We start from the raw sequence: 57,671 nt of genomic DNA on the forward strand, positions 1-57,671 counted from the left end.
CTTTCAGAGTCATACGGGTAGCCTCTACATTCCATTATTGGCGTGGACGCAAGGCGGTTGAAGTCCTCGCTCATCTCAGATGGTGCATCACGGGGGTCGAGATGCAATGAACTCCCACGAACCGACCCGAATCTCGTCGAGTCACGGCGGGTTTGCCCTGGTGGACGGTGTGACTGAGGAGTAAACCGCCCGATCGAGCGGATTACTGTTTGAACACGAACGGCTGCATACCGTAGGAAGGAAAGGCGAATTTGCGTACCCTGCCGGGGCGCCAAAGTAGACGCGCGAGGGCGATGGGTTTTTGGACATGGTTGGCGTCGAGTTGCCGTGCCCCATCGACAACGGCCGGACGAACACCTACCTCCCGACGACGGCCCACGACCACCTCCCGAACCAGCTGGAGAAGGCGACCCCGATCGACACCGCGCGGCGCGGAACCCACCGCGAACGCGAGATACTCGCCCTGCTGGCGGCTGGCATGAAGGACGCGGCGATCATGCGTGCGTTGGGCATCACCAACGCACGATGACCCGCCGCATGTCGGCGCTGCTAGAGGAGCTGGGACGCCACCACCCGCTTCCAGACAGGCGCAAACGCAACCGCCGCGGCCCGGTGTGAGGCGTCACCGGCGGATTCCCACGCGAAGGAAGAGCTTGGCGGCACTCAAGACGCGGTTGGTCTTGGTGGGCCAGGAAGAAACCCGCGTGGTCGTGCGCACGGCCTCGACGGTGATCGGTGTGTCCTGCCCTGCCACCCGGATCGCCTGGACGCACTCGGTCGTGTCGCCGAGGAGGCCCATGCCATTCTCGATCCGGTTCGCCAGTTCGGAGTCCTCGATGATTCCGGGGAGTTCGTCGCCCACGTTGTAGCCGGCACGGAAGCAGGCGAGCGCGGCGTTGCGCACGGAGGACCCGTTGGCGAGGTACGACTGGAGCCGGTCCAGCGCCTTGTCCTTGACCGTGTCGGAGACGAGCGTCAGCGCCTGCCAACCGGCCTGTACCCGCGGGTCGAGGGCCAGGTGCACGCTCCCCGGAGGGACCGCGACCCGCATCTGCTGACCCGGTTCGAGCGGCAGTCCGGTCAGCGCCACCTGTGAGGTCGCCGCGCGGAACGTCGCGACCACGAGGTCGTAGTGCTGCTCGGTCCACCGGAGTCCGGTCGGCTGGTCGACGATCCAGACTGCTGAGTCGTCGTCGTTGAGGAGCAAGGTCGAGGTACCACCGCCGTTGGTGCACATCGTCAGAGTGGGGAGGAGGCGAACCTCCGCCTGGGTCTCCGGGATGAGGGGCACGGCGGTTGCGTGGTCCGGCGGGCAGGAGGACTTTGAGGGCAGCGAAAGGGTGATCGAGGGCGAGGGAGTGGTCGGCCTCACCGTGGGCGTCCGGTCCTGCCCAACCGTGGTCGTCGTGCCCGGCGTCACCGCCGTCGACGGGTTCGGCGGGATCGGGTCGTGGTTGCAGCCTGCGGCGAGCACGAGGACGGCCAGCACGCCTGCTGCTGCTTTGGTGATCATCGCGTGTCTCCCTGCGGTAGACGGGTGACGGACGCTTTCCTGTTTGGTCGCGGACCGTGGCCGTCCATTACACGAAAGAAGTCGCCCGATCGGGTGATGAGCGATGGACCGTTCAGTGCAACGTGGCTGCCTTCCGCTGCGTATGCGGGGCAAGGAGGTGGCCGCCGCTGACGCACCGCCCGAGGACCGCGCAGGACGCGGTCGCGGTCTTCGAATGGCCGCTCTCCGAGGTGGCCGTGAGGGTCACCTTCGACACCAGCGGACCGCCGTCTCAGGCGAACCGCGTGGCTTAGCAACCGATCCGTTCAAGATCGAGGCTGCCCGTGTATGTCTCGTGTGGGGATGCCGCGCTCCCGCAGTTTGCTCACCACGGTGGTGGGGTCGACGCACAGGTGTCCGTCGACTCGCGCGAGGGACCAGCCGAGGTTGTAGAAGCGGACAGCGTCGTCGACCTGCTCCGGCGACAGCCCGCGCCGCCGCATCGAGACTTCATGTCGGAGGATGTTGCTGACTGTCCGCCGTTCGTCGCCGAATCGGGTGCCCAACTCGTACACCGTCGCTCCAGGCTGGTACCCGGCGATGAGTTCCTGGACCTGGTCGGCGTCGAGCTGTCGTGCCCGTCCGGGTTTGGACCGGTCGACCGGTGGGGTCGGGCAGCCTCCGGAGCAGAGCCTCCAAGGCTTCTACCTGCGCGTTTGTGTTGTAGTAAGGTCCCCGCAGCTCCACCAGAGTCAAGGTGTGCGAACACCTCGGGGCGGGAACCGGTAAGCCGGTTCCCGCCCCTTTTCGCATGCGCGGCTGTCGGACCCGGCCGGCGCGAAAAGGTCCTTGGGGACGCCGGTTCGGATACTCTGCGACGACGGTCACGAAGTCGTTGACGCGGATGGTCGGACAGGATCGGTCGAACGGAAGTGCGTTGACGGACAACGAAGCTGGTGAGTTAGCCAGGGCCCTCGACCGGCACCAGGTCGACGCGACCGCCATGGCCAACGCGCTCGTCGAACTCGACGGGCACCCGGGGCACCGGCTCTTCACCTCCACCCTGTCCTCGGGGATCACCGCCGAGAGGTGGGCCGCGGCCGAGGTCACCTTCGCGGGCCTGTGGCGGGACTTCGACACCTACCGCGCGGTGCTCGACGAGGCCGAACGGGTGCGGGGACGGCGCTCCAAACCAGGGCCGGCCGAGGTCGCCGAACTGCGACGACTGCTCGTCGAACCGTCCGTCGAGGTGTCCCGGCGGGCCGTTCCGCTGCCTGAGCGCGGGTTGACCGGGGCCGCCGAGCAGATCGAGTCGATCACCCTCGCGGCGTTGACAGCCCGGATGCACGACGGGTACCGGCAGGTCAGCGAGCTGGCCGTGCGGTGCGACGAGCTGAATTCCACCACCCTCAAGACTTTCGGGCCGCTGCTGGAGCAGGCGCGAAAACTCGCCGAAGACTCCGCGGTGCTCGAACTAGAGCCGGCGCCGGTGGTGCGGCGAGTCCGCGAGATCGAACAGCTCGCGGGCAACGACCCGCTCGCGTTGGCCGACCGGTCGCTCGACGACACCCTGGCCCGGCTCACCGCCGAGTTCGCCGAGGAACGCGCGCGGGTCGACCGGATGCTGGTGCTGCGGGAACGCTGGGAGCAGGTGCGGACCGAACTCGTCGATTCCACGCGGGCGCTCGCCGACCTGCGGGTGGCCACCGCCGACGACTACGCGGCTGCCGCCGAGCGGGTCGTCGCCGGACTACCCGCCCTGCCGGCCGACCGGGCACCGCAACTGCAGGCCGCGATAGCGCGGCTGGACGGCCTGGGCTGGGCCAAGCGCGACGCGGGGGCGGTCGAGGTGCGGCGTGATCTCGCAGCCGCCGACGCGGAACTGCGCGCGGCGCGTCAGCTGGCCACGGGGTTGTTGGAGCGGCGCGAGGAACTGCGCGGACGATTCGGCGCCTACCGGGCCCGAGCTGTTCGGCTGGGGTTGGCCGAGGACGCCGCGGTGATGGCCGTCGCCGAGCGGATCAAGGCGACGTTGTGGCGGCGGCCGTCCGATCTCGCCGCCGCCACCAGGGACTTGGGGGACTTCCGCCGGCTGCTCGTCGAGCCCGGCACGGACACCGGAGGCAGGTCGGCATGAGCCAGAAGGATCGTTGCGCGCAGCCGGGTTGTGGCGGTGAGATCGACGGCGGTTATTGCGATACGTGTGGGATGGCTGGTGCGGTGTCGGTGAGTGCGCCTGTGACTGCGCCTGTGCCGCAGTCGGGGCCGGTGTCGGGTGGGGGGTGTTCGCAGCCGGGTTGTGGCGGTGAGATTGACGGCGGTTATTGCGATACGTGTGGGATGGCCGGTGCGGCCCCCGCCCGCTCGGAGACCGCCGCCTCGTCCTCCTCCGGCAAGCTCAGCGGCCGGGCGTCGCGTCGGACCGGCGCCACCTCCACCACGCATGCCACTTCCGGGCGTGGCGGCGGTCTCGGCGCCGGGCTCGTCGACGTCCCCCCGGTGCCCGTGGTCGACCCCGTCGCGGCCATCCTCAAGGACCCCCAGGTCGCCGAGAGCAAGCGGTACTGCAGCAAGTGCGACCAGCCCGTCGGCCGCGGCAAGGACGGGAAACCCGGACGGCTGCGCGGTTTCTGCCCGAAGGACGGCACCCCGTTCAACTTCGTGCCGTCGCTCACCGAGGGAACGCTCGTCGGCGGCCAGTACCTCGTGCAGGGCTGCCTCGCGCACGGCGGGCTCGGTTGGATCTACCTCGCCACCGACCGCAACGTCAACGACCGGTGGGTAGTGCTCAAGGGACTGCTCGACATCGACGACCCGGCCGCCCGCGCGGCAGCCGAGGCCGAGCGGCGGTTCCTGGCCGAGGTGAACCACCCGAACATCGTCATGATCCACAACTTCGTGGAGCACCCCGACGACGACGGCAAACCCGTCGGCTACATCGTGATGGAGTACGTCGGCGGCTCGTCGCTGCGCAAGCTCGTCGAGGACAGCGGCACTGCCGTCGGCCGCCGCCTCGCTCCGCTGCCACTGCCCCAGGTCATCTCCTACGGTTTGGAGATCCTGCCCGCGCTCGGCTACCTGCACGGCCAGGGTCTCGCCTACTGCGACCTCAAGCCGGACAACGTGATCCAGTACGAACGCCGGCTCAAGCTGATCGACATGGGCGCGGTCGTGCCGTTCGAGAACGCCGACGGCTTCGACTGGTACGGCACGCCCGGCTACCAGGCACCGGACTTCGAGTCCGGGGGGCCGTCACCGGCCGCCGACATCCACACCGTCGGCCGCACGCTCATGGTGATGGCGCTGGGCACGTCGCCGTTGCGCGGCGGCCGGCCGGTGCCGTTGCCCGACCCGGCGACCGAACGGCTGCTCGCCGAGCACGAGTCGTTCCACCGGCTGCTGCTGCGCGCCACCGACCCCGATCCGATGCGGCGCTTCGCCTCCGCCGAGGAGATGGCCGACCAGCTGAACGGCGTGCTGCGGGAGGTGCTCGCCGCCGAGGACGGCAAAGCGCGCCCCGGTGTGTCCACGTTGTTCGGTCCGTCGCCGTCGGTGTTCGGCATCGGCCTGCTGGGCGACGTGGGCAACCCCGGCCGCCCCCATCCGGTGGTGGTCGCCCGAACGTTGTCGGTTCCGCTCGTGGACACGAACGACCCGGCGGCCGGGCTGCTCGCCACGGTGTCGTCGGCGGCGCCGGAGGAGATCCTGCGCCTCGCGGCGGTCACCCCGACGCCCAGCGTCGAGCTGCGGTTCCGGGTGGTCCGCGCGCACCTGGAAGTCGGCGACGTCGGTTCGGCCAGTGAAGAGCTGCGGCGCCTGCGAACCGACCTGCCCGGTGACTGGCGCTGTGACTGGTTCACCGGGGTGGCGGCCTTGACCGCAGGGGACGCGCAGGCCGCGGCCACCGCGTTCGACACGGTGCTCGCGAAGCTGCCCGGTGAGTCCGCGCCGAAGCTGGCGCTGGCCGCCGCAGCGGAGTGCGCCGGCGACGACGCGGTGGCCGGCCGTTACTACCTGCAGGTCAACCGGCCGAATCCGGACATCGCCGACGCGGCGTTCGGCCAGGCGCGGGTGGCGTTGCGCGCCGGTCGGCCGGCGGTGGCGCTGGCCGCGCTGGACACGGTCGCACAGACGTCGAGCCAGTACGTGACCGCGCAGACGGTCGCGGTGAAGGTGATGATCGGCGGTTCGGTCGACGAGGGCGTGCTGCGTGCGGCGGCCGACCGGGTCGGCAGGCTCACCCTGGACCGGACCACGGGGCACGAGGTCCGCGCATCGGTGTTCAGGGCCGCGTTACCGCTGGTCATGGGGTCCGCCGCTGCTCGACCACCGCTGCTCGGCAGTGCCTGGACCGAGCGCGGCATACGGGCCGCGTTGGAGACCGAGCTGCGGGCGGGTGCCCGGCTGGCCACCGACGAAGCCACCAGGGTCGACCTGGTCGACCTGGCCAACGACGTCCGACCGGTGTCATGGGTGTGAACGAACAGTCCGCCAGTTGCCCGGCGTGCGACGAACCGGTCGGGCAGGGTGATCGGTTCTGCGAGGCGTGCGGCAATCCGTTGCTGCGCCAGGGCAGCACCTCCGCCGAGACCGCCGTGAAGGACGTCGCGCGGAAGTGCCCGGCGTGCGGCGCGGTGAGCGGAGCCACGACCGAGTACTGCGACGAGTGCGGGTTGCGCCTGCCGGACCCGGCCGACCGGACGACCATCGACCTCGGCGCCTTGGCCGGGGTCAGCGACCGGGGCCGGGTGCACCACCGCAACGAGGACGCGATCGCGCTCGCCCGCCTGCTCGACGGCACCACCGCCGCTGTGGTGTGCGACGGAGTGTCCACCACGAGGGAACCCGAACGCGCGGCACGGGCGGCGTCCGACGCGGCGCTGGCCGTGCTGCTCGGTGGGGACGCGCCGGTGGAACCGGTCGCCCGCGTCCGCGCGGCGGTGGCGGCGGCGGGTACGGCTGTGGCCACTTTGGACGGTTCGAACCCCTCGCCGGACGGACCGTCCTGCACGCTCGTGGCCGCCTACGTCGCCGACGGCGAGGTGACCGTCGGCTGGGTCGGCGACAGCCGGGCGTACTGGCTCGACGGCCCGGCCAGCCGCCTGCTCACCCGCGACCACTCGTGGGCCGCCGAGGTCGTCGCGGAAGGGCTCATGGACGAGGCGGTCGCGTTCGCCGACCGCCGCGCGCACACGATCACCCGCTGGCTGGGCCCGGACATGCGGCCCGATCCCGACGTGATCTCCGTGCCCCACAACGGCGAAGGCACCCTGCTCGTCTGCTCGGACGGTCTGTGGAACGAGGTGCCCGAGGCCGAGCGGATCGGCGAGTTCGCGGCGGGTGCGGGGGATGGGGCGACACCGCTGGCCGTCGCCAACCGGCTCACCGAGGTCGCACTGGCCGCCGGCGGCCGGGACAACATCAGCGTCGTCGTCATCCCTCTGGGAGGAGTACGGGTATGAGTGCAGAAGCAGAGTTCGCCGTCACCGTGGACCAGAACGCCTACCTTTCGGTGGGTGCCACGAGGGTGGACGCGGTCGTGTCGGTGACCGCCACCGGTGACGCCACCCCGGCGGTGGCCACCGAGGCGCTGGAAATGCTGATCATCGACACCTCCGGGTCGATGCAGGGCGACCGGATCGCCTCGGCGCGCACGGCCACCGCGGTCGCGATCGAGCAGCTGCGCGACGGCGTGCTGTTCGCCGTGATCTCCGGCGCGACCAGTGCCCGGCAGGTCTACCCGAAGCGCGGCGCGGTGCGAGCCGACGCCGGGACCAGGGCCGAGGCCGTCGCGGCGGTGCGCAAGCTCTCCGCGAGCGGGGGCACCGCGTTCTCCAACTGGCTGACTCTCGCGCGGCAGATCGCCGAGCAGCACCCCGGGGCGATCCGGCACGCGCTGCTGCTCACCGACGGCGAGAACGGCGACGGCCGCGGTGTGCTGGAGCAGGCCATCGAGGAGTGCGTCGGCGTGTTCAGCTGCGACTGCCGCGGCATCGGCACCGACTGGAAGGTCGCGGAGGTGCGCAAGATCGCGTCCGCGCTGCTGGGCACGGTGGACATCGTGGCGAACCCGGAGAACCTGGCCGCCGACTTCCACGCGATCATGAACTCCGCGATGGGCAAGCGGGTCGCGGACGTGTCGTTGCGGCTGTGGACGCCGAAGGGCGCGCAGGTCAAGTTCGTCAAGCAGGTCGCGCCGGAGGTCGAGGACCTGACCGCGAAGCGGGTGCAGACGGGGCCGTTGCACGGCGACTACCCGCTCGGCGCGTGGGGCGCGGAGAGCCGCGAGTACCACGTGTGCGTCGAGGTGCTCACGCAGGCGGTCGGCGCGGAGATGCTCGCCTGCCGGGCGATGGTGGTCCGCGGCGGGTCCGCGGAAACCCTCGCGCAGGGCCTGATCCGGGCCGTGTGGACCGATGACGACGCGTTGTCGGCCAAGGTCAGCAGGAAGGTCGCGCACTACACCGGGCAGTCGGAGTACGCGGACGCGGTCGAGCACGGGCTCGCCGCCCGTCGGGACGGCGACGAGCGCACGGCCACCGCGCGTCTCGGTCGCGCGGTCGCGCTGGCCACCGCGGCGGGCGACCGGGAGAAGCTCGACATGTTGGCGAAGGTGGTCGACGTGGACGACGCCGCGACCGGCACCGTCCGGTTGAAGAGCAAGGTCTCCAACGAGGCCGAGATGGAGCTGGACATCCGATCGCGGCGGACCAGCCGGATCCGCGGCGAGGGCTGAGCCGTGCCGGTGTGCGCGGCCGGGCACGATTCGACGGCCACCGACTACTGCGACGTGTGCGGGCTCGTGCTCGGGGCCGCCCCGTCACCGCTGCCGGAGGAACCGGAGGAGCCGGCAACTGTGCCGTCGGCACCTGCGGCACCGTCGGCCGGAGTGATGACCTGCGTCGGCTGCGGGGTGCTGAGGGAGGGCAGGTTCTGCGAGGAGTGCGGGTACGACAACGACCTGCCCGCGCCTCCGGCACCTCCCGCCGCGGTCGAGGCGGCGCAGTCGCTCTGGACGGCCGTGGTGCGGGCCGACCGCGCCTGGTTCGACGAGGTCCGCCGGCGTGAGGGTTCGGAGGCGGCGGAGATGGACTTCCCGCTCTACTGCCCGGAACGCCGCTTCGAGCTGGACCGCGAGCAGGTCGCGATCGGCAGGCGAAGCCGCTCGCGCGGTACCAACCCGGAGATCGACCTCGGTGGCCCGCCGCTGGACCCGGGGGTGTCCGCGCAGCACGCCGTGCTGGTGGCCCGCTCCGACGGCGGCTGGGACGTCGTCGACCTCGGCTCGACCAACGGCACCTCGGTCGGTGACACGACCGACGTGATCGAGCCCAACACCCCGGTCGAGGTCCCGGCCGGTGCGCCGATCCGGCTCGGTGCGTGGACCGTGATCACCCTGGAGCGGACCTAGGTCGTCGGCGGCGATCCGGGGGAGAACCCGAATCGCCGCCCGCGGTTCCTAGTCGCGGTAGGTGGCCTGCGGGATCGGCGGCACCGGGTTCAGCTGGGCGCCCAGCCACTTCCGGGCGCTCGCGGCGAGGCTGCCGTTGGCGCGGTCGCGTTCGAGCAGCTGGTTGACGAAGCGCACCAGGTCCGGCTGGCCGGGCTGCATCCCGACGCCGTAGTAGGCGTTGGCCAGTGGCCGGCCGACGACCTTCGTCTGCGGGTCCTGCGCGGCCATCCCGGCGAGGATGCCGTCGTCGCTGGACACCGCGTCGACCTTGCCCTGCTGCAACGCCACCATGCAGTGGGGGATGCCCGCCAGCGTCACCACGTCCACCGCGTGCTCGGGCTTGCGCAGCACGACCTCGGTGGTGGAGCCGATCGACGTGCAGACCTTCTTGCCCGCCAGCTGCTCGATCCCCTCCACACCGGACTTCGCCGGGACCAGCAGTCGCTGCGTCGCGTTGTAGTAGCCGGTGGAGAACTCCACCGTGCGCTGCCGGTCGCAGGTCGCGCTGAACGTGTTGACCACGACGTCGACCTGGCCCTGCTCGAGCAGGAGCGCCCGGTCGGCGACGTCGCGCACGACGTACTGGACCTTGTCCGGATCGCCGAGGATCGCCGCGGCGATCATGCGGACGATGTCGATGTCGGCGCCTTCGAGCTGCCCGGTCTGCGGGTTGCGGTAACCGAGCAGGTACTTGCCCTGGTCGACGCCCGCGATCAGCCGGCCGCGTTCCTGGATCTTCGCCATGGTCGAGCCGGACGGCATGGCGCCGGGCGGCGGCAACGAGCCGACCGGCCGCAGGCTGTCCTTGATGGTGTTGCACTCGCCTTGCTTCCCCGGCGGCGCCTTGGTGCCCGCGTCCGCGGTGGTCACGGCCACGGAATCGGTGCCGTACAAGGGAGGCAAGGCGGTGCTGCCCAGCGACAACACCGCCGCGACGGCGAGGACGACCACCGGCCGCCGGACGTCGACCTTGGCCTTCACGGGACCGGTCATCGGTACTCCTCCACCCGGCGTGCGATCCCGATCGCGAACCCGACAGCCGCCAACGCGAACAGCACCGCCGGGCCGAACCCGAGCAACGTCGTCGCGTCGCGCGCGTCACCGGTCGCGGCGGACAGCCGGGCCCGCGCGGTGTCACCAGCGTCGCGGACGGCCTTGTCCAGCGCGGTGAAGGCGGAACCCGAGCCGGCCGTGTCGGTACCGACGGCGGCCTGCACGGCGTCGGCGTAGCGGCCCTCGTCGTCGGCCGCGCGCAGGTTCTTGTGCGCTTCGACCCAGGTGGCGGTCGCCGTGCGGATGTCGGCGACGTCCACCCCGTTGTCCGCGGCGACGGCCAGCGGTCCGCCATCGGCCAGCAACCGGTCGATCTGGTCGGTGAAACCGTCGTCGGACGCGCTGCCACCGCTGCGGGCGACCAGCACGAGGCTCTCGTTGCTGCGGGCCTGCAGGACGAGCGTGCCGGCTTCGTCGAGCGCGGTCGCGGCGTTGCCGGCCTCGTTGGCGTCGGCCAGGGCGGTGTCGGCGGACACCGTGGCCGCCACCCACCACAGCAGCCCGGACGCGACCGCGACGATCGCGGCGGCGACGCCGACGTTCAGCCTGCGGCGGGTCCGCCGGAACTCCTTGCGGGAGAAGTCGAGGGCGATGAGCAGCAGCGCCAGCCCGAACACCACGACCGCGACCGGCAGCGCGCTGGCCCGCTGGTAGTCGGCGTTCAGCGCGCTCACCTCGCTGTGGCGCAAGGACTGGGCCGCGGGCAGCAGTTCGGTGCGCATCTGCGAGGACGCCTGCGACAGGTACGACTGGCCGAGCGGCAGCCCCTGCCGGTTGTACGTGCGCGCCGTCTCGATCAGCCCGGTGTAGGCGGGCAGCCCGGTGATCATGGTGTCCAGCGGCTTCGCGGCCGGGTCGTCCGGCGTGATCAGCCGGGACGCCTCCGCGAGCCGCCTGCCGGCGAGGGTGATGTCGGCGTCGTAGCGGGTGCGGATCGCGGGCGGCTCCTGGCCGGACGAGACGTAGCCGCTGGTGGCCATCGCGTCGGCGTCCGCGAGCGCCCGGTAGATCTCGCCCGCGGCTTGCGCCAACGACGCGTCGCGGTGGCCGGCGTCGTCGATCGCGCCGACCCGCGAGGTGCCGCCGACCAGGCTGATCACGGCGGTGACCAGGCCTGCGAGCGTCAACACCACGCCGATGCGCCGCAGCTGCGCGGGCGTGCGCGGCCCGGTCCACCGTGAAAGACGGGATCGTTGTAACCCGGTCGAACCACCGGCCGACGGCGGCGCGGCGGCCGGGATCTGCGTCGTCATGGGTACCCCCTTGGCAAGCTGCCGATCTTAACGACCGGAGGCGGGCACCACCCCGATCTCGGCGAAGGTCCCTCGGGTCCGCGGACCTGTGCGAGGTGGTCGACGAGAGCGCCGCGACGGGCCAGTGCGGGTGCGGTGTTGATCACTCACTACGATCCGGCCGGTGCGCTTTGTGGCGGATCTCCACATCCACTCCAAGTACTCCCGGGCCTGCAGCCGCGACTGCGACCTCGAACACCTGACCTGGTGGGCCCGGCGCAAGGGGATCTCGCTGGTCGGCACCGGCGACTTCACCCACCCCGCCTGGTACGACCACCTGACCGGGAACCTGGTCGAGGACTCACCGGGCCTGTTCCGGCTGCGCGAGGACCTGGACCGCGACATCGACCGCCGGCTGCCGCCGTCACTGGCGACGACACCGGTGCGGTTCATGCTGTCGGTGGAGATCTCCACCATCTACAAGCGCGGCGACCGGACGCGCAAGGTGCACCACCTCGTCTACATGCCGGACCTCCAGTCGGCGGCCCGCTTCAACACCCGGCTGGCCAAGATCGGCAACATCGGGTCCGACGGGCGGCCGATCCTCGGGCTGGACTCGCGCGACCTGCTGGAGATCACGCTGGAGTGCGGCGGTTACCTCGTGCCCGCGCACGTCTGGACGCCGTGGTTCGCGGTGCTCGGGTCGAAGTCCGGGTTCGACGCCATCGACGACTGCTACGTCGACCTCGCGTCCCACATCTTCGCCGTGGAGACCGGCCTGTCGTCCGACCCCGCGATGAACTGGCGCGTGTCGGGGCTCGACAAGTACCGCCTGGTCAGCAACTCCGACGCGCACTCGCCGCCCGCGCTGGGACGTGAGGCGACGGTGTTCGACACCGACCTGGACTACTACTCGGTGCGACACGCCCTGGAGACGGGCGACGGGTTCGCCGGCTCCCTCGAGTTCTTCCCCGAGGAGGGCAAGTACCACGTCGACGGTCACCGCAAGTGCGGCGTCCGGATGGAACCGCGGGAAACGCTGGCGCACCAGGGGGTCTGCCCCGAGTGCCGCAAGCCGCTGACGGTCGGCGTGCTCAGCCGGGTGGAGGAACTGGCCGACCGGGAGCCCGGTTCGCCACCGACCGGCGCCGCCGGGTTCACCAGCCTGGTGCCGCTGCCGGAGATCGTGGGCGAGATCGTCGGCACCGGGCCGAAGAGCAAGAAGGTGCAGGCGGAGGTCGACCGGCTGACGTCGGCGATGGGGCCGGAGCTGGTGATCCTTCAGGACGTCCCGGTGGACGACATCGCGGTGCACTCGACGTTGCTGGGCGAGGCGGTGGGCCGGCTGCGCCGCGGCGAGGTGGTGCGCGACTCGGGGTACGACGGCGAGTACGGCGTGATCCGGGTGTTCGAGCCGGGGGAGCTGGAGCGGCGGCGGTCGGCGTTCTCGCTGTTCGACTACACCGCGCCCGTGAAGTCCACTGTGGAGCGTCCACGGCCCGTGCCCGTCGAGCCCGCGACGCCCGAGCCCGTGGTTCCGGCCGTGGTCACGGGATCGCTGCTGGACGGGCTGGACCCGGAGCAGCGGGCGGCGGCCGAGGTGGACGGCGGGCCGTTGCTGATCATCGCCGGGCCGGGCACGGGCAAGACGCGGACGTTGACGCACCGGATCGCGGACCTGGTCACGTCGCGGGGCGTACCGGCCGCCGAGTGCCTGGCGATCACGTTCACCCGCCGTGCCGCGGAGGAGATGGCCGAACGCCTGGCGCTGCTCGCACCCGACGTCGTCGGCGACCTGACGATCGCGACGTTCCACTCGCTCGGGGTGCTGATCCTGCGTGAACACCACTCGTCAGCGGGATTGTCGGCGTCGTTCGGCGTCGCGGACCCCGACCGGCAGGTGGAGGTGGCGCTGACCGTCGTCGCGGACGCCAAGGAGGCGCGGGCGCTGGTCGAGTCCGGCGACGAGCGGTACAAGAAAGCGTTGCGGGCACTCGACCTGGTGGACTTCGAGGACCTGATCTCCTTGCCGCTGGCGCTGTTGGAGGACTCGCCCGACCTCGTCGCCGCGTACCGCTCGCGGTGGCGCTGGGTGTCCGTGGACGAGTACCAGGACGTCGACGAGCAGCAGTACCGGCTGCTCAAGCTGCTCACGCCGGCGGACGGCAACCTGACCGCGATCGGTGACCCGGACCAGGCGATCTACCGGTTCCGGGGCGCGGACGTCGGCTTCTTCCTGCGGTTCCAGGAGGACTTCCCCGCGGCCCGGACCGTGCACCTGACCAGGAACTACCGGTCGTCGTCCGCCGTCGTGACGGGTGCGCTGGAGGTGATCGCGCCGTCGTCCCTCGTCCCGGGACGGGAGCTGCGCCCCATGGTGGACCACGGTTCCGCGGCGATCGGCGTGCACCACGCGTCGTCGGAGTCGGCGGAAGCGGCTTTCGTGGCGCGGACCATCGAGCAGGTGCTGGGCGGCGCGTCGTTCCACGCGCTCGACAGCGGGCGCGTGGTGTCCGACGGCACGCAGGGCCTCGGTTTCTCGGACTTCGCGGTGCTGTACCGGATGGACCGGCAGTCACGGGCGCTGGTCGACGCGCTGACCGAGTCCGGTCTGCCGTTCCAGAAGCGCTCGCACGACCGCCTGGCCGACCGCCCCGGCGTGGCGCGGATCGCGAACGACCTCAAGTACGCGTCCGGCGACACGGTGCTGGAACGCGTGCGTGCCGTCGCGGGGGAAGACCACACCGCGTACGAACTGCTGAAACCCCTGGCCGCCACCTGCGACAGCGATTTCGAGCGCTTCCACACCGCGCTCGCGCTGGGCGTCGAGGTCGACACCTGGGACCCGAGGGCGGACCGGATCTCCCTGCTCACCCTGCACGCGTCCAAGGGCCTGGAATTCCCGGTCGTGTTCATCGTCGGGTGCGCGGACGGCCTGCTGCCGATGCGGTGGCCGGGCGCGGACGACCAGGACGCCGTGGACGAGGAACGCCGCCTGCTCTTCGTGGGCATGACCAGGGCGCAGCGACACCTGTTCCTCAGCCACACGACCGGGCGACCCCGGTCCCCGTTCCTCACCGCGCTCAAGGCGTACGACCAGCTCGGCGACGCGCAGCCGCGCCGCAAGCGCAAGGGGACCCAGCTGAGCCTGCTCTGACGCGTCCGACCGGAAATTGTCGTACCCCGCGGCTACGGTCGGCGCCATGGCACACACCATCGGCTTGGCCCTCGACTGCCACCACCCGACCGAGCTCGCCGAGTTCTGGAAGCTCGCCCTGGGCTACGAGGAGGAACCGCCGCCCCCGCCGTTCACGACGAGGGCGGAGTGGGCGGCGCAGTTCGACGACCCCGACGACGACCAGGACGACGGCGCCTGGCTGCACGACCCGGCGGGCGTCGGCCCGAAGCTGTTCCTGCAACAGGTGAAGGAGCCGAAGACGGAGAAGATCCGCCTCCACCTGGACGTGCGGGTGAGCCTGGAGGCGTCCCGAGAGGACCGCTGGCCGACGATCCAGGCCAAGGTGGCCCGGTTGGTGGAGGCGGGCGGTCGCGTGGTCGGTGAGCACCCGGAGCACCACGTCGTCATGGCCGACCCGGAGGGCAACGAGTTCTGCGTCTGCTGAAGGCGTCCGCGCGGGCGGTCCAAGATCACGAGTGGACTAGACCATAACACCGCGTTATGACTCGACTGGCATATCCGCCCGGCTCTCCTGACGCCTAGCGTCGGTGCCACGGCCCCGCATCCCGTGTCACCACCCCTGCAAGGAGACAAGCGGATGACTCGACGCACCGTCGCCGCTGCCGCCGTGGCGCTTCTGGGCGCCGCCGGTCTGGCAGCAGCGCTCACCACCACCGCGACCGCAGACCCGCCGCCGACCCTGACCGCGAACGGCGGCATGGTCGCCGCCCTGGCGCGCGACCTGAACCTGACCACGGAGCAGGCACGCGCCCGCATCGACCGGGAGGCCACCGCGGCCCGGACCGAGAGCACCCTCAAGACGCGCCTCGGCCCGGACTTCGCGGGTGCCTGGATGAACGCCGACGGCACCGAACTGGTCGTCGGCGTCACCACCGCGTCGCAGATCCAGGCCGTCGAGGCGGCGGGCGCGCGGCCGGAGGTGGTCGGCCGTTCCCTCGCCGACCTGGACGCGCTCAAGGTCAAGCTCGACCGGAACGCCCGCAGCGCACCGAAGTCGGTGCCCGGCTGGTACGTCGACACGCCCACCAACGCCGTGGTCGTCCTCGCCCGGGACGTCGCCGACGCGAAGGCGTTCGCGCGGGCCAGCGGCCTGGGCGAGGAGGACGTGCGGATCGAGCGGTCCGCCGAGCGGCCACGGCCGCTGATCGACGTGATCGGCGGCAACGCCTACTACATCGGCAGCGGCTCGCGCTGTTCGGTCGGGTTCGCGGTGGACGGCGGCTTCGTCACGGCCGGGCACTGCGGCCGGACGGGCGCGTCCACCACCCAGCCCAGCGGCACGTTCGCCGGGTCGAGCTTCCCCGGCAACGACTACGCCTGGGTCCGCACGGCCGCCGGCAACACGGGCCGTCCGCTGGTCAACCGCTACCCCGGCACGGTGCCGGTGGCGGGCTCCACCGAGGCGCCGGTGGGCGCCTCGGTCTGCCGCTCCGGCTCCACGACGGGCTGGCGCTGCGGCACCATCCAGCAGAAGAACGCCTCCGTGACCTACCCCGAAGGCACGATCACCGGTCTGACCCGCACGAACGCCTGCGCCGAACCCGGCGACTCCGGCGGCTCGTGGCTGACCGGTGACCAGGCGCAGGGCGTCACCTCCGGCGGCTCCGGGAACTGCACGTCCGGCGGGACGATCTACTTCCAGCCGGTCAACGAGATCCTCCAGGTCTACGGCCTCCGGTTGGTCGTCAGCGGCGGCACGCCCCCGACCAGCACCACGTCGCCCACGACGACCACGACGGACCCGGGTCAGACGACCTGGCAGCCAGGCGTCGCGTACGCGACCGGCTCCCTCGTGACGTACGGCGGCGTCGGGTACAGGTGCTTGCAGGGGCACACGTCCCAACCTGGCTGGGACCCGCCGGCGGTGCCGGCCCTGTGGCAGCGCGTGTGAGTGGCTAGCGGCGGGCGCACACGCGCGGAGGTCCGGCTCGTGCACAGCGAGCCGGACCTCGTCGCGTCACAAGTGGGCGCCGCCGGTCGCGTCGAGCCACGCGCCCGTCATCCAGCGCGCGGCGTCGGACGCCACGAACGAGACCACGTCGGCGATGTCGGCGGCGGCACCGATCCGCCCCAACGCCGAGCGCGCCGCCATCGCCGCCTCCGCGTCCGGGTTCCCCCGTAGCCACGACGCGTTCTGGTCGGTGTCCACCACGCCCGGCGCAACGGTGTTCACCGTGATCCCCCGTGGGCCGAGGTGTAGAGCCAGCGTGCGCGTGAACGTGTCCAGGGCGCCCTTCGTCATCGAGTACGCGATCCCCGTCGGCATGGCGATCCGCGTCGCCCCCGACGAGATGTTCACGATCCGCCCACCGTCCCGGAACAGCGGCAGCGTGCGCTGCACCAGGAAGAACGGCGCCCGCACGTTCACCGCGAACACCTCGTCGAACGCCTCGGGCGCCACGTCCTCGATCGGCGCCGGCAGCGCGATCGCGGCGTTGTTCACCAGCACGTCCAACGGCGGCAGCGCCGCCACCAGCGCGTCGAGGTCGTCGGGCAACGACGCCCGCACCGCGAACGCGCCGCCGCCGGCCTCCTCCACCACCGAGGCGGCTGCGGCGTCGTCCCGTGCGTAGTGCACGACGACCCGCATCCCGTCCGCCGCCAGCCGCAGGGCGATCGCCCGCCCGATCCCGCGACTCGCTCCCGTCACCAAAGCCGTCTTCACCTGCACCCCAATCTGTAACGTCCACTACAGAACGGGAACTGTAGTGGACGTTATAAAATGGGTGCCGTGGTGGGTCGCAAGCGGGGGTTCGACCGGGACGAGGTGCTGGACCAGATCACGCGCGCGTTCTGGCGCGACGGCTACCAGGCGACGTCCGTCGCGGGCCTCACCGAAGCCACCGGCGTCAACCCGCCGAGCCTCTACGCCGCGTTCGGCGACAAGCGCGCGCTCTTCACCGGAGCCGTCGACCGCTACCAGGCGACCTACGGCAGGTTCGCCTCGCGAGCCCTCGACGAGGAGCCCACCGCGCGCCAGGCCGTCGAGCGGATGCTGACCGAAGCCGCCGTCGAGTACACGACCCCCGGCCGGCCCAGGGGGTGCCTGGTCCTCAGCGCCCCCGAGTTGCACGAGTTGCGCGACCAGGCGATGCGGGCGGTCGAGGCCAAGATCCGGCACGATGTCGACACGGGTGCGCTCCCGGCCGGCACGGACGCGCACCGGCTGGCCGTGTTCGTCGCGGCCACCGCCCGGGGCATGTCGTCGCTCGCCCGGGACGGCGCCACGCGGGCCGAACTGTGCGACGTTGCCCGGACGGCGCTGTCGGCGTGGCCCGCACCCGTACCCTGAGAGGCGACGAGAAGGGGTGGTGCGGGTCGTGGAGCTGGCCGAGTCGCTGCTGGCGTGGCTGCACGGCTGGTCGGGCGTGCCCCTCTGCCCCGGTGACTGGGCGTGGACGGCGACCGCGTTCGGCGCCCTGATCGGCGTGCTGCCGACGGTCGCCGCGCTGCTGGCGATCACCGTCCGGCGGGTGGTCGGCAACTCCTACGGCCCGGTCACCGGCGCGATCTTCGCCGTGTTGGGCGTGGTCAGCACGCTGGTGCTGCCGTGGATGGCGTTCACGGCCACGTTCAAACTGCTCAGAGCCCGCGCGGTGACGGGGATGGAGACGCTGGACTCCACGCCGTGCCTGGCGTTCAGCCAGTTCGACTACCTGGTCGTCGCGCCGTCGTTCGTCGAGGCGATCAGTGGCCGGCGCGTGGAGTACGTGATCGCGGCCGGTGCGACGGCGGCCCTGGCGCTGCTCTGCCTGCTGTTCGTGATGCTCCAGGCGGGTTCGGCTTTCCGGCTCGGCCCGAGCTGGCCGCGCCGGGTGTTCTGGCCGCCGTTCGTGGTCCTGCTGCTGTCCACGTCCGCCCTGCCGGTCACGCTCGTGGGACACCTGCTGCTCGGGTTCTTCCCGATCTCGTTGCTGGGCTCCCTCGTCGTGCGGGTTTTCGGGTTGACTACCGCCATGCTGAACCGCCCCGGTCGCGATCGCGGGAACCCGAGCCCGCAACCCGCGGTGTCGAGAACGCCGCCGCCGCAGCAGCCGTCCCCCAAGCCCCACCAGCAGCAGCACCAGCCGCAGCAGGGGCAGCCACACCAGCCGCAGCAAGGGCAGCCGCACCAGCCGCCGCCCTACAAGGTGGAGAAGCCGCCGCCCTACCAGCCCGCGCAGATCCCGCAGTACCAGCCGATCCCGCCCTACCGGCCGACCCCGCCGCAGCGGCACTACCCGCCGACGCGGGTCGCCGACGTGCCCGTGGAAGCGCCCAAGCCGACCCGGGTGGACACGCCCGCGCCGCTCGCCGACACCCCCGGCCCGCTGCCGTTCGGTCCGGGAGCCGCCGGTGCGGGAGGCACTGGGGGCGGGCCGGGCACCGGCGGGTCCGCCGGTGTGCCGAAGTCCGCCTCGGACTCCGGCACGGTGTGGAACCCGGCCGGCGGTCGGTTCCGGCGGATCCGCCAGCTCGGACGCGGCGGGTTCGGCACCGTGTGGCTGGCCGTGGACGAGCAGTTGGCCCGCACGGTCGCGGTGAAGCTCGCGCACGCCCCGGACAACGAGACCGAGCAGCGCATGGTGCGTGAAGCGCGCGCTCTGGCCGCCGTGCGGCACCCGAACTGCGTGCGCGTGTTCGACATCGTCCAGGACCCGGACGGCCTGGCGATCATCATGGAGTACATCGACGGTCAGCCGCTGTCCGACGTGGTGCTCAAGAGCGGGATGCTCGCCGACACGCTCGCCGCCCGGCTCTGGGTGAACATGGCCGACGCGCTGGCCGCCGCGCACGAGCAGGGCGTCCTGCACCGGGACGTGAAGCCGTCCAACGTCATCGTGGACACCCAGGGCACCGCGCACCTGATCGACTTCGGCATCGCCCGGTCGAAGGGCGACAGCACGCTCACCGCCACCGGGATGATGGTCGGCACGCCCGACTTCCTCGCGCCGGAAACCGCGCGCGGCGAGGCGGCGAGCCCGGCGTCGGACGGCTGGCAGCTGGCCGCCACGGTCAGCTACGCCCTCACCGGCCAGCCGCCGCGCGGGTCGCGGGAGAACCCGATCTCGTCGCTGATGGCCGCCGCGCAGGGCGAGCCGTGCGTGAAGCTGCCCCAGCACAGCGCCCACTCCCGGCTGCTCGCCAGCGCGCTGGACGCCGACCCGGCCAAGCGGCCGACGCTCGGCGCGATCCGCAACGAGCTGAGCAGCTGGCTGTCGCAGGCCGGGCTGAGCAAGGAAGGCCCGGTCACGAGGATGATCGACCGGCCGGAACCGCCGACCCGTCCGGTGCGCTGAGCCCGACGGCGGCGGCCGGTCCGCCGCCGTGGCTCAGGCCATGAGGGGCAGCTTGCGGGTGAGCCGGGAGACGTCGGCGCGCGGGCCGTACAGGGCGACGGCGACGAACTCCGGGTCCTCGGTCCGGGAGAGGGCTTCGAGGTACTCGGGGTAGGTGCGGGACCGGCGGGCCACCTCGGTGAACCCGATCTTCAGCACGCCTTCGGCGCGGTGCAGGGCCTTGATGGTGTCGGCGGGCGCGGTCAGCACCGGCACCGGGTGGGTGTTCAGGCCGAGGTGGGCGGTGCCGTCGGCGTCCTTGGCGTCGTCGCCGAGGAGGTCGGGGAGGCGGGCGCCGAGGGTGAGGCCGAGGACGACGGCGGCGTTGGCGGCGAGGTTGGCGGGCAGGTCGTCGCGGAGGATCAGGGCCAGTTTGGTGGGCAGCACGGTCGGTTCCATTTCGTTCGGTGGAGAGGGCTCAGACTTCTCCACCTGAATGGCGTGGTCCAGCGCCTCCGAACTTCGTTCGGCGTGGTCTGCCATGATCGAACCGTGGACGAACTTGATTCGGCGATCGTCGGGAATCTGCAACTGGATGCGCGGCTGACCAACCGCGAGCTGGCCAGGCGGCTGGGCGTGGCGCCGTCGACGTGCCTGGAGCGCGTGCGCGCCCTGCGCGAGCGAGGCGTGATCAAGGGCTACCACGCGGACGTGGACCTGGGCGCCCTCAACCGCCCCGTCCAGGCCTTCGTGGCCGCCCGCCTGCGGCCCATGAGCCGCGCCGTGATCGACAACTTCAAGCCGGCCATCGGCGCCCTCCCCGAGGTGACCGCGATGTACGTGGTCGCGGGCGACGACGACTTCCTCATCCACCTGGCAGTGCAGGACCTGGAACACCTGCACGCGTTCCTCATCGACCGGCTGAGCGAACGCCGTGAAGTCATCAGCTTCCGCAGCTCGGTGATCTACGAGAGCATCCGCAACCCCGTGCTCACCGAGCTGCCGGGCTGAACGCCGGCGGAGCCGGACCCGGGGGCCGGACCTGTCAGTTCCAGGACGGAAGCCACTTCTGGGCGTCCCACGTCTCCGGGGTGATCGGTATGCCGTTGAGGATCGGCCACAGCCACACGAAGTTGGCCACGACCAGGCCCACGTAGAGCGCCACGGCGAGCAGGCCGGTGCCGCGGCGCTCCTTGCCGTCCGTCCGCTTCCCCAGCATCTCGCCCAACGCCAACGCGATCGCCAGCACCAGGAACGGCGCCATCGGCGTCACGTAGAAGAAGTACATCTGCCGGTCGACGTTCAGGAACCACGGCAGGAAGCCCGCGCCGTACCCGACCAGCACCGCCGCGTACCGCCAGTCCAGCCGGGTGATCGACTGCCACAGCGCCCACGCCAGCACCGGGAACGCCAGCCACCACATGGCGGGCGTCCCGATCAGCATGATCGCGCCGACGCACGTCGGCCCGCCGCAGCCCTGCACCGCGCCCTCGAAGTAGTAGAGCATCGGCCGCAGGCCCATCGGCCACGTCCACGGCTTCGACTCCCACGGGTGCCGGTTCGTCTCCGACGTCACCAGCTTGGTGTGGAAGTCCAGCACGTTCCCGCTGTAGTACCAGAGCGCCCGCAGCGGGTCGGGGATCCACGAGTCGTCCGGCAGCTTCCCGCCCACGACGTGCCGGTCGATGGCCGTCTCCGACGTGAACCACGCCCACCACGTCGCCAGGTACGCCAGGATCGGGATCACCAGCAGCGCGAACAGCGACGGCAGCAGGTCCTTCGCGAACGACCCCAGCCACGGCCGCTCCACCCCGGCGGCACGGCGGGCGGTGGCGCTCCACAGCACCGACAGCACGCCGAAGAACGCGATGTACCAGACCCCGGACCACTTGACGCCGCACGCCAGGCCGAGCGCGACCCCACCGGCGAACCGCCACCAGCGGAAACCCAGCCACGGACCCAGCGGTGAGCTCGTCGCCCACCCCTCGCGCACCGCGACGGCCAGCCGCGACCGCACCTGGTCCCGGTCCACCACCAGGCACGCGAACGCCACCACCACGAAGAACGCCAGGAAGATGTCCAGCATCCCCATCCGCGACTGCACGTGGCTCACGCCGTCCGCGATGAGCAGCACACCGGCGATCGCGCCGATCAGGTCGGACCGGGTGAGCCGCCGGGCGATCCGCACCACCAGCAGGATCGTCAACGTGCCCACGACCGCCGACGCGAACCGCCAGCCGACGCCGTCGTAGCCGAACAGCCACTCGCCGAGCGCGATCAGCTGCTTGCCCAGCGGCGGGTGGACGATCAGCTCGTAGCCGGGGTTGTCCTCGTAGCCGCCGTTGCGCAGCACCGACGCGCCCTGCGGCACGTAGTGCTTCTCGTCGAAGATCGGGGTGCCCTTGTCGGTCGGGAACCCCAGGTTCCAGAACCGCACGACGCCGCCGATCAGCGCCACGGTCAGCGTGACGAGCCAGCCCCTCAGGGCGTCGCTCAGGGGGCCGGGTTCGAGCTGGCGTGCCCGCTCCTCGCGGTCGTTGCCCGGAGGAGGGCTCGCCGGCGGAACCTCGCCGGCCTCGACCACGTCGTCTGCGGACTGCGGTGCGATCAGGCTCACGTCGCCGATCGTAGGGTGAGAGGTGTGAGACCTGTATCTGGATCAGGCCGTTTGGTGCTGGCCGCTACTCCGCTCGGCGACGTCCGGGACGCTTCGGCGCGCCTGGTGGACGCTTTGGGATCGGCCGACGTGATCGCGGCGGAGGACACCCGGAGACTCCGGTCGTTGGCCACGGCCCTGGGGGTGACCCCGTCGGGGCGGGTCGTCAGCTTCTACGACCAGGTCGAGACGGCCCGGCTGCCGAAGCTGCTGGAGGCGCTGCACGAGGGGCAGACGGTCGTCCTGGTGACGGACGCCGGCATGCCCAGCGTGTCCGACCCCGGCTACCGGCTCGTGGCGGCGTGCGTGGAGGAGGACATCCGGGTCACGTGCCTGCCCGGACCGTCCGCCGTGACGACCGCCCTGGCGTTGTCGGGGCTGCCGTCGGACCGCTTCTGCTTCGACGGCTTCCCGCCGCGCAAGCAGGGCGAGCGGCAGCGGTGGTTCGCGGCGCTGGCGAACGAGCCGCGGACGTGCGTCTTCTTCGAATCACCCCATCGGCTGGCGGACACGCTCGCCGACGCGGCCTCGGTGCTGGGCGACGACCGGCGGGCGGCGGTGTGCCGGGAGCTGACCAAGACGTACGAGGAGGTCAAGCGGGGTGGGCTCGGTGAGCTGGCCGAGTGGGCGGCCGAGGGGGTGCGGGGCGAGATCACGGTCGTGCTGGCGCCCGCCGAGACCCGTGAGGCGCCGCCGATGGAGGCGCTGGTGGCCGAGGTGAAGCAGCGGGTGGCCGACGGGGAGCGGATGAAGTCGGCGGCGGCGGAGGTCGCGGAGGCGGCGGGCGTGGGCAAGAAGGCGCTGTACGACGCGGTGGTCAGGGGCTCCTGACCGGGGTGGCGGAGCGCGTCCGCGGCTCCGCGCCGGCGCGCGGCCGGTGGTCGTCAGCGGTCGGACGCGACCAGCCCGACCCGCGAAAACCTGCTGGACGCACCTCCGTAGGCTTGGCCCATGAGTGCCTCCGTGCTGACCGCGGTGGCGTGGCCCTACGCCAACGGCCCCCGCCACATCGGTCACGTCTCCGGTTTCGGTGTCCCTTCCGACGTGTTCTCCCGCTACATGCGCATGTCGGGCAACCGGGTGCTGATGGTCTCCGGCTCGGACGAGCACGGCACGCCCATCTCGGTCCAGGCCGAGAAGGAGGGCATGTCCACCCGCGAGCTCGTGGACAAGTACCACCGGGTCATCGCGAACGACCTGCACGGCCTCGGCCTGTCCTACGACCTGTTCACCCGGACCACCACCGGCAACCACTACAAGGTGGTCCAGGAGCTGTTCCTCGCCCTCTGGCGCAACGGCTACGTCGTCCCCAAGACCGAGATGGGCGCGATCAGCCCGTCCACCGGCCGCACCCTGCCCGACCGCTACATCGAGGGCACCTGCCCGATCTGCGGCTACGACGGCGCCCGCGGCGACCAGTGCGACAACTGCGGCAACCAGCTCGACCCGATCGACCTGAAGAACCCGCGCTCGCGCATCAACGGCGAGGTGCCGAAGTTCGTCGAGACCGAGCACCTGTTCCTGGACCTGCCGCAGTTCATCGACGCGCTCGGCGGCTGGCTCCAGACCCGCACCGAGTGGCGCCCGAACGTGCTCAAGTTCAGCCAGAACCTCATCGGCGACCTCCGCCCGCGCGCCATCACCCGCGACCTGGACTGGGGCATCCCCATCCCGCTCGACGGCTGGAGCGAGCAGCCGATGAAGCGCTTCTACGTGTGGTTCGACGCGGTCATCGGCTACCTCAGCGCGTCGGTCGAGTGGGCCCGCCGCAGCGGGGACGACGACGCCTGGAAGGAGTTCTGGACCGGCGACGCCCAGGGCTACTACTTCATGGGCAAGGACAACATCGTCTTCCACTCGCTGATCTGGCCCTCCCTGCTCCTCGGGCAGAACGGCCAGGGCGCGAAGGGCGGCGAGCCGGGCGCGTTCGGCGCGCTGAACCTGCCCACCGAGGTGGTCAGCTCCGAGTTCCTGACCATGAGCGGCTCGAAGTTCTCCACCTCGCGCGGCACGGTCATCTACGTGACGGACTTCCTGAAGGAGTTCGGCCCGGACGCCCTGCGCTACTTCATCTCGGTCGCCGGCCCGGAGAACCAGGACACCGACTTCACCTGGGAGGAGTTCGTCCGCCGGACCAACTTCGAGCTGGCCAACGAGTGGGGCAACCTGGTCAACCGGTCGATCTCGATGGCGCACAAGAACGTGGGCGCCGTGCCGAGGCCGACCAACCCCACCCGGGCCGACCACGAGCTGCTCGAACTCAGCCGCAAGGCGTTCGGCACGGTGGGCGCGAACCTGCGCCGCTCGCGGTTCAAGCAGGCGTCCTCGGAGGCCATGAAGGTGGTCGGCGCGGCGAACCGCTACCTGTCCGACCAGGAGCCGTGGAAGCTCAAGGACGACCCGGAGCGCCGCGACACCGTGCTGCACACCGCGTTGCAGGTCGTGCAGGACGCGAACGCCCTGCTCACCCCGTTCCTGCCGCACTCGGCGCAGAAGGTGCACGAGGCGCTGGGCGGCACGGGCGTGTGGGCGGCGCAGCCGGAGATCACCGAGGTCGAGGACCTGGACGTGCCGGACCGCGGGTACCCGGTGCTGACCGGCGACTACGCGGGCGAGCAGGCGACGTGGGCGTCCACGCCGATCGAGGTCGGCCGGCCGCTGGCGAAGCCCGCGCCGCTGTTCGCGAAGCTCGACCCGGAGCTGGGCGAGACCGGCCCCGAGTGGGCCCCGATCGTCAAGTAGCCCGGCTCAAGTGACGAAACGCCGCGGCGAGCGGCCACCGGTCCCGGAAACCCTTCCGGCGCCGGTGGTCGACGCCCACACCCACCTGGACGCGTGCGGCGCGGAGACGCCCGAGCAGGTCCGCGAGATCCTCGACCGGGCCGCACTCGCCGGTGTCGACCGCGTGATCACCGTCGCCGACGACCTGGCCTCCGCGCACTGGGCCGCCGAAGCCGCCACGTGGGACGACCGGGTGTTCGCCGCCGTCGCCCTGCACCCCACCCGCACGTCCGCGTTCGGCGACGCGGAGCGGACCGCGCTGGCGGAACTCGCCGAACGGCCGAGGGTCGTCGCGATCGGCGAGACCGGTTTGGACTACTACTGGGACTACGCGCCGAAAAGCGCCCAGCACGAGGCGTTCCGGTGGCACATCGACCTCGCCAAGCGGGTCGGCAAGGCGCTGATGATCCACGACCGGGACGCGCACGACGACATCCTCGCCGTGCTGGACACCGAAGGCGCGCCCTCCACAGTGGTCTTCCACTGCTTCTCCGGCGACCTCTCCTTCGCGCGCGCGTGCGTGGAGCGTGGTTTCGTGCTGTCGTTCGCGGGCGCCGTGACGTTCCGCAACGCCCAAGCCCTCAGGGAAGCCGCCCGTTGGGTGCCGGACGACCACGTCCTGGTCGAGACGGACGCGCCGTTCCTGACCCCTCACCCGTACCGGGGTCGCCCGAACGAACCGTATTGCGCGAACTACACACTCCGGGACTTGGCGACACTGCGTGACGTAGATCCGGCCGATCTTGCGTCGAAGATCACCCGAAACGCCGAACGGATCTTCGGTCTTCGTGACGTGGCGGAGTCGTAATCCCTCTTACGACGAATGGCGGACACACTTGCTCCGCCGACGGAGTGACTGAGGTCACAAGGCTTGCAGGGGTGTTTGCACAACCCCCGGACACCCGTTACGGTCCCGTGACCGTGGCCCGAGTTTGAAAATCGGGACGCACCCGCAGTCGGGGCGGGTCACACAGACACCAGAAGCGAGAAGACGAGCGGACGCACAGGAGTTGCCGGAGATCACGAGCTGACCACCGACATCGACCGTGCGCGCAGCCGGACTTCGCGCCTTCAGGAGGTATGGCACCCCGTGAACTCGTTCAACGAGGACACCGACTGGTTTACGCCCGTGCAGGTGGCGCCGACAGGCGTCGACGTCCTGGACAGACCCGGGCCGCCGTCCGAATGGGACACCGCGGTGTTCACCATCACCCCGGACGACGTGCTCGAAGTGCTCGGTCCGGACGCGGACGAACTGCTGGCCGGCGCGAACGTCGACGTCGACGAGCTGATCCGGCTCATCAACGCCGAGACCACGCTCCTCCCCCCGATCATCATCCCCGACGAGGTCTCCCAGGACCGGGTCGCGGGCAGCATGGCTGCCGAGCAGCCGAGCGCCCCGCCCGCCGCGCTGGTCGAAGCCGCGGGGAAGTGGAAGCGCCGCTTCCTGAAGGCCGCGGTCCTCACCGTGCTGGTGACCGTCTCCGGCGGTGGCGCCACCGCGATCGCGATGGACAAGTCCGTCACGGTCGACGTCGACGGCGAAGCCAAGACCGTCCGCACCTACGAGTCCACCGTCGGCGAGATCCTGGCCGACGAGGGCATCACGATCGGCGAGCACGACGCGCTCAGCCCGTCACCCCAGGCGAAGGTCGGCGACGGCGGGAAGATCTCGCTGGACCGCGGCCGGCTGGTGAAGATGACGGTCGACGGCGAGCAGCGCGAGGGCTGGGTCCGCTCGGTCACCGTGGACGAGGCGCTGGACCAGCTCCAGGTCCAGGACGACGGCGCCTGGCTCTCCCACGACCGCGGCATGGACGTGCCGCTCGAGGGCATCGCGCTGGAGGTCAAGAGCCTCAAGACCGTCACGGTCTACGACGGCGGCAACGCGCCCCGGCAGGTGCGGACCACGGCGGTGACCGTGGACGAGCTGCTGAAGGCCGAGAACCTGTCGCTCGGGCCGGACGACCAGCTCGGGACGGCGCTGGACCTGAAGGTCACGAACGGCGCCGAGGTGCACATCACGCGCACCGGCGTGTCGGTGGTCAACGCGACGGAGGCCATCCAGCCGCCCGTCGAGGAGGTCACGGACGACACGATGATGAAGGGCCAGAAAGAGGTCCTGGAGCCGGGTGTGCCCGGCGAGCAGATCGTCACCTACCGCGTCACGGTGAAGAACGGCGCCGAGGTCGGCCGCGAGAAGCTGGGCGCGAAGGTCACCAAGGAGCCGGTGGCCAAGAAGGTCAAGGTCGGCACGAAGCTCCCGCCCGACGGCGAGGTGTGGGACCGGCTGGCCTACTGCGAGGCGACCGGCAACTGGGCCATCAACACCGGCAACGGCTACTACGGCGGCCTCCAGTTCAACAAGGGCACCTGGGACGCCTACGGCGGCAGCCAGTACGCCGCGTACCCGCACCAGGCGAGCCGCGAGCAGCAGATCGCCATCGCGACCAAGCTCCGCGACGCCCGCGGCGGCTACTCCGCGTGGCCCCACTGCCAGCAGAAGCTGGGCCTGCCGTAACCCGGCGCCGCCTGCGACCTCGCGTGGTGGTGCGGGTCCGGGCGCGACGTGGTGGAGAATGGATCGGTGACTGAGGATTCGACGTCGGCCGGGTCGGGGAGTTCGCTCCTCGGCCCGGCCGACGTCCGTCGGCTGGCAGCCGAGCTGGACATCCGCCCCACCAAGAAGCTCGGCCAGAACTTCGTGCACGACCCGAACACGGTGCGGCGCATCGTGTCCGCGGCCGGGCTGCGCGCCGACGACGTGGTGCTGGAGGTCGGCCCCGGCCTGGGTTCGCTGACGCTGGCGCTGCTGCCGTCGTGCCGCGCGCTGGTGGCCGTGGAGATCGACGGGGTGCTGGCGGACCGACTGCCGGTGACGGTGGCCGAACGCGCGCCCGGCCTGGCCGACCGGTTGAGCGTGGTGCACGCCGATGCGATGCGCGTCACACCGTCCGACCTGCCCGTGGAGCCGACCGCGCTCGTCGCGAACCTGCCGTACAACGTGGCCGTGCCCGTGGTGCTGCACCTGCTGGCCGAGCTGCCGTCGTTGTGCACCGGCCTGGTGATGGTGCAGTCCGAGGTGGCCGACCGGATGGCCGCCGGACCGGGCAGCAAGGTCTACGGCGTGCCCAGCGTGAAGCTCGCCTGGTACGCGGACGCGCGGCGGGCCGGCCCGGTGCCGCGCTCGGTGTTCTGGCCGGTGCCCAACGTGGACTCCGCGCTGGTCGCGTTCGAACGGCACCCCGCACTGTCCACTGTGGATCAAAAGCTGCTGTTCTCGTTGGTGGACGCGGCTTTCGCGCAGCGGCGCAAGATGCTCCGCGGCGCCCTCTCCGGGTGGGCCGGTTCGGCGGCCGAGGCCGAGCGGCTGCTCGTCGCGGCGGGCGTTGACCCCGCGGTGCGCGGCGAACAACTGGACGTCAGTGCCTTCATCCGGATAGCCGAGGCTGCTACCGCTCGATAGACGTTGATCTTTCGGCCGAAAGTGTGATTTGCCGGACGATCCGGTTACAGGCTTGCGTCGGCCGGGTCGGGTCAGGTGTACTCGTGTTGCCATCCCGAGCGGCTGAGAGACCTGGCTCTACGACGCCGCAGCAACCACCCCCCACGGGGCAGGTGCTTCCGCCAGGATCGATGGAGGATCACGTGCCCAGGATGCGAATGCTCACCCGCCGGCGGGTCGTCGACCACGGTCGCCGCACGTCCTCGGCCTGTCGCAGCTTCTGAAGCCCTAGGCGCTTTCGAATCCTCGCGTCCTCTCGCGGGACACCCTTCTGAGCTGGAGCCGCCGGTCCGGCACGCCGTGAGCGTGCCCGGCCGCATGCAGTCGTGGAGCGAAACGTGATCACTGTCGAGAACCTCACCAAGACCTTCCCCGGGAGTACCGGGCAGGTTCGCGCGCTGGACGGCGTGAACCTGGACGTCGCCGCGGGCACCGTCCTCGGCGTCGTCGGCCCCAGCGGTTCGGGCAAGTCCACCCTCGCCCGGTGCGTCGGCCTGCTGGAGCGCCCGGACAGCGGCTCGATCCGCGTCGACGGCACCGACCTCGTCTCGCTCGACGGCATCGCGCTGCGGGCCGCCCGCCGGCAGATCGGCGTTGTGCCGCAAGGAGATTCCCTGCTCCGCCAGCGCACCGCCGCGGGCAACGTCGCGCTGCCGCTGGAGGCCGCGGGCGTCGCCGGGCCGCAGCGCCGCAACCGCGTCGCCGAACTCCTCGACCTGGTCGGCCTGACCGACAAGGCGGGGTCGTACCCCGACCAGCTGTCCGGTGGCCAGCGCCAGCGGATCGCGGTCGCCCGCGCCCTCGCGGCGTCGCCGTCGGTGCTGCTGGCCGACGAGCCGACGTCCGCGCTCGACCCCGACACCACCGGCTCGGTGCTCGCCGTGCTGGACCGGGCGCGGGCCGAGCTGGGCGTGACGGTGCTCGTGGTCACGCACGACATGGGCGTGGTCCGGCGGATCTGCGACGACGCCGCGGTGCTGGAGAACGGTCGCGTCGTCGAGCACGGCAAGGTGCTCGACCTGGTGTCCGACGCCGCCAGCCGCACGGCCGCTTCGCTGCTGCCCGCCGTGGACCAGAACCCCGCCGCCGAAGGCTCGTTCGACCGGGTCGCGGACGTCGTGCTGATCGGCTTCGCCGCCGTCGGCGCGCTGCTGCCCGAGGCCACCAGCCGGTTCGGCGTCGACCTGAACCTGCTCGGCGGCGGCCTGACCAGGCTGGGGGAGACCCCGGTCGCGCGGTTCCGGGTCGGGCTGAAGGGCGAGCGCGCGGACTCGGCGCTGGAGTGGATCTCGGAGGCGGGCGGCTCGGTGCGGCGGACCCTGTCGGGTCCCCAGGGAGTAGCTGCGTGAGGTCTGCGACACCCTGGTCGGAGGTCTTCGACCAACTGCTCTTGGCTACCGGTGAGACGTTGTACATGGTGGTCGTCTCGACCGTCATCGCGGTTCTGCTCGGCACACCCGTCGGCATCTGGCTCCAGCTCACCGCTCCCGGTGGGCTGAGGCCGCGGCCGGTGCTCCACAAGGTGCTGGGGTTCGTGGTGGACCTCGGCCGCTCCATGCCGTTCCTGGTGCTGCTCGTCGTGCTCACGTCGCTGACGAGGCTGTTGCTCAGCAGCACGATCGGACCGACGGCGGCGATCGTGCCGCTGTCGGTCGGCGCGATCCCGTTCGTCGGCAGGCTGGTCCAGAACGTGCTGGCCGAGGTGCACGTGTCGGTGGTCGAGGCCGCCGTCACGACCGGGTCGTCCACGCTGCGGATCGTGCGCAGCGTGCTGCTCCGCGAATCGGCGCCAGCCCTGGTCAACGCGGTCGGCGTGACCGCGATCGCGCTGCTCGGGTACTCGGCGATGGCCGGCGTGGTCGGCGGCGGAGGACTCGGCGACCTCGCCGTGCGGATGGGCTACCAGCGGTTCAACGACCGGTACCTGTGGAGCACGGTCGTCGTGCTGGCCGTCATCGCCACCGCGATCCAGCTCGTCACCAACCGGGTCGCGCGCGGCGTGGACCGCCGGCGCACCACATCTGTCTGATCTCTTCCCGGCAACACCCTCCTGGCAAGAACCTCCCAAAAGGAACGACATGCGTATTCGTGCTGCCCTCGTCGCCGTGCTGCTGACCGCAGTGGGCTGCGGAAGTGGCGACACCGGCGGCGCCGCCTCGGACCCGAACGCGGCCCTGAGGATCGGCGTCAGCCCCGTACCGCACGCGCAGGTGCTGCGGTACGTGGCGGACAACCTGGCCGCGTCGAAGGGCTTGAAGATCGAGGTCGTCGAGTTCACCGACTACGTGCAGCCGAACACCGCGCTGGTGGACGGTTCGCTGGACGGGAACTACTTCCAGACCGTGCCGTACCTGGACACGTTCAAGGCGGAGAGCGGCGCCGCGCTGGAGTGGATCGGCCCAGTGCACATCGAACCGCTCGGCGTGTACTCGAAGAAGCACAAGGCGCTGGCCGACCTGCCGTCCGGCGCGCGGGTGGCCGTCGCCAACGACGCGACGAACGAGGCGCGCGGGCTGAAGCTGCTGCAGGACAACGGCGTGATCAAGGTGAAGCCGGGCACGGAGAAGACGGCGACCATCCGGGACATCGCGGAGAACCCGAAGAACCTGGAGTTCGTGGAGCTGGAGGCGGCGCAGCTGCCCCGATCCCTGGACGACACGGACGCGGCGGTGGTCAACGGCAACTACGCCATCGACGCCGGCCTCAAGCCGTCGTCCGACGCGTTGGCGCTGGAGCGGGCCGAGGGCAACCCGAACGCGAACGGGCTGGTGACGCGGGTCGAGCTGAAGGACGACCAGCGGGTCAAGGACCTGCTCGCGCTGCTCCAGTCGCAGGAGGTCAAGGACTACATCAAGGAGACGTTCGCGGGCTCGGTGCTCGCCGTCTGACGATCCGACCGCCTGGACCGGTCCGACAGCGTGGACCGGTTTGGGCGTTCGGCGGCTTGGACGGTCGAGGGTCGGTCAGCTGCTGCCAGTTCGGCAGCTGCCCGGCCGCCCGGCCGCCCGCCTGCCCGGCCTGCCCGGCGCGCCTGCCTGCCCGGCCTGCCCGGCGCGCCCGCCTGCCAGTCGCCCGCCTGCCAGCCGTCCGCCGGTCGACGGATCAGCCGTCGGGCAGTTCGGACTTTCGGCAGCCGAACAGTCCGCCCCGTCAGCCGTCAGCCGTCAGCCGTCAGCCGTCAGCCGTCCGCCCGTCCGTCAGTTGGGCATTCCGCCGGGTCCGCCGGGCCGCCCGGGTTTGCCGTCCGGCCGACGGCCGGTGTCGCGGCCGTCGGCGCGGCCGGAATCGCTTCGCAGGGGTCCTCGCCAAGGGGACCCCTGCTTTGATCTTGCCGGCTTGGTCCGACGAAGGCGCGCGGTCGGCGCGGGCCTGTGGACAACTCGCAGATCTGTGGACAACTGCGTGGTGCCGGTCGGTGCCGAATGGTACCGACAGCATCCCGCAGCAGGTCAGGGGTCGGTAGGAGCGGACAACCCGGAAACGCCCGTACGCTTCATGGCGTGCTCGCTGTCGTCCCACCCCCGGTCACGGTCCGCGTCCCGGCCAAGGTCAACCTGCACCTGGCTGTAGGCGATCTTCGCTCGGACGGCTACCACGACCTCGTGACGATCTTCCAGGCCTTGTCGCTGACCGACGAGGTCACCGTCGCCATCGCCGAGGACCCCGGGGTCGAGGTGCACGGCGAAGGCGCCGACGCCGTCCCCACCGGCGCGTCCAACCTGGCCTGGCGGGCGGTGCGGGTGCTGGCCGAGCACGTCGGCCGCGACCCCGACGACCCGAAGGTCCGGGTCGTGATCCGCAAGGCCATCCCGGTCGCCGGCGGCATGGCGGGCGGCAGCGCGGACGCGGCGGCGACGCTCGTCGGCCTGGCCGCCCTGTGGCGGCTGGAGATCAGCCGGGACGACCTGGCGACGCTGGCGGGCAAGATCGGCGCCGACGTCCCGTTCGGCATCTACGGCGGCAGCGCGCTGGGCACCGACCGGGGCGACCGGATCGTCCCGGTGCTGTCCCGCCACACGTTCCACTGGGTGCTCGCGTTCGACCGGCGCGGCCTGTCCACCCCCGAGGTGTTCGACGAGCTGGACCGGCTGCGCGCGGACGGCGACCCGCCCCGCGTCGGTGAGGCGGAGGCCGTGCTGGAAGGCATGGCGTCCGGCGACCCGCGTCAGCTCGCGCTGCTGCTGGGCAACGACCTCCAAGCGGCGGCCGTGTCGCTGCGGCCGAACCTGCGCCGCACGCTGCGCGCGGGCGTGAACGCGGGCGCGTTGGCCGGCATGGTGTCCGGATCCGGGCCGACCTGCGCGTTCCTGTGCACCGACGGCGATTCCGCGGTGCGGGTGGCGGCCGAACTGGCGGGCGCGGGCGTGTGCCGGACGGTGCGCGTGGCGCAAGGCCCGGTGCACGGCGCACGCGTCATCGGCACCGAAGAGGCACCCCGGCCGATCCCGCCCGAGGTGCACGCCTGAGCTACTCGTCGTTCTTCTTGGCCGACAGCAGCACCTCGGTGTCGCAGGGGACGACCTGCCCGGCGGCCGGCGTCTGCGCGGTCGTGGTCCAGTTCCGGTCCAGGGCGAGCACCCGTCCCTGACCGGTCGCGTCCTGTTCGCGCAGCATGAAGAGGCCTGCGGCCTGCATGGTGTCCTGCGCGGTCTGGTGGATCATGCCGACGACGTTCGGGACGGTGCAGGTCTTCGCCACCGGTTCGGTCGCCGCCGGTTCGGTCGCTGCCGGCGCGGTTGCCGCTGGTTCGGTCGCTGCCGGTGTCGTCGCGGCCGGCACCGTGACCGTCGTCGTGGCCGGTGGCGTGGTGCCGCACCCCGCGACCACCAGGGCCGTCAACGCGCCGGCGACCCACTTCAGCTGTGACATCGGACTCCCTCGCTCGGCTACAGCCGGTACGTCGGGTCGGTGCGGACCGTCGTTACCGGCGCGGTAGCTAGGCTGGCGTACTGCGCATACCCCTGTCTCTCGATGAAGGTGCTGGTACATGGCCAACTTGGTCAACTTGGAGAACGTCTCCAAGTCGTTCGGCGTGCGTCCGCTGCTCGACGGCGTGTCCCTCGGCGTCGGCGAAGGCGACCGCATCGGCGTCGTAGGCCTCAACGGCGGCGGCAAGACGACGCTGCTGGAGGTCCTGGCCGGGCTCGCCGAACCGGACGAGGGCCGGGTCAGCCAGAACCGGGGGCTGCGGATGGCGGTAGTCACCCAGCGCACCGAACTCGCCGAGGGCTCGACCGTCCGCAACGCCGTCATCGACCCGCTCGGGTTCGACGCCGAGCACGAGTGGGCGGCCGACGCGCGGGTGCGGTCCATCCTCGACGGCCTCGGCATCACCGGGTTCGGGCTGGACTCGCCCGTGGGCACGATGTCCGGTGGCGAGCGGCGGCGGGTGGCGTTGGCGGCGGCGCTGGTGCAGGACCTGGACCTGGTCGTGCTGGACGAGCCGACCAACCACCTGGACGTCGAGGGTGTGCGCTGGCTGGCCGACCACCTGCTGGCCCGGCGCACGGCGCTCGTCGTGGTCACCCACGACCGGTGGTTCCTGGACACGGTGTGCAGTCGCACGTGGGAAGTCGTCAACGGCAAGGTCGAGCAGTACGAGGGCGGCTACGCGGACTGGATCTTCGCCCGCGCCGAACGCGCCCGGCTGGCCGACACGATCGAGGAGAAGCGCCGCAACCTGGCCCGCAAGGAGCTGGCGTGGCTGCGCCGAGGCGCACCCGCCCGCACGTCCAAGCCCCGCTACCGGATCGAGGCCGCGGAAGAGCTGATCTCCGACGTGCCGCCGCCGCGCGACTCGGTCGAGCTGCTGGCGTTCGCCAAGCGCAGGCTCGGGCGCACGGTGCTGGAGCTCGAGGACGCGACGCTGACCGTGCCCGGTCGGACGCTCGTGCGCGACCTGACGTGGCGGATCGGGCCGGGCGACCGGATCGGGATCGTCGGCGTCAACGGGTCGGGCAAGACGACGCTGCTGAAGGCGTTGGCCGGTGAGCGCGAGCTGGAGACCGGCAAGCGCGTCCAGGGGCAGACGGTGAAGCTCGCGCACCTCAGCCAGGAGTTGCACGACCTGGACGGGTCGATGCGGGTGCTGGAGGCCGTCGAGGAGATCGCGCGGCGGGTGGTGCTGGGCAAGCAGGAGATGTCCGCGTCGCAGCTGGCCGAGCGGTTCGGGTTCTCGTCGCAGAAGCAGTGGACGCCCGTCGGTGACCTGTCCGGCGGTGAGCGGCGGCGGTTGCAGCTGTGCCGGCTGCTGATGGCCGAGCCGAACGTGCTGCTGCTCGACGAGCCGACCAACGACCTGGACATCGACACGTTGCAGCAGCTGGAGGACCTGCTCGACTCGTGGCCGGGGACGCTGGTGGTGATCTCGCACGACCGTTACCTGGTGGAGCGGGTGTGCGACCAGGTGGTGGCGTTGTTCGGCGAGGGTGGGCTGACCGACCTGCCCGGCGGGATCGAGGAGTACCTGCGGCGGCGGGACCGGCAGAAGGAGGTCGAGACCGCGGCGCCCAAGGCGGCTTCGTCCGCGCCGGCGTCGTCGGCGGCTGATCAGCGTGCCGCGCGCAAGGAGCTGGCCCGGCTGGAACGGCGGCTGGAGACGTTGCAGAAGAAGGAGGCCCAGCTGCACTCGGCGTTGGCGGAGGCGGCCACCGACCCGGAGCGCCTGATGGCCCTGGACGCCGAGCTGAAGGCCGTGCTGGTCGAGGCCGAGGGCGTCGAGGCCCAGTGGCTCGAGGCCGCCGAGACCGCCGAGTCCTGACCCCCTCTCCCGTGAGTCCTACGTTCAGGACGCGTGAGTCGTACCTTCAGAACCCCCGTGTCCTACGTTCGGAACCCCCGAGTTCAACGCTCAGTGCTAGATCGACTGTTCTGAGCGTTGAACTCGGGGGTCCTGAACGTAGGACTCACGCGTTCTGAACGTAGGACTCACGGGGCGGGAACGTAGGACTCACGGGGCGTGAGGGTCAGCGGCCCCGGCGGCGGAGTTCGGTGACGAGCAGGGGCATGAGCTCGTCGACGAACGCGCAGTCGTAGCCCTGCCCCACCATCAGGGACGTGGCGAACGTCGCCTCGGCCACCTCCGCCGAGGAGGCGCCCACCATGCCGTCCAACGCGATGCCGACCTCCTCCAACATCCGGTCCACCTGGGACGTCCGGTACCCGCGCTGCGCCGGCCCGGCCACCGGAATCTTGATCGCCCGGAGCTGCTTCCACGACGTGATCGGCGGCAACGCGACCGGCCGGAGCGAACCCGGCGCCGGCGGGTCGTCGACCAGCTGCTTCTCCACCCGCGCCAGGAACGCGTCGACCTCGGTCTCGTCGTACCCGCGCCGCCCGAACATCGGCCGGCTGAACCGGGCTTCGCGCACCTCGCGCGCGCTCAGGTCGTCCTGCCCCAGCAGCGTGTTCTCGATCCGGTCCAGGAACTTGTCGACCTGCGTCTCGTGGTACCCGCGCCGACCGCGTGGCGGTTTCCCGAAGGCAGCTGTGCGGACGTCACGCGCGGTCAACGGGCGGGTGCCCGGACCAGGACGCGGCCGGACGGGCGGAGGCGGGGCGAGCGGGCGCTCCAACGCCACCAGGGGCGAGCGCTCCAACGTCACCACGACCAGGTCGAGGAACGTGTCCACGTCGTCCTCGTCGTACCCGACCTGCCCCGGCGGCGCGTAGCCGAACTCGTGGTCCTGCACTTCCTGCGCGGTCAGCACGTCCCGGCCCGCCAGGGTGTTCTCGATCCGGTCGAGGAACGCGTCGATCTCGCCCTCGTGGTAGCCGCGGTTCCCCGGTCTGGGCTTGTGGAACCGCACGGCCCGCACGTCCTGCGGCGTGAGCCCGGCCGCCGCGGGACGCATCCCGGTCGACGTCGCGTGCGCGCCCTGCGCCGGTGCGGAGGCCTGCTGCCGCTGGGGCGTCGAACCCAGCGTCTCGGCGACGAGGTCCATGAACGCGTCGACCTCGATCGCGTGGTACCCGGGCCGGCCGGGTCTGAACCGCGCGCTGCGCACGTCCTGCTCGGTCACGTCGTCGCGACCCAGCAGGGTCTCCTCGATGCGGTCGAGGAAGGTGTCCACCTGCCCCTCGTCGTACCCGGCCAGGCCCGGGGGCGGACGGTGGAAGGCGACCTGCCGCAGATCCCGCGCGCTCAACAGCGGCGCCGGATGTGCCGGCAGGTGTTGGCGCGCGCCGAACCCGGTCACCCGTTACCTCCTTCGAGTGTGTACCGGGGAGTATCGCCGGACGACGGCCCGGTCGTTTCGCCCTATCGGCTCAATGCTTCGAAGATCGCTCTACCCTGTTCGACATGAGCAGGTTCGTTGACACGATGGTGGCAACCGCTTCGGGTGCCGGAGCACGGGAGCGGGGGATGACCACGGGGGAGCCGAACGCTCCCGTCCGCCGGTCGTGGGCGGAGGTTCACGACCACGCCACCCGCATGGCGGGCGCCCTCGTGGCCGACGGGATCGTGCGGGGCGACTCGGTCGCGGTGCTCGCGGGCGACCCGGCCGTGATCGCGCCCGCGGTGCAGGCCGTGTGGCTGGCCGGCGGCAGCACGACCATGCTGCACCAGCCGACGGCCCGCACCGACCTGGCCGAGTGGGCCGGGGACACCCTCCGGGTGCTGGGCATGATCAACGCGAAGCTGGTGCTGCTCGGCACGCCGTTCGACGCGCTGTCGGGCGTCCTGGACGAGCACGGCGTCGCCTACCGCAAGCTGGACGAGCTGACCGGTGAGCCGCTGGCTGCGCCCGTCCACGTCGACGAGGACATGCCCGCGCTGCTCCAGCTCACCAGCGGGTCGACCGCCGACCCGAAGGCCGTCCGCATCACGCACGGCAACCTGTGGTCCAACGCCAAGGCCATGGAGATCGCCGCCGAGCTGGACCCGGAGACCGACCGGATGGTCTCCTGGCTGCCGCTGTTCCACGACATGGGGATGGTCGGCTTCCTGACCGTGCCCATGCTGCTCGGCATCGACCTGGTCAAGGTGACGCCGGTCGACTTCCTCACCCGCCCCACCCTGTGGCCGGACCTGATCAGCCGCTACCAGGGCACCATCACCGCCGCGCCGAACTTCGCGTACGCCATCGCCGCGCGCCGCATGAAGGGCGTGGACGACGGCGCGCTCGACCTGTCGAAGCTGCGGATCGCGCTGAACGGCGCCGAGCCCATCGACCCGGCCGCGGTGAAGGCGTTCACCGACGAGGGCGCGAGGTTCGGGCTGCGGCCGGAGTGCGTGCTGTGCGCGTACGGCATGGCGGAGACGACGCTGGGCGTGGCGTTCGCGCCGGTGTTCACCGGGATCGCGGTGGACGTGGTGGACCCGGCGGAGCTGGAGGCGGGCCACCGTGCCGTGCCGGTGCCGGCGGGCAGCCCGAACGCGCGGGAGTTCCCGCTGCTCGGGCCGCCGCTGCCGGGGCTCGAGGTGCAGGTCGTCGACTCCGAGGGCGCGGTGCTGGGCGAACGCGAGGTCGGGCAGCTGCGGGTGCGCGGCGAGGCCGTGACGCCCGGCTACCTCACCGTGGACGGCCCGGTGGCCACCCGGGACGCCGACGGCTGGCTGGACACCGGCGACGAGGGCTACGTGGCCGACGGCCAGGTCGTCGTGTGCGGGCGGCGCAAGGACGTGATCATCATGGGTGGTCGCAACATCTACCCGACGGACATCGAACGCGCGGCGGCGGCCGTTGAGGGCGTGCGCGCGGGCAACGCGATGGCCGTGCGGCTGGACGCGGGCACGCGGCGTGAGCGGTTCGCCGTGGTGGTCGAGTCGAAGCTGGTGGGTGACGACGACGCGGTGCGGGCGTTGAGCAAGGAGATCAGCGCGAGGGTCATGGACGCGGTCAGCGCGCGTCCGTACTCGGTGGTCGTGCTCAAGCCCGGAAGCCTGCCCAAGACCCCGTCCGGCAAGCTCCGCCGTTCCGCCGCGGCTTCCCTGGTGCCCGCCGGCTGAACGCGCGCTTCGGCACGTTGGAGGCGCGGTCGACCGGCACACCGCTCGGCCGCGCCCGGCGCGTCACTTCCACTCGCCGTAGGTGCCCAGTGGAACTTGTGCTCAGTGGAATTTGTTCTGGGCGGCTTCCAGCCCCAACTCCAGCAGAGCCTCCACGGCGTCCGCCGCGCGGTCCAGCTCGAAGGCCAGCTCCTTGCGTTCCACGAGCGAGAAGTCGCGCAGCACGTAGTCGGCCGGGTCCATCCGGCCCGGCGGCCGGTCCACCCCGAACCGCACCCGGTGGTAGTCCTTGGTGCCCAGCGACTTCGTGATCGACCGGAGCCCGTTGTGCCCGTTCTCCCCGCCGCCGAGCTTCAGCCGCACCGTGCCGAACGGCAGGTCCAGCTCGTCGTGCACCACGATGACCGACGCGGGCGGCACCTTGTAGAAGTTCGCCGTGCCCGCGACCGGCCCACCGGAGGTGTTCATGTAGCCGCGCGGCTTGGCCAGCACGACCCGGCGCCCGGCCAACCGGCCCTCCAGCACCTCCGCGCCGCCCTTGTGCGCCTTGAACTTGCCGCCCACCCGCGAAGCCAGCTCGTCCAGCACCAGGAACCCGACGTTGTGCCGGTTGCCCTCGTACTTGGGGCCGGAGTTGCCCAGCCCGACGACCAGGGCCACGTCATCGACCACGGAACCGCAACTCCTGCTCAAGCTCGTCCAACAGGGTGTCCACCGCGCGCACCTGGTAGCCGCGCCGAAGTCCGGACGTCGTGGTGAACCTGGTGTGGCGAACCTCGCTGGAGGTCATCCGCCCCCGGCCGTCCAGCGTCGCGGCGGCCCGACCGAGGAACGTGTCGACTTCGCCGCGATCGTAGCCGTTCGGTGATCGGGGGAGCTTCACCGCCAGCACCGCGTCACCGGTCTGGAGGGTCGTCGGCGGCACGTGCCCGGACCGCAGCTGGTGCTCCAGGGCGGCCAGGAAGTCGTCCACGGTCCGCTGGTCGTAGCCGCCCGCGATCTCGGTGAACGCGATCGTCCGCACCTGGTCGGGGTGCAGCCGGGTGCGTCCGGCGAGGGCGTCGGCGATGCGCAGCAGGAACGCGTCCACCTGCGCCGGGTCGTAGCCCTTGCCGCGCTTGCGGGGGAAAGACGTGGAGCGCACCTGCGCCGGGGTGAGAAACGGGAACGGCACGCCACCCCAGCCGTGCGGCGGGGGAGGCGTGCCGTTCGAGTTGCCCGACGTGATGGGCTCAGCCTTCTTCGGTGGCCTCGGTGTCGGTGGCCTCGGTCTCGCCACCGTCCATGTCGGCGGCCGTCGGCGCCGCGTTGATCGCGAGGACCATCGCGTCGGCGTCGGTCACCAGCGTGGTGCCGGTGGGCAGGACCAGGTCGGACGCGTGCACCTGGGTGCCCGCACCGAGACCGGAGATGGAGTACTCGACCTGCTCGGGGATGTTCAGCGCGTCGGCCTCGACCTGCACCGAGGTGAGGTCCTGGGTGAGGAGGGTCGCCGCGGCGGCGTCGCCGGTGAGGACGATCGGCACCTCGACGGTGACCTTCTCGCCCCGCTGCACGAGCAGCAGGTCGACGTGCTCGATGTAGTTCTTGATGGGGTGCGTGGTGACGGTCTTGGTCAGCGCCAGCTCGGTGGAGGACTCGATGTCCAGCGTGAGAACTGCGTTCTGACCGTGCTCGCGGACAACACGGGCGAACTCGAGCGCCGGCAGGGCCAGGTGCTTCGGGTCGGAACCGTGGCCGTAGAGCACCGCGGGGATCTTGCCGGCGCGGCGGGTGCGGCGGGCGGCGCCCTTGCCGAACTCGGTGCGCTGCTCTGCGGCGAGACGGACCTCGGACACGGTGGGGCTCTCCTAACGGTCTGGCCAGGTATACGTCGGCGGGTACGTCGGGCGGGGCGAAGCGGGGGTTGGCCTGCGGCGGCGGGCGGCGCGGAGGGTGAACACGCGCGGCATCACAACCGCCGCGTCGATCACGCCGAGCGTGATGCTCGCCCTCGCCGAGGCAACCTGAACAGTGTAGGACGACCCGCTCGACAAGGCCTAATCGGGGTTCACTACCGGTCCCCGACACCCCCGTGCACGCCGTCGCGAACGTTGAATTCGGGGGTCCCGAACGTAGGACTCACGCGTTCTGAACGTAGGACTCACGGGTTCTGGAGGTAGGGCTCGCGGCGGTGACCGGTCGGCTCGGGAGAGCCGACCGGTCGGGCTCGCAGGTCAGGCGTTGCCGTCGAAGAGCGAGGTGACGGAGCCGTCCTCGAAGACCTCCTGGATCACGCGCGCCAGGAGGGGTGCGATCGGCAGCACGGTCATCGCGTCGAACCGCTTCTCCGCCGGGATCGGCAGGGTGTCGGTGAACACGACCTCACGCGCGCCGCAGTTCTGCAGGCGCTCCACGGCCGGGCCGGAGAGCACCGGGTGGGTGGCCGCGATGACCACGTCCGACGCGCCCTCGGCGAGCAGCTGGTCCACCGCCTTGGTGATGGTGCCGCCGGTGTCGATCATGTCGTCGATGACCACGCACAGCCGGCCCTCGACCTGGCCGACCACCCGGTTCGCCACGACCTCGTTCGGCCGCAGCGGGTCGCGGGTCTTGTGGATGAACGCGATCGGCGTGCCGCCCAGCGTGTCCGCCCACTTCTCGGCCAGCTTGGTCCGCCCGGCGTCCGGCGACACGACGGTGAGGTCGCGCCCGGCGTACTTGCCGCGGATGTGCTCGGCCAGCAGCGGCATGGCCCAGAGGTGGTCCACCGGGCCGTCGAAGAAGCCCTGGATCTGCGACGTGTGCAGGTCGACCGACACCAGCCGGTCCGCGCCCGCGGTCTTGAACATGTCCGCCACCAGGCGCGCCGAGATCGGCTCGCGCCCGCGGTGCTTCTTGTCCTGCCGCGCGTACGGGTAGAACGGCATGATCACGGTGATCCGCTTCGCGGACGCCCGCTTCAGCGCGTCCACCATGATCAGCTGCTCCATGAGCCACTGGTTGATCGGCGCGCAGTGCGACTGGATGACGAACGCGTCGCAGCCGCGCACGCTCTCCTCGAAGCGCACGAAGATCTCACCGTTGGCGAAGTCGTACGCCGACTGCGGGGTCACCGAGACGTTGAGGTGCTTGGCCACCTGCTCGGTCAGCTCGGGATACGCGCGCCCGCCGAAGAGCATCAGGTTCTTCTTGGGTGTCCCGGCCATCGTGAGGTTCACGGTCAGCGCCCTTCTTCGGTTGTGCCTGCATTCTCGGGCGTCTGGGCACGTTCCGCCGCTTCGGCGGCGGCCGTGCCCGGCCTCCGGGAGACCACCCAGCCTTCGAGGTTCCGCTGCGGTCCGCCGGACACCGCCAGCGCACCGGGCGGCACGTTGCGCCGCACCACGGTCCCCGCACCGGTGTACGCGCCGTCCCCCACGGTCACCGGCGCGACGAACATGTTGTCCGAGCCCGTGCGGCAGTGCGACCCGATCACGGTCCGGTGCTTGTTCACCCCGTCGTAGTTCACCGTGACGCTGGCCGCGCCGATGTTGGAGTGCTCGCCGATGGTGGTGTCGCCGATGTAGCTCAGGTGCGGCACCTTGCTGCCCACGCCGATGTCCGAGTTCTTGACCTCGACGAACCCACCGATCTTGCCCTTGGCGCCGAGCCGCGTGCCGGGCCGCAGGTAGGAGAACGGGCCGACGGACGCGCCCTCGCCGATCTCCGCGCCCGAGCCGTGCGTGCGGACCACGGACGCGCCCGCGCCGATCACGCACGCGGACAGCGTGGAGTCGGGCCCGACGACCGCGCCCTCGCCGACCGTGGTGCCCGCGCGCAGCTGCACGCCGGGCTCGATCAGCACGTCGCGGTCGAGCTGCACGTCCGCGTCCAGCCACGTGGTGGCCGGGTCGACCACCGTGACGCCCGAACGCATGGCCCGCTCCACCAGCCGGCGGTTCAGCTCGGCGCCCAGCCGCGCCAGCTGCACGCGGTCGTTCACGCCCTCGACCAGCCACTCGTCGGACGTGACGAGGGCGCCGACGCGCCGCCCGTCGCCGCGCGCGATGGTCAGCACGTCGGTCAGGTACAGCTCGCCCTGCGCGTTGTCGGTGGACAGCCGGGAGAGCCCGTCGCGCAGCACGGCCGCGTCGAACGCGTACACCCCCGAGTTGATCTCGGTGATCCCGAGCTGCGCGGGCGTGGCGTCCTTCTGCTCCACGATCGCCTCGACCGAGCCGTCCGCGGACCGCACGATCCGCCCGTACCCGGTGGGGTCGGCGACGACGGCGGTCAGCACGGTCACCGCGTTGCCCCGCGCGCCGTGCTCGGCCAGCAGCCCGAGCAGCGTCTCGGAGTCGAGCAGCGGCACGTCGCCGTACGTCACCACGACCGTGCCGGACAGGTCGGCGGGCAGCTCGGCGAGGCCGCAGCCGACCGCGTGCCCGGTGCCCTCCTGCTCCTCCTGCACCGCCACGGTGACCTTGCGGTCCAGCGCGGTGGACACGTGGTCGAGGTGTTCGGCGACCGCCGTGCGGCCGTGGCCGACGACGACCGCGAGGTGGTCCGGGTCGGTACCGGCGGCGGCGCGCACGGCGTGCTCCACCAGGGAACGGCCGGCGATGCGGTGCAACACCTTCGGAGTGGCTGAGCGCATGCGGGTGCCTTCACCCGCTGCGAGGACGATCGTGCTGACTGGGGTGGGGACACCCTCGAGCATCAGCGCTCTCCCTAGCTGAGTGCGTGCCTTCAGCGGGAGGGGCCTGGCTTCCCGCCAGGTGCTGATACTAAGCGTCTGAGGAAGGCTCGACTTCCACCGCGGCAACCTGGCAGCCACCCCGGCGTTTCGCCACGTACATCGCGGAGTCGGCTCGGGCCAGCGCCGCGTGCGCCGCCTCGCGGGGGCGCACGGAGATCACGCCGACGGACAGCGTCACCCCTCTGGACAGGTCGGATGGCAGTCCGGCGACGGCATCCACGGCCCGGCCGAGGGCCGCTTCGGCGGCGTGCAGCGGCGCACCGGGCAGCAGCACGACGAACTCGTCGCCGCCGTACCGGGCCACCAGGTCGTCACCCCGCAACGCCTGCCGGAGTGTGCTCGCAATCACGCGCAGGACGTCGTCGCCCTCGGCGTGCGAGTGCTTGTCGTTGACCACCTTGAACCCGTCGAGGTCGACCAGGGCGATGGCCATCGGGTGGGTCTGCGCGCTGATCAGCCCCGCCAGCCGGTCGTCAAGGGCGCGTCGGTTCGGCAGGCCGGTCAGCGGGTCCTGCAGCGCCTGCTGCGCGATGGCGCCGTGCGCCCGGGTCAGCCGCTCGTGGTCGCGCCGGGTGAGCAGGGTGGCGGTGCGGGCCTCCTGCATCAGCCACAGCTCCACCTCCAGCGCGTTGGCGTAGGTCTGCAACGCGGAGATGGTGCGCTCGCCGTGCGGGCCGGACATGTTGGCGTACTCGCGGGTCAGGCACAGCATGAGCGTCGGCTCAGAGGTGTCGTGCTCCAGCCGCTCGCGGGCGTCGTGCAGCACCTGCAACGCCTGCTGGGGCAGGTCCTCCATGTCGAGGCAGCGGGCCAGGGCGATCGACACGATGATCAGCTCGCGGGCGTACATGGCCAGTTCGCGCAGCGACCACAGCCGCGCGATGTGCTCCGCGCCGGGCTTGGCCAGCGCGTGCGCCGCGCCGATCACCGGCACCTGCTCGGCGGCCGTCCGGTCCCGCCGCCCGGGGTGCAGCGACTCCCGGAACGGGCCCTCGACTGCGGTGGCGATGGCGGACGCGGTGGCGAACCGCTCGGTGGCCTCGTCGAAGTTGTCCACCCGCTCCAGCCGCAGGCCCCAGCCGATCAGCAGCCGGGTCCGGTTGAGAAGGTGCACGTAGATCTGGTGCGGGTTGGCGCTGTCCCGGATCGCGTTGTGCGCCCGCGCCAGCACGTCGTCCGCCATCTCGTAGACGCCCAGCTGGGTGAGCACGAGCCCGGTCGACCCCAGCGCGGACGCGAGCAGCCGGTCCCAGGTCCGCTTGTCCATCATCGGGTCGGGCGCGAGGTCTTCCTCCAGCATCGCGAGGCCACCGGCGACCTCGCTCAGCGCCTTGTCCTCGAACCCACCCATCAGGTAGCGGCGACCGCGCAGCGCGTGCGCCTCGGCCTCCAGCACCAGCAGGCCGTGCCGCCGGGTGTGCGCGAGCATCTCGTCCAGCACGCTGTCGGACAGGTCGACCAGGCCGGGGGTGACGATCCGGACCACCGCCGCCGCGCGCAGGAGCTGGCCGACGATCCGCGGCTCGCCGCGACCCTGCGCCTCGGCCAGGATCTCGTCGACCTCGTGCGCCGCGTCGAGCTGGTCGGACAGGTGGCTGCTCTGGGCCACGGCCACGAGCTCACTCGCGCGGCCGACCAGCCACGCGTCGGACATCTCGTGGAGCGCCGGCGCCACGTTGTCCTGCTCGTCGACCGCTTCCTCGTGCAGCGACTCACACCCCCATGCAGACGCAGGGCGGCCGGGACCTTCGTGGCCCGGCCCACTCGCTCCGCCACCAGGATTCGAACCTGGACCATCGGAACCAAAATCCGAGGTGCTGCCTTTACACCATGGCGGAACGGTCAGGGCTCGCCCCGACCGCGCGAACACATGTTGTCACGAGTCTCCCAAGAAGGTCAGCAGCACCACTCAAGTGGCGGCAACCGGTGGGTAACTCGATCATGACAGTCCGTGTTATCCCTGGTCAGTGGGCCGTATTACGGCGCTTAGGTCACGGTCGGATGAACGTCGCATGCCCGGATGTCGACACTGGACGGCACCGGAAGCCGGTCCGGGGACCTCGAACCGGCACGATTTCGTCCGAAACAATCATCGGTTCAACTACCACCGGTAGTCAGTCGTGCACACCATCGGGTTACCGGATGTCGTCGACCGAATCGAGGAAGTCGGACACCGCGCGCTCGTACGCCGCCGGGTCGACGTTCCACGCCGCCGTGTGCTCCGCCGCGGGCACCTCGACGTACCGGAGCGGCCAGTCGAGCCGGCCCGCCGCGGCGGCCAGGTCGCGGGACGCCTGGACCGGCACGGTGCCGTCCGCGCCGCCGTGGAACAGCAGGGTCGGCGGGCGGTGCGCGGGCGGGTTCACGGCCAGGTCGAAGCGGCCGAACTCCAGGTCGACCCGCCAGTCCGAGACCAGCTCGGCGATCGGGACGAGCTGCTCGGGGACGCCGCGGTTGCCCGATTGCAGCTCCAGGGTCTTCGTCCAGCTCACGACCGGCGCGTCGAGCACGACGGCGGCCACGTCGTCCGCCGCCGCCGACCGCGCCAGGAACTGGCCGACGATCGCGCCGCCCATGGACCACCCGTACAGCACGACGTTCCGCGCGCCGTGCTCCCGGGCGTACCGGACGGCCGCCTCGACGTCGCGCCACTCGGTGTCGCCCAGGTGGTACAGGCCGTCCGGCGACGGCGGTGCGCCGTCGTCATTCCGGTAGGTGACGGCGAGAACGGGTAGCCCGAGGTCGTGCAGAGCAGGCATGACCCGCAAGGCCTCGGCCCTGGAGCCGCCCCTTCCGTGCACCGCGACGACCCACGTGGACGACGTCGCGGGAACCAGCCATGCCGGAGCGTCACCCAATTCGGTGGAAATTCGCACTTCCGTGTAGTCCAGATCGTGTGCCTGGGCGGGGTCCGTGGTCCACACGGAGGTCTCCATCCGCACCGGTGTGCCGTCCGGGGGCGCAGTGCCCCGCAGTTCGCGCACCACCGTGCCGGCGGACCGCCCGGTCACCCGACCGACCTCCGCGCCGCCCCCCGCCCACGCCAGGCCCCATGTGCCGGGCAGCACAGTGACCCTGGACTCCACCAGCGAGACGGACCCGGACGCCGAGGTGGTGACCGTGTCGCGGTAGCCGGGACGGGCGTTCTCCGGGTCGAGCAGCTCGCCGCTGTAGTACCAGCCGAACCCCAGCAGGCCACCGCTGAGCAGCAACAACACCACGAGCAGCGAGACGAGTGCGACGCGCGGCCCGCGTCTGCGGCGAACGTTCGGTGACCCCATCACCGCATGATGCCCCGACGGTGATCGACACGCCCGGATTGCTGAGAACACGCCATGACTTTCGCCCCGGCTATGGCGGGACCGCGTCCGCCTAACTTACGCTGCCGTAAGTTACGGTTCCGTAGGTAGCCCCGAGCACACAACGAGGTACATGTATGACCAGCACCCTGGAGAGCAGGTCCACGCCGCAAGGTCCCGAGGACCGCGGACCCAAGCCGATCATCGACGGACGGCGTGGGCACGTCGAGCAGTTCAGCGTGTACGTGTTCGTCATCGTGCCGTTCCTGGCTCTGCTCGCGGCCGTTCCGCTCGCCTGGGGCTGGGGGCTGGGCTGGGTGGACGTCGCGCTGTTCGTGGCGTTCTACTACGTGGCCGGCCTCGGCGTGACGGTCGGGTTCCACCGGTACTTCACGCACGGCTCGTTCAAGGCCAACCGCGCGCTCAAGATCGGCCTCGCCATCGCGGGCATGATGGCGCTGCAGGGCCCGGTGATCGTGTGGGTCGCCGACCACCGCCGTCACCACGCGTTCTCCGACCGCGAGGGCGACCCGCACTCGCCGTGGCTGTTCGGCAGCGGCCCCGTCGCGCTGGCCAAGGGCTTCTGGCACGCCCACATGGGCTGGCTGTTCGACCGCGACCGGACCAACGCCCAGCGCTTCGCCCCCGACCTGCTGGCCGACGAGGACCTGGTCCGCGTCGACAAGCTGTTCCCGCTGTGGACCACCATCAGCCTGCTCGCGCCCGCCGTCATCGGCGGCCTGGTCACCATGTCGTGGTCCGGCGCGCTGTCGGCGTTCTTCTGGGCCGGCCTGGTCCGGGTGGCGTTCCTGCACCACGTGACGTGGTCGGTCAACTCGATCTGCCACATGGTCGGCGACCGCCCGTTCGCGGCGCGCGACCGGTCCGCCAACGTCTGGGCGCTGGCGATCCTGAGCTTCGGCGAGTCGTGGCACAACCTGCACCACGCCGACCCGACGTGCGCCCGGCACGGCGTGAAGCGCGGTCAGATCGACACGTCCGCGCGGCTCATCTGGGTGTTCGAGAAGTTCGGCTGGGCGACGAACGTGCGCTGGCCGAACCCCGAGCGACTGGCCCGCATCACCGCCAAGAAGTGATCGTTCGCCCCTTGGCCCGACCTTCCTTCACCTGCCCCTCGCCTCGCCGGCGAGGGGCAGGTGTTTAGGGTGGCCAGGATGGCGGGGAGACGGCGCGGCGACGACACACCGGCGCCACGCGTGCGGATGACCGGCAAGGAGCGGCGCGAGCAGCTGCTCGACGTCGCTCGGGCGTTGTTCGCCGAGAAGGGCTTCGAGGTCACCTCCGTCGAGGAGATCGCGCACCGGGCGGGCGTGTCCAAGCCCGTGGTCTACGAGCACTTCGGCGGCAAGGAAGGCATCTACGCCGTCGTCGTGGACCGCGAGATGCAGTACCTGATGGACCACATCGTCAACGCGCTGTCCGGCGGACACCCGCGTGAGCTGCTGGAACAGGCGGCGTGCGCGCTGCTGGACTACATCGAGGGATCGACGGACGGTTTCCGGATCCTCGTGCGCGACTCGCCCGTGGCGTCGTCCACCGGAACGTTCTCGTCGTTGCTGAACGACATCGCGTCCCAGGTGGAGTCGATCCTCGGCCTGCACTTCTCCCGCCAGGGCTACGACCGCAAGCTGGCCGCGCTGTACTCGCAGGCGTTGGTGGGCATGGTCGCGCTGACCGGGCAGTGGTGGCTGGAGGTCCGCAAGCCCAAGAAGGACGAGGTGGCCGCCCACCTGGTCAACCTGGCCTGGAAGGGCCTGTCCCACATGGACCACAAACCCCGCCTCCGCACCCGCTAACCCTCCCTCCCCCCCCGCGTGAGTCCTACGTTCAGAACCCGTGAGTCCTACGTTCAGAACACCCGTGTCCTACGTTCGGAACCCCCGAATTCAACGCTCAGAACACGCCGCCTGTCCGAGCGTTGAACTCAGGCGTTCCGAGCGTTCAACTCAGGGGTTCCGAACGTAGGACTCACGGGACGTGAACGTAGGACTCACGGGGTGGTCAGGCGGAGGATTTTGTCGTCGGTGCCGTTCGACGTGGTCACGTAGAGGGCGCCGTCGGGGCCCAGTTCGGCGCCACGCAGGCGGCCGTGGGTGCCGTCCATCTCCGGCGGGATCGCCACGGAGGCCACCTTGCCGTCCTGGCCGACCGTGAACAGCAGCACCTTCGCGCCCTTCAACGCCGTCACCGCCAGCACGCCGTTCAACGCGCCCCACCGCTCGCCGACGAGGAACGCGGCGTCGCAGATCGCCTCCGTCGGATCGCCGGACGACCACACGGCGGGCACGGCGTCCGGGAACCGTTCGAGGTCCGTCATCGGCACGTCCTCGTCGTAGCCGCCGACCGTGCCACCCTGCGACGGGTCCCACCCGTAGTTGCCGCCCGGCTCGAGCACGTTGACCTCGTCGTCGACGTCCGGCCCGTGCTCGGCGGTGAACACCACGCCGTCCGGCCGGACCGCGACGCCCTGCACGTTGCGGTGCCCGTAGGTGTAGATCCGGTCGCCGAACGGGTTGCCGGCCACGCCCTCACCGGTGTCCAGGTCGATCCGCAGCACCTTGCCGCCGAGGTTGGCCTTGTCCTGCGAGACGTCACCCCGCGCGGTGTCCCCGGTGCCGACGAGCAGGTGCCCGTCCCGGTCCAGCGCCATCCGGCACCCCGAGTGCCGTCCGCTCGGGTTGGCCGGCAGCCCCGCCACCAGCGGGTCCTTCACCCGGGTCGCCTTCGTGCCGTCCAGTTCCCACGTCACCAGCCGCACATCCGACGAGGTGTTGAAGCACGTGGTGAACCGCCTGCTGGTGGCGAAGTCCGGGTGCACGACCAGGCTCATCAGCCCGCCCTCACCCCGTACCGCGACGTCACCGAGGTCCGCCTCGACGTCGGTCGCCCGACCGTCCGCGACCAGCGCGATCCGCCCCGGCCGCTGCGGCACGAGCATCCGCCCGTCGGGCAGGAACCCCACGTCCCACGGGTGGCTCAGCCCGGCCACCACCACCTCGACCCGCAGCTCCTCGGGCGCCGGTGTCCCCGGCGCGCTACCCCCGGCACTGTCCGACGAACACCCGGCCACCACCGCCACGGCAGCGAGCCCGACAACGCGACGCATACCGGTCAGCATGACCGCCGCCATGTGTGCTCCCCGTTCACGGGACCGGCTTCACGGGACCGGTTTCACTCGATCGGTTTCACGGGGCCGGTTTCACGGGGCCGGGTAGGGCCGTTCCACCGGCAGCAGCGCCCGCGCGCCGTCCAGGTCGCCGGCCCGCACCAGGTCGCGGACCTCGTGGGCCAACGCCGTCACGTCGGTCAGCCCCACGGTCCACTCGTCCACGTACCGGCGCGAAGCGCCACCCGCCAGCCCCAGCTGCAACGAACGGTGCGGCAGCGGGTTGAGGCGCAGGTCGCGCTCGGGGTCCCACTGCACCCGCACCTCGGGCTTCCGGCCGATGCCCTCGTTGCTGGGAACGGCTTCGCGCACGGCCTGGTCGAATCCCGAACGGGTGATCCGCACGGCCAGCACGCACTCCTGGTCCTCCTTCGTCCCCCAGCCGGACCGGTACATCATCCAGAGGAACGACGGCTTGATCCACGTCATCCGACCGGCCTTGAACGGCGGCACGAACCGGCCCGCGGCCAGCGCCGGACGAGCCACGGCAGGCGAGTACGCCTGGTACACGGTGATGTGCCGATCGTCGTAGTCGGCCCTGATCTCCTTGGTCTCCACGTACCCAGCGTCACGCCCGCGTCAACCGAAATCACGGGGCGCGCCGCCAGCGTGGCCCGTAGGCTGGCGGACGAGAACCCCTCCGGTGGACGTTCAGTCCCGGGCAGGGGTCTGCCCGCGTTCACCCCCAGGGGAGCCATCGCAATGCCCCAGCCCGGCCCGCTGTCCGGCCTGCTGACCGCTGTCCTGCCCGACAAGGCGCTGCGCGCGCTCGCCGACTCGGTCGGCGTGCCCGACCTCGAACTGGAAGGCCCCCCGGCGGCACGTCCGCTGGTCGCGGCGGCCCTCGCGAACAGCGCGCCCGTGCTGGCGGTCACCGCCACCGGCCGCGAGGCGGACGACCTGAAGACCGTCCTGTGCGACCTCATCGGCCCGGACCAGGTCGCCCTGTTCCCGTCCTGGGAGACGCTGCCGCACGAGCGCCTGTCCCCGCGCGCGGACACGGTCGGCGCGCGCCTGCAGGTGCTGCGCCGGCTGGCACACCCCGGGGACAACCCGCTGAAGGTCGTCGTCACGACGGTCCGCAGCCTGATCCAGCCGATGGCGCCCGGCCTCGGCGACCTCACGCCCGTGCACCTGGCGGTCGGCGCCGAGCACGACTTCGAGGCGCTGCTCGCGGAGCTGGTCGAGATCGCCTACACCCGCGTCGACATGGTCGAGAAGCGCGGCGAGTTCGCGGTGCGCGGCGGCATCCTGGACGTGTTCCCGCCGACCCTCGAACACCCGCTGCGGGTCGAGTTCTGGGGCGACGAGGTCAGCGAGATCCGCCCCTTCTCGGTCGCGGACCAGCGCTCGCTGCCGCAGGAGGTCGACGCCTTCACCGCCGCGCCGTGCCGCGAACTGCTGCTGACCGAGCAGGTCAAGGGCAAGGCCGCCGAGCTGGCCGAACAGCACGCGGCGGACGCCCACCTGCACGAACTGCTGGACAAGATCGCCAACGGCATTCCGACCGAGGGCATGGAAGCCCTCATCCCGGCGCTCTGCGAGGGCGAGCTCCAGCTCCTGACCGACGTCGTCCCCGAGGGCACGCACGTCGTCCTCAACGACCCGGAGAAGATCCGGGCGCGTGCCGGTGACCTGGTGCGCACCGGCCAGGAGTTCCTGGAGGCGTCCTGGATGGCGGCGGCCGGCGGCGGCCAGAGCCCCATCGACCTGGACGCCAGCGCCTACCACAGCCTGGCCGACGTCGCGCAGTCCGCGAGGGCGGGCAACCGGCCGTGGTGGACGCTCAGCCGCCTCACCACCGAGGGCGAGGACGTCGTCCGGCTGGAGCTGAAGCAGGTCGAGGCGTACCAGGGCGACGTCGAACGGGCGTTCGCCGACCTGCGCGCGCACACCGTCTCCGGCGGCACGGCGGTCCTCGTCGTCCCCGGCGCGGGCACCGCCCAGCGGGCCACCGAGCAGCTGCGCGAAGCGGACGTCAACGTCGTCCTCAGGGACGTCCTCGACACCGCGCCCAAGCCGGGGGCCGTCACGGTCGTCCGAGGCGCGCTGGAGGACGGCTTCTCGCTGCCCGAGCTGGCGCTGGTCGTGCTCACCGAGACCGACTTGACCGGCGGCCGGCACGGCACGTCCACCAAGGACATGCGCCGCATGCCCAGCCGCCGCCGCAACGCGGTGGACCCGCTGGCCCTGCGCCCCGGCGACTACGTGGTGCACGAGCAGCACGGCATCGGCAAGTACGTCGAGATGGTGCAGCGCACGACCAAGGACACCGCCGGGAGCACCGCGACCCGCGAGTACCTGGTCCTGGAGTACGGCTCCAGCAAGCGCGGCCAGCCCGGCGACCGCCTGTTCGTGCCGACCGACCAGCTGGACGAGATCTCCCGCTACGTCGGCGGCGAGCTGCCCACGCTGAACAAGCTGGGCGGCGGCGACTGGAAGAACACCAAGGCCAAGGCGAAGAAGGCGGTCAAGCAGATCGCCGCCGAGCTGGTGCAGCTCTACGCCGCCCGCCAGGCCGCGCCCGGCCACGCGTTCGCGCAGGACACGCCGTGGCAGCGCGAGCTGGAGGACGCATTCCCCTTCACCGAGACGCTCGACCAGATGGCGGCGATCGACGAGGTCAAGGCCGACATGGAGCGCACGGTCCCGATGGACCGGGTGATCTGCGGCGACGTCGGCTACGGCAAGACCGAGATCGCGGTGCGGGCAGCGTTCAAGGCGGTGCAGGACGGCAAGCAGGTCGTGGTGCTGGTGCCGACGACCCTGCTCGCCCAGCAGCACCTGAACACGTTCGCCGACCGGATGCGCGCGTTCCCGGTGAACATCAAGGGCCTGTCCCGGTTCACCGACGCGCTGGAGGCCGAGCAGACCATCGCCGGCCTGGCCGAGGGCGACGTGGACGTCGTCATCGGCACGCACCGCCTGCTCCAGAAGGGCTTGCGCTACAAGGACCTCGGCCTGGTCATCGTGGACGAGGAGCAGCGGTTCGGCGTCGAGCACAAGGAGCACATCAAGGCGCTCCGCACGCACGTCGACGTGCTCACGATGTCCGCGACGCCGATCCCGCGCACCCTGGAGATGTCGCTGGCGGGCATCCGCGAGATGTCCACCATCCTCACCCCGCCCGAGGAGCGGCACCCGATCCTGACCTACGTCGGCGGCTACGACGACAAGCAGGTCGGCGCGGCCATCCGGCGCGAGCTGCTGCGCGACGGCCAGGTCTTCTACGTGCACAACCGCGTGTCCTCGATCGAGCGCGCCGCCCGGCACATCCGCGAGCTGGTCCCCGAGGCCCGCGTGGTCACCGCGCACGGCCAGATGAACGAGGACAAGCTGGAGAAGATCATCCAGGGCTTCTGGGAGAACGAGTACGACGTGCTCGTGTGCACCACGATCGTCGAGACCGGCCTGGACATCTCCAACGCCAACACCCTCATCGTGGAACGCGGCGACATGCTCGGCCTGTCCCAGCTGCACCAGCTGCGCGGACGCGTCGGCCGCGGCAGGGAACGCGGCTACGCCTACTTCCTGTACCCGCCCGAGTCGCCGCTGACGGAGACCGCGCACGACCGGCTGGCCACGATCGCGCAGAACACCGAGCTCGGCGCGGGCATGGCGGTGGCCATGAAGGACCTGGAGATCCGCGGCGCGGGCAACATCCTGGGCGCCGAGCAGTCCGGCCACATCGCGGGCGTCGGCTTCGACCTGTACGTGCGGCTCGTCGGCGAGGCCGTTGAGGCGTTCCGCAAGCACGCCGGCGCGGAGGGCGAGCTGGAGGAGGAGCTGGCCGAGGTCCGCGTCGACCTGCCGGTGGACGCGCACATCCCGCACGACTACGTGCCCGGCGAACGGCTCCGGCTGGAGGCCTACCGCAAGATCGCCGCCGCGGGCGACGCCGAGTCGCTGCAGAGCGTGTGGGACGAGCTGAAGGACCGCTACGGCACCCCGCCGCTGCCCGTCGAACGGCTGCTGGCGGTGGCCCGGTTCCGGCAGACGTGCCGCGCGCACGGCGTCACCGAGGTCGCCACCCAGGGAGCCACCATCCGGTTCGCGCCGCTGGAGCTGAAGGACAGCCAGATGGTGCGGATGCGCCGGCTGTTCCCCAAGGCGGTCTACAAGGCGACCACCCACACGGTCAGCGTGCCTCGGCCGACCGAGGGCGCGGCCGGCGGCCGGATGGGCGCACCCGTGTTGCGCGACCAGGAGCTGCTGGACTGGTGCGCCGGATTCCTGGGGGCGTTGGCGGGGACTCCCGTGAGCGGCGTCACGGCGACGTGAGAAGGTACTGGTCGTGAGGACTGTGCAGAGGCGCTTCACCCTGATCGGCGCGGCTGTCACCGCGGTGGCACTGCTGGTGGCGGGCTGCGGCAACGGCCCCGCCCACGTCGGCTCGGCCGCGATCGTCGGCGACACCGTGCTGCCGCTGGAGCAGGTGCAGCAGCGGCTGGAGATCGTGCTCAAGAAGGAGCCCGAGGCCCAGAAGCTGCACGACCAGCGCAAACTCGACCAGGTCGCCCGTCAGCTGGTCACGCTCGGCGTGCAGCACGAGCTGATCGTGCTGGCCGCCCAGCGCGAGGGCGTCACGGTGTCCGAGGAGGATGTGACCGAGTCGGTCGAGCAGGCCGGCGGCGCGGACGTGGCCTCGCAGAACACCGTCTACGACGCGGCGACCTTCCGCGAGCGGGCCAAGGACCAGCTGCTGCTGGTCGAGCTGGCGCGCAAGTACGCGGACCGGATGGAAGTCACGTTCGACTACTTCTTCGCCAAGGACAACGCCGAGGCGATCGAGAAGGCCAAGCAGGTCGCGAAGGACCCGGCGAAGATGGCCGAGTTCGTCGCCGACGCGCCGCAGAGCGCCGAGGGCCAGGCGCTGTCCCGCAAGGGCCAGCGGGTGCGGTCCGCCGACTCGCCGCAGGCCGCCCAGTCGCCGCTGTTCGGCGTGCCGGCGGGCAGCGTGGTGGCGTTCGCGCCGGACCCGAGCAGCGCGCAGTGGATCGTCGCGTACGTGACGGACCGCAAGACGGACGTGCGGACGTCCGGCGAGTCGTCCACGGGGCAGCTCACGCCGCAGCTGCTGGAGCAGATCGGGCTGCGGCTCGTGCAGTCGCTCGCGGGCGACCCGGAGATCCAGATCAACCCGCGGTACGGGATGTGGGACGGCACCGCGATCGCGCTCGCGCCCAGCGAGGGTGAGATGAGCGGCTACCAGGCGACCGTGTCGCAGAAGTCCTCGTGACCGTTGTCGTCGTAGGTTCCACCCCGGTCGTGCCCGCCGCCGCGCTACCCGCATTGCGGAGCGCGGCGGTGGTGTACGCGGGGGAGGGCGTGGACGCCGCGCTGTTCGACGCCCGACCCGTCACCGAGTGGGTGCACACCGGTGAGCCCGCGGTGCTGGTGACGACGAACCCGGCGGAACCGGTCGCGCTCGCCATGATGGGGTGGGGATCGGACGTCATCCGGGTGCCCGGCCTGGCGCTGCTGGACGCGGCGGCCGTGATGGACCGGCTGCGGTCGCCCGGCGGGTGCCCGTGGGACGCCGAGCAGGACCACAAGTCGCTGCGGCAGTACCTGGTCGAGGAGACCTACGAGCTGCTGGAAGCCATCGAGGACGGCGACCGGGCGGCGTTGCGGGAAGAGCTGGGCGACGTGCTGCTGCAGGTCCTGTTCCACGCCCGGATCGCGGTGGAGGACGTCGAGCACCCGTTCGACATCGACGACGTGGCGGGCGACCTGGTCACCAAGCTGGTCGGCCGGCACCCGCACGTGTTCGAGGGCAACGACCCTGCGGTGCACGACGCGACGTCCCAGCAGCACCGGTGGGAAGAGCTGAAGCAGGTCGAGAAGCAGCGGGAATCCAGCGTGGACGGGGTGGCCACCGGGCAGCCCGCGGTCGCGCTGGCGGGAAAGCTGGCGCAGCGGGTGGCGCGTGCCGGGTTCCCGGTGGACCTGCTGCCCGAGGGCGACGACACGGGCACGACGCTGTTCGCGGTCGCGGCGCTGGCGAAGCTCGCCGGCGAGGACCCGGAGACCGAGCTGCGCGCCGTGGCCCGCAGGTTCGAGGCGAACGTGCGCGCCGCCGAGCGGTCCGCCCGCGCGGCCGGCGCCACCACCCTGAGCGCGGCGGACTGGCGCGCACACTGGCCCGGCTGAGCGCTCCCCGGTCCGGTGACGTCCGGGTGCGATGCCGCAGTGAGCTCGCGGCCCGGCTCAACCGGACGTGAACGGGGCGCTAACGTCGAGAGGGTGACCGAGGCCTACCTCCGCTTCCCGCACCTGCACGGCGATCTCGTGACGTTCGTGGCCGAGGACGACGTGTGGCTAGCCCCACTGGACGGCGGCCGGGCGTGGCGGGTGACCGCCGACCAGGTGCCGGTGTCGTTCCCCCGCTTCGACCCGACCGGCACCCGACTCGCCTGGACCAGCCGCCGCGACGGCGCGCCCGAGGTCCACCTGGCACCCGTGGCGGGCGGCGAGTCCACCCGGCTCACCTACTGGGGCGACTACTCGACCGCCGTGCGCGGGTGGACGTCCGCCGGTGAGGTCGTCGCGGTGACGGCCACCGGCCAGGCGTCCTCCAACCGGCAGTGGGCGCACGCCGTGCCCACCGACGGCGGACCGTCGCGCCGGCTGCCGTTCGGCTGGGTGGACGACGTGTCGTTCGGCCCGTCCGGCCAGGTCGTCGTCACCTCCGTCTACGGCCACGACCCCGCCTGGTGGAAGCGTTACCGGGGCGGTGCGGCGGGCAAGCTGTGGGTGGACGGCGCGGGTGACGGCGAGTTCACGCGCATCCTGCCCGAGCTGACGTCCTCGCTGACGTCGCCGATGTGGATCGGGGACCGGATCGCGTTCCTGTCCGACCACGACGGCGCCGGCAGCGTGTACTCGGTCCTCCCCGACGGGTCGGACCTGCGGCGGCACACCGGGCAGCAGGACTTCTACGCGCGGGTCGCGTCGAGCGACGGCGAGCGGATCGTCTGGCAGCAGGCGGGCGAGCTGTGGGTGCTCGAAGACCTCGACGGCGCGGCACCGCGTCGGCTGGAGATCGTGCTGGGAGGGCCACGCACCGGCCGCCGGCCGCGTGCCGTGTCGTCCCGCCCGGACGACTTCCACCCGGACAAGACCGGCCGCGCGAGCGTGGTCGAGGTGCGCGGGACCGTGCACTGGGTGACGCACCGGGACGGGCCGGTGCGCGCGTTGGCCGAACAGCCGGGCGTGCGGGCACGGCTGCCGCGCGTCGTCGGCGACAACGTCGTGTGGGTGACCGACGCGGACGGCGAGGAGGGCCTGGAGTTCTCCCCGGTCGGCGGGGTGGAGCCGGGCAACGAGCCGCGCCGGGTGGCCGTCGGCAAGCTCGGCCGGGTGCTGGAACTGGCCGTCGCGCCCGACGCCCGCCGGCTCGCGGTCGCGACGCACGACGGGCGGCTGCTGCTGGTGGACGTCGAGTCGGGCGAGGTGCGCGAAGTCCTGAAGGGCGCGAACCCGCACGTCAGCGACCTGGCGTTCTCGCCGGACTCGAACTGGCTCGCGTGGTCGCACCCCGGTCCGCGCCCGCTCCAGCACATCCGGATGACCAACACCACCGACCTGTCCGTGGTGGACGTGACGCCGCTGCGGTTCTCCGACTTCTCGCCCACGTTCACCGAGGACGGCCGCTACCTGGCGTTCCTGTCGGTCCGCAGCTTCGACCCGGTGTACGACGCGCACGTGTTCGACCTGTCGTTCCCGACCGGCTGCCGGCCGTACCTCGTGCCGCTGGCCGCGACCACGCCGTCGCCGTTCGACCCGCTGCGCCTCGGCCGGTCCGTCGGCGACGACTCGCACGACAAGGACAAGGACAAGGACAACGAGAACCCGATCACGGTCGTCGACCTGGAGGGGCTG

47 protein-coding genes, 1 tRNA gene, 1 pseudogene and 1 riboswitch (2 of these 50 only partly in view) are annotated in these 57,671 nt (G+C 71.4%); of the genes and pseudogenes, 29 read left to right on the forward strand and 20 right to left on the reverse strand.

All coding sequences use genetic code 11. The features are described from left to right. On the reverse strand, window positions 1-13 hold the 5' end (the start) of the coding sequence (locus OQ02_RS26045) for a hypothetical protein (RefSeq protein WP_033441201.1). Its footprint begins 488 nt before the window's first position; 13 of the gene's 501 nt are visible here — the first part of the coding sequence; it begins with the start codon at window positions 11-13; its stop codon lies off the left edge, out of view. A gap of 294 nt (window positions 14-307) precedes the next feature. Here OQ02_RS26045 and OQ02_RS26050 point away from each other — a divergent pair, with 294 nt between their 5' ends. Then, complete coding sequence (locus tag OQ02_RS26050; protein WP_033441202.1) at window positions 308-529, forward strand: response regulator transcription factor; 222 nt, start codon at window positions 308-310, stop codon at window positions 527-529. 93 nt (window positions 530-622) lie between these two features. Here OQ02_RS26050 and OQ02_RS26055 read toward each other — a convergent pair whose 3' ends face one another. Both OQ02_RS26055 and OQ02_RS47250 read right to left on the reverse strand, forming a co-directional pair. Then, window positions 623-1,513, reverse strand: coding sequence for a hypothetical protein (locus OQ02_RS26055; protein WP_156077322.1), 891 nt, complete (start codon window positions 1,511-1,513; stop codon window positions 623-625). A 305-nt stretch (window positions 1,514-1,818) separates the two neighbouring features. Then, window positions 1,819-2,239: pseudogene (locus OQ02_RS47250) on the reverse strand (hypothetical protein). Window positions 2,240-2,429: 190 nt separating this feature from the next. On the opposite strand from OQ02_RS47250, the gene OQ02_RS26070 reads away from it, so the two are divergent. The 5 genes from OQ02_RS26070 (at window position 2,430) to OQ02_RS26090 (ending at window position 8,903) form a co-directional block, all read left to right on the forward strand. Beyond that, window positions 2,430-3,629, forward strand: coding sequence for a hypothetical protein (locus OQ02_RS26070; RefSeq protein WP_156077323.1), 1,200 nt, complete (start codon window positions 2,430-2,432; stop codon window positions 3,627-3,629). A gap of 203 nt (window positions 3,630-3,832) precedes the next feature. Beyond that, window positions 3,833-5,971, forward strand: coding sequence for a serine/threonine-protein kinase (locus OQ02_RS26075; protein WP_197043498.1), 2,139 nt, complete (start codon window positions 3,833-3,835; stop codon window positions 5,969-5,971). Then, on the forward strand, window positions 5,968-6,954 hold the full coding sequence (locus OQ02_RS26080; RefSeq protein ID WP_197043499.1) for a PP2C family serine/threonine-protein phosphatase: 987 nt from the start codon (window positions 5,968-5,970) through the stop codon (window positions 6,952-6,954). The genes OQ02_RS26075 and OQ02_RS26080 overlap by 4 nt, the downstream gene beginning before the upstream one ends. Continuing rightward, entirely contained in the window at window positions 6,951-8,228 is a 1,278-nt protein-coding gene (locus OQ02_RS26085) for a VWA domain-containing protein (RefSeq protein ID WP_033441209.1), read from the forward strand. Before OQ02_RS26080 ends, OQ02_RS26085 begins: the two co-directional genes overlap by 4 nt. A gap of 3 nt (window positions 8,229-8,231) precedes the next feature. Then, on the forward strand, window positions 8,232-8,903 hold the full coding sequence (locus OQ02_RS26090; protein WP_033441210.1) for an FHA domain-containing protein: 672 nt from the start codon (window positions 8,232-8,234) through the stop codon (window positions 8,901-8,903). A 48-nt stretch (window positions 8,904-8,951) separates the two neighbouring features. On the opposite strand, the gene OQ02_RS26095 is transcribed toward OQ02_RS26090, so the two are convergent. Then, window positions 8,952-9,938, reverse strand: coding sequence for a glutamate ABC transporter substrate-binding protein (locus tag OQ02_RS26095; RefSeq protein WP_033441211.1), 987 nt, complete (start codon window positions 9,936-9,938; stop codon window positions 8,952-8,954). Next, window positions 9,935-11,251, reverse strand: a complete 1,317-nt coding sequence (locus OQ02_RS26100; RefSeq protein ID WP_051772815.1) for a hypothetical protein — start codon at window positions 11,249-11,251, stop codon at window positions 9,935-9,937. The genes OQ02_RS26095 and OQ02_RS26100 overlap by 4 nt, the downstream gene beginning before the upstream one ends. Window positions 11,252-11,414: 163 nt before the next feature. Here OQ02_RS26100 and OQ02_RS26105 point away from each other — a divergent pair, with 163 nt between their 5' ends. From OQ02_RS26105 to OQ02_RS26115, 3 genes are all read left to right on the forward strand, one after another. Beyond that, window positions 11,415-14,387 (forward strand): UvrD-helicase domain-containing protein, encoded by a 2,973-nt coding sequence (locus OQ02_RS26105; protein ID WP_033441212.1) that lies wholly within the window; start codon window positions 11,415-11,417, stop codon window positions 14,385-14,387. Window positions 14,388-14,433: 46 nt separating this feature from the next. Beyond that, on the forward strand, window positions 14,434-14,853 hold the full coding sequence (locus OQ02_RS26110; RefSeq protein WP_033441213.1) for a VOC family protein: 420 nt from the start codon (window positions 14,434-14,436) through the stop codon (window positions 14,851-14,853). Window positions 14,854-15,006: 153 nt separating this feature from the next. Beyond that, window positions 15,007-16,320, forward strand: coding sequence for an alpha-lytic protease prodomain-containing protein (locus tag OQ02_RS26115; protein WP_033441214.1), 1,314 nt, complete (start codon window positions 15,007-15,009; stop codon window positions 16,318-16,320). A gap of 66 nt (window positions 16,321-16,386) precedes the next feature. Here OQ02_RS26115 and OQ02_RS26120 read toward each other — a convergent pair whose 3' ends face one another. Beyond that, the gene (locus OQ02_RS26120; protein WP_081915966.1) at window positions 16,387-17,079 is read right to left on the reverse strand and encodes an SDR family NAD(P)-dependent oxidoreductase; all 693 of its coding nucleotides are present in this window, start codon (window positions 17,077-17,079) and stop codon (window positions 16,387-16,389) included. 72 nt (window positions 17,080-17,151) lie between these two features. Between OQ02_RS26120 and OQ02_RS26125 the strand changes: the two genes are divergently transcribed. Both OQ02_RS26125 and OQ02_RS26130 read left to right on the forward strand, forming a co-directional pair. After that, window positions 17,152-17,721, forward strand: a complete 570-nt coding sequence (locus OQ02_RS26125; RefSeq protein WP_033441216.1) for a TetR/AcrR family transcriptional regulator — start codon at window positions 17,152-17,154, stop codon at window positions 17,719-17,721. Window positions 17,722-17,737: 16 nt separating this feature from the next. Beyond that, entirely contained in the window at window positions 17,738-19,708 is a 1,971-nt protein-coding gene (locus tag OQ02_RS26130) for a serine/threonine-protein kinase (protein WP_081915954.1), read from the forward strand. 33 nt (window positions 19,709-19,741) lie between these two features. Here the strand turns inward: OQ02_RS26130 and OQ02_RS26135 are convergent, their stop codons facing one another. Beyond that, complete coding sequence (locus tag OQ02_RS26135; RefSeq protein ID WP_197043501.1) at window positions 19,742-20,134, reverse strand: DUF2000 domain-containing protein; 393 nt, start codon at window positions 20,132-20,134, stop codon at window positions 19,742-19,744. A 105-nt stretch (window positions 20,135-20,239) separates the two neighbouring features. Between OQ02_RS26135 and OQ02_RS26140 the strand changes: the two genes are divergently transcribed. Next, the gene (locus tag OQ02_RS26140; RefSeq protein WP_033441218.1) at window positions 20,240-20,698 is read left to right on the forward strand and encodes an Lrp/AsnC family transcriptional regulator; all 459 of its coding nucleotides are present in this window, start codon (window positions 20,240-20,242) and stop codon (window positions 20,696-20,698) included. Window positions 20,699-20,732: 34 nt separating this feature from the next. On the opposite strand, the gene OQ02_RS26145 is transcribed toward OQ02_RS26140, so the two are convergent. After that, window positions 20,733-22,304: a dolichyl-phosphate-mannose--protein mannosyltransferase gene (locus OQ02_RS26145; RefSeq protein ID WP_033441219.1), complete on the reverse strand. Its 1,572-nt coding sequence runs from the start codon at window positions 22,302-22,304 to the stop codon at window positions 20,733-20,735. Window positions 22,305-22,319: 15 nt separating this feature from the next. Between OQ02_RS26145 and rsmI the strand changes: the two genes are divergently transcribed. The 9 genes from rsmI (at window position 22,320) to OQ02_RS26190 (ending at window position 33,095) form a co-directional block, all read left to right on the forward strand. After that, on the forward strand, window positions 22,320-23,174 hold the full coding sequence (gene rsmI / locus OQ02_RS26150) for a 16S rRNA (cytidine(1402)-2'-O)-methyltransferase (protein WP_442973679.1): 855 nt from the start codon (window positions 22,320-22,322) through the stop codon (window positions 23,172-23,174). A 120-nt stretch (window positions 23,175-23,294) separates the two neighbouring features. After that, on the forward strand, window positions 23,295-25,085 hold the full coding sequence (gene metG, locus OQ02_RS26155) for a methionine--tRNA ligase (RefSeq protein WP_033441221.1): 1,791 nt from the start codon (window positions 23,295-23,297) through the stop codon (window positions 25,083-25,085). 10 nt (window positions 25,086-25,095) lie between these two features. Further along, window positions 25,096-25,932, forward strand: a complete 837-nt coding sequence (locus tag OQ02_RS26160; RefSeq protein WP_033441222.1) for a TatD family hydrolase — start codon at window positions 25,096-25,098, stop codon at window positions 25,930-25,932. A gap of 282 nt (window positions 25,933-26,214) precedes the next feature. After that, window positions 26,215-27,645 (forward strand): resuscitation-promoting factor, encoded by a 1,431-nt coding sequence (locus OQ02_RS26165; RefSeq protein WP_033441223.1) that lies wholly within the window; start codon window positions 26,215-26,217, stop codon window positions 27,643-27,645. Window positions 27,646-27,711: 66 nt separating this feature from the next. Then, on the forward strand, window positions 27,712-28,590 hold the full coding sequence (rsmA, locus tag OQ02_RS26170) for a 16S rRNA (adenine(1518)-N(6)/adenine(1519)-N(6))-dimethyltransferase RsmA (protein WP_033441224.1): 879 nt from the start codon (window positions 27,712-27,714) through the stop codon (window positions 28,588-28,590). Window positions 28,591-28,676: 86 nt separating this feature from the next. Next, a riboswitch (SAM riboswitch) is annotated at window positions 28,677-28,767 on the forward strand. A gap of 200 nt (window positions 28,768-28,967) precedes the next feature. Beyond that, window positions 28,968-29,978, forward strand: coding sequence for a methionine ABC transporter ATP-binding protein (locus tag OQ02_RS26175; protein WP_033441225.1), 1,011 nt, complete (start codon window positions 28,968-28,970; stop codon window positions 29,976-29,978). Then, window positions 29,975-30,658 (forward strand): methionine ABC transporter permease, encoded by a 684-nt coding sequence (locus tag OQ02_RS26180; protein WP_033441226.1) that lies wholly within the window; start codon window positions 29,975-29,977, stop codon window positions 30,656-30,658. Before OQ02_RS26175 ends, OQ02_RS26180 begins: the two co-directional genes overlap by 4 nt. Window positions 30,659-30,707: 49 nt before the next feature. Then, window positions 30,708-31,517 carry a MetQ/NlpA family ABC transporter substrate-binding protein gene (locus OQ02_RS26185; RefSeq protein WP_033441227.1) on the forward strand — a complete coding sequence of 270 codons (810 nt, stop codon included), beginning with the start codon at window positions 30,708-30,710 and terminating at the stop codon, window positions 31,515-31,517. A gap of 612 nt (window positions 31,518-32,129) precedes the next feature. Then, a complete protein-coding gene (locus tag OQ02_RS26190) occupies window positions 32,130-33,095 on the forward strand; it encodes a 4-(cytidine 5'-diphospho)-2-C-methyl-D-erythritol kinase (protein ID WP_033441228.1) in 966 nt (321 codons plus the stop codon). Between the two features lies 1 nt (window position 33,096). Here OQ02_RS26190 and OQ02_RS46065 read toward each other — a convergent pair whose 3' ends face one another. Continuing rightward, on the reverse strand, window positions 33,097-33,498 hold the full coding sequence (locus tag OQ02_RS46065; RefSeq protein WP_063747153.1) for a PASTA domain-containing protein: 402 nt from the start codon (window positions 33,496-33,498) through the stop codon (window positions 33,097-33,099). Between the two features lie 118 nt (window positions 33,499-33,616). Between OQ02_RS46065 and OQ02_RS26200 the strand changes: the two genes are divergently transcribed. Then, window positions 33,617-35,389: an ABC-F family ATP-binding cassette domain-containing protein gene (locus tag OQ02_RS26200; protein WP_033441229.1), complete on the forward strand. Its 1,773-nt coding sequence runs from the start codon at window positions 33,617-33,619 to the stop codon at window positions 35,387-35,389. Between the two features lie 205 nt (window positions 35,390-35,594). On the opposite strand, the gene OQ02_RS46760 is transcribed toward OQ02_RS26200, so the two are convergent. Further along, window positions 35,595-36,827, reverse strand: coding sequence for a DivIVA domain-containing protein (locus tag OQ02_RS46760; protein ID WP_063747154.1), 1,233 nt, complete (start codon window positions 36,825-36,827; stop codon window positions 35,595-35,597). 104 nt (window positions 36,828-36,931) lie between these two features. Here OQ02_RS46760 and OQ02_RS26215 point away from each other — a divergent pair, with 104 nt between their 5' ends. Next, entirely contained in the window at window positions 36,932-38,581 is a 1,650-nt protein-coding gene (locus OQ02_RS26215; RefSeq protein ID WP_033441230.1) for a fatty acyl-AMP ligase, read from the forward strand. 102 nt (window positions 38,582-38,683) lie between these two features. Here the strand turns inward: OQ02_RS26215 and pth are convergent, their stop codons facing one another. From pth to OQ02_RS26255, 8 genes are all read right to left on the reverse strand, one after another. Beyond that, complete coding sequence (gene pth, locus OQ02_RS26220) at window positions 38,684-39,253, reverse strand: aminoacyl-tRNA hydrolase (RefSeq protein WP_033441231.1); 570 nt, start codon at window positions 39,251-39,253, stop codon at window positions 38,684-38,686. Then, window positions 39,243-39,755 (reverse strand): DivIVA domain-containing protein, encoded by a 513-nt coding sequence (locus OQ02_RS26225; RefSeq protein ID WP_033441232.1) that lies wholly within the window; start codon window positions 39,753-39,755, stop codon window positions 39,243-39,245. The genes pth and OQ02_RS26225 overlap by 11 nt, the downstream gene beginning before the upstream one ends. Window positions 39,756-39,813: 58 nt before the next feature. Next, window positions 39,814-40,419, reverse strand: a complete 606-nt coding sequence (locus tag OQ02_RS26230; RefSeq protein WP_033441233.1) for a 50S ribosomal protein L25/general stress protein Ctc — start codon at window positions 40,417-40,419, stop codon at window positions 39,814-39,816. 378 nt (window positions 40,420-40,797) lie between these two features. Beyond that, window positions 40,798-41,769: a ribose-phosphate diphosphokinase gene (locus OQ02_RS26235; RefSeq protein WP_033441328.1), complete on the reverse strand. Its 972-nt coding sequence runs from the start codon at window positions 41,767-41,769 to the stop codon at window positions 40,798-40,800. Window positions 41,770-41,783: 14 nt separating this feature from the next. Then, window positions 41,784-43,262 carry a bifunctional UDP-N-acetylglucosamine diphosphorylase/glucosamine-1-phosphate N-acetyltransferase GlmU gene (gene glmU / locus OQ02_RS26240; RefSeq protein WP_033441234.1) on the reverse strand — a complete coding sequence of 493 codons (1,479 nt, stop codon included), beginning with the start codon at window positions 43,260-43,262 and terminating at the stop codon, window positions 41,784-41,786. 67 nt (window positions 43,263-43,329) lie between these two features. Further along, entirely contained in the window at window positions 43,330-44,976 is a 1,647-nt protein-coding gene (locus OQ02_RS26245; protein ID WP_033441235.1) for a GGDEF domain-containing protein, read from the reverse strand. 92 nt (window positions 44,977-45,068) lie between these two features. Beyond that, a tRNA-Gln gene (locus tag OQ02_RS26250) sits at window positions 45,069-45,139 on the reverse strand. Between the two features lie 297 nt (window positions 45,140-45,436). Further along, the gene (locus OQ02_RS26255) at window positions 45,437-46,582 is read right to left on the reverse strand and encodes an alpha/beta fold hydrolase (RefSeq protein WP_033441236.1); all 1,146 of its coding nucleotides are present in this window, start codon (window positions 46,580-46,582) and stop codon (window positions 45,437-45,439) included. Window positions 46,583-46,737: 155 nt separating this feature from the next. Here OQ02_RS26255 and OQ02_RS26260 point away from each other — a divergent pair, with 155 nt between their 5' ends. Then, on the forward strand, window positions 46,738-47,697 hold the full coding sequence (locus tag OQ02_RS26260) for an acyl-CoA desaturase (RefSeq protein ID WP_033441237.1): 960 nt from the start codon (window positions 46,738-46,740) through the stop codon (window positions 47,695-47,697). A 126-nt stretch (window positions 47,698-47,823) separates the two neighbouring features. After that, window positions 47,824-48,417 carry a TetR/AcrR family transcriptional regulator gene (locus OQ02_RS26265; protein ID WP_033441238.1) on the forward strand — a complete coding sequence of 198 codons (594 nt, stop codon included), beginning with the start codon at window positions 47,824-47,826 and terminating at the stop codon, window positions 48,415-48,417. A gap of 194 nt (window positions 48,418-48,611) precedes the next feature. On the opposite strand, the gene OQ02_RS26270 is transcribed toward OQ02_RS26265, so the two are convergent. Both OQ02_RS26270 and OQ02_RS26275 read right to left on the reverse strand, forming a co-directional pair. Further along, complete coding sequence (locus tag OQ02_RS26270; RefSeq protein WP_033441329.1) at window positions 48,612-49,727, reverse strand: PQQ-dependent sugar dehydrogenase; 1,116 nt, start codon at window positions 49,725-49,727, stop codon at window positions 48,612-48,614. A 93-nt stretch (window positions 49,728-49,820) separates the two neighbouring features. Then, entirely contained in the window at window positions 49,821-50,345 is a 525-nt protein-coding gene (locus tag OQ02_RS26275) for a DUF4291 domain-containing protein (protein WP_033441239.1), read from the reverse strand. A 144-nt stretch (window positions 50,346-50,489) separates the two neighbouring features. On the opposite strand from OQ02_RS26275, the gene mfd reads away from it, so the two are divergent. The 4 genes from mfd to OQ02_RS26295 form a co-directional block, all read left to right on the forward strand. Then, window positions 50,490-54,068, forward strand: a complete 3,579-nt coding sequence (gene mfd, locus OQ02_RS26280; protein ID WP_033441240.1) for a transcription-repair coupling factor — start codon at window positions 50,490-50,492, stop codon at window positions 54,066-54,068. Window positions 54,069-54,081: 13 nt separating this feature from the next. Further along, complete coding sequence (locus tag OQ02_RS26285; RefSeq protein WP_051772817.1) at window positions 54,082-55,026, forward strand: SurA N-terminal domain-containing protein; 945 nt, start codon at window positions 54,082-54,084, stop codon at window positions 55,024-55,026. Then, complete coding sequence (locus OQ02_RS26290; protein ID WP_033441242.1) at window positions 55,023-55,940, forward strand: MazG family protein; 918 nt, start codon at window positions 55,023-55,025, stop codon at window positions 55,938-55,940. Before OQ02_RS26285 ends, OQ02_RS26290 begins: the two co-directional genes overlap by 4 nt. 93 nt (window positions 55,941-56,033) lie before the next feature. Further along, a protein-coding gene (locus OQ02_RS26295; protein WP_033441243.1) for a S41 family peptidase crosses the window boundary here: on the forward strand, window positions 56,034-57,671 show its 5' portion. It continues 1,542 nt past the right edge of the window; the window shows 1,638 of its 3,180 coding nt (coding positions 1-1,638); its start codon is at window positions 56,034-56,036; its stop codon lies beyond the right edge, outside the window.

The sequence above is a fragment of the Saccharothrix sp. NRRL B-16314 genome, assembly GCF_000716595.1.
Taxonomy (GTDB): Bacteria; Actinomycetota; Actinomycetes; order Mycobacteriales; family Pseudonocardiaceae; genus Actinosynnema.

Bases quoted from the DNA above. Each gene is read 5' to 3' on its own strand.
- OQ02_RS26050 (WP_033441202.1), top strand. From the start codon at position 308: ATGGTTGGCGTCGAGTTGCCGTGCCCCATCGACAACGGCCGGACGAAC.
- OQ02_RS26055 (WP_156077322.1), bottom strand. From the start codon at position 1,513: ATGATCACCAAAGCAGCAGCAGGCGTGCTGGCCGTCCTCGTGCTCGCC.
- OQ02_RS26075 (WP_197043498.1), top strand. From the start codon at position 3,833: ATGGCCGGTGCGGCCCCCGCCCGCTCGGAGACCGCCGCCTCGTCCTCC.
- OQ02_RS26085 (WP_033441209.1), top strand. From the start codon at position 6,951: ATGAGTGCAGAAGCAGAGTTCGCCGTCACCGTGGACCAGAACGCCTAC.
- OQ02_RS26095 (WP_033441211.1), bottom strand. From the start codon at position 9,938: ATGACCGGTCCCGTGAAGGCCAAGGTCGACGTCCGGCGGCCGGTGGTC.
- OQ02_RS26100 (WP_051772815.1), bottom strand. From the start codon at position 11,251: ATGACGACGCAGATCCCGGCCGCCGCGCCGCCGTCGGCCGGTGGTTCG.
- OQ02_RS26110 (WP_033441213.1), top strand. From the start codon at position 14,434: ATGGCACACACCATCGGCTTGGCCCTCGACTGCCACCACCCGACCGAG.
- OQ02_RS26115 (WP_033441214.1), top strand. From the start codon at position 15,007: ATGACTCGACGCACCGTCGCCGCTGCCGCCGTGGCGCTTCTGGGCGCC.
- OQ02_RS26125 (WP_033441216.1), top strand. From the start codon at position 17,152: ATGGGTGCCGTGGTGGGTCGCAAGCGGGGGTTCGACCGGGACGAGGTG.
- metG (WP_033441221.1), top strand. From the start codon at position 23,295: ATGAGTGCCTCCGTGCTGACCGCGGTGGCGTGGCCCTACGCCAACGGC.
- OQ02_RS26185 (WP_033441227.1), top strand. From the start codon at position 30,708: ATGCGTATTCGTGCTGCCCTCGTCGCCGTGCTGCTGACCGCAGTGGGC.
- OQ02_RS46065 (WP_063747153.1), bottom strand. From the start codon at position 33,498: ATGTCACAGCTGAAGTGGGTCGCCGGCGCGTTGACGGCCCTGGTGGTC.
- OQ02_RS26200 (WP_033441229.1), top strand. From the start codon at position 33,617: ATGGCCAACTTGGTCAACTTGGAGAACGTCTCCAAGTCGTTCGGCGTG.
- OQ02_RS26215 (WP_033441230.1), top strand. From the start codon at position 36,932: ATGAGCAGGTTCGTTGACACGATGGTGGCAACCGCTTCGGGTGCCGGA.
- OQ02_RS26235 (WP_033441328.1), bottom strand. From the start codon at position 41,769: ATGGCCGGGACACCCAAGAAGAACCTGATGCTCTTCGGCGGGCGCGCG.
- glmU (WP_033441234.1), bottom strand. From the start codon at position 43,262: ATGCTCGAGGGTGTCCCCACCCCAGTCAGCACGATCGTCCTCGCAGCG.
- OQ02_RS26255 (WP_033441236.1), bottom strand. From the start codon at position 46,582: ATGGGGTCACCGAACGTTCGCCGCAGACGCGGGCCGCGCGTCGCACTC.
- OQ02_RS26260 (WP_033441237.1), top strand. From the start codon at position 46,738: ATGACCAGCACCCTGGAGAGCAGGTCCACGCCGCAAGGTCCCGAGGAC.
- OQ02_RS26265 (WP_033441238.1), top strand. From the start codon at position 47,824: ATGACCGGCAAGGAGCGGCGCGAGCAGCTGCTCGACGTCGCTCGGGCG.
- OQ02_RS26270 (WP_033441329.1), bottom strand. From the start codon at position 49,727: ATGCGTCGCGTTGTCGGGCTCGCTGCCGTGGCGGTGGTGGCCGGGTGT.
- mfd (WP_033441240.1), top strand. From the start codon at position 50,490: ATGCCCCAGCCCGGCCCGCTGTCCGGCCTGCTGACCGCTGTCCTGCCC.